Origin of the sequence: Enterobacter sp. MGH 38 (genome assembly GCF_000492855.1) — a bacterium.
GTDB lineage: Bacteria > Pseudomonadota > Gammaproteobacteria > Enterobacterales > Enterobacteriaceae > Enterobacter > Enterobacter hormaechei_C.
In genome coordinates this window covers 1,687,492-1,744,354 of the sequence record NZ_KI535607.1, presented here as the reverse complement: position 1 = coordinate 1,744,354, position 56,863 = coordinate 1,687,492, and the positions used below count along the sequence as shown (strand labels likewise).

The following is a 56,863-nucleotide window of genomic DNA, read 5'->3' as shown; positions in this document are numbered from 1 at the left end:
GTGTGGCTTCAATTTCGCCAAAAAGCTGTATGCGCGGTGAGATATCGTCGTCGCTCACCTGCTGGGCCAGCGTCAGGTAGTCCTGATAGTGGCGCGCTTCCGAGCGCAGCAGCGAGAGATAGAACTTCTGCAGGTCGTCGTCGAGGAACGGGGCCAGCGCGGCGAAGCGTTCGCAGGAGCGGGCTTCGATGTAGGCGCCGCAGATGAGCTTGTCGATCAGCGTCAGCGGTTCGTGGGTGCGCACTTCCTTCAGCATCCCTTTGGCGTAGCGGCTGGCGGTGATTTTGACGTACGGAATGTCGCGAGCCAGCATCGCCTCGCGCACCTGCCAGAAGTGGTGCAGCTCCTCTTTAATCAGCAGCACCATGCTGTCGATAAGCGCCTGGCCCCACGGGTCGTCGGTTTTGGGCATCACGCTTTTGCCAATCTGCCTGTGCAGGGCGATGAAGTCCGGCTCCGGGCCGTCGCGGAAGGTGAACTGTTCGTAGGGCTTGAGCCAGTCGAGCAGCGCGTCGGCACCGCTTTCATCGGCGACGTATTTACGCACCAGCAGCAGCGCGGTCTGGGCGGCCTTGAGCTCGCACACCATGTGGTCGGTGAGCAGCAGCGGCAGGTTCGCCGGGTCGCGGGCTTTATCAATCCATGCTTGCGGGGTCGGGCACTGGAGGAAGTTGAGTACGGGGGCGAGTATCTGCGGGTAATCCATGGTTCTGCCTTGAGAAAGCGGTGGCGCGGGCCACCGCCTGAAACGCTTAGTGACGCACGCCGTCGTCGTCTTCGTCGATATAATCTTCGTCGTCGCCTTCTTCGCCGTCTTCACCGTTCGGATCTTCGAAGTAGGTTCCCCAGCCGTCGTATTCCACATCAAACTTCTCGGCCAGGTTCATCAGCTGTTCGACCTGCGCGTCGATCAGCTCCGCCTTCAGCGCGCCTTCGCTCAGGATGTCGCAGCAGATGACGGTGTCGCCCTCTTCCACTTCCAGCTCTTCCGGCTCGGTCACTTCGTAACCCAGCTTGAAGGCTTCCACGGCCATTTTTTCCAGCGCGTCGAAATCATCCGCAGAGAAATGGTGCTCGATGGTGTACAGCGCGTCCGGATCGCTACCGTCTTCCAGCAGCTCTTCAATAATCAGACGCGTCTCTTCGCGTTGCTCTTCCAGTAATTCCGGGTTTGCCATGGCTCAATCCTCTTTAAAGTGCGGCAGATACTTCTATTTTCACACACGGACGGGTTTGCCTCCACCTTTGTTGGAAAGATTTGTGAAACGGGGTTGCAAATGAATAATTACACATATAAAGTGAATTTTAATTCAATAAGTGGCGTTCGCCATGTGAGGATAAAATGTCTGATCTGTACAAAAAACACTTTCTGAAACTGCTCGACTTTACCCCTGCACAGTTCACTTCTCTGCTGACCCTTGCCGCACAGCTCAAAGCCGATAAAAAAAAGGGCAAGGAAGTACAGAAGCTTACCGGTAAAAACATCGCGCTCATCTTCGAAAAAGACTCGACCCGTACCCGTTGCTCTTTCGAAGTTGCCGCATTTGACCAGGGCGCACGCGTTACCTATTTAGGGCCGAGCGGCAGCCAGATTGGGCATAAAGAATCAATTAAGGACACCGCGCGCGTGCTCGGGCGGATGTACGACGGCATTCAGTATCGCGGCCACGGCCAGGAAGTCGTCGAGACGCTGGCGCAGTATGCGGGCGTGCCGGTGTGGAACGGGCTGACCAACGAGTTCCACCCGACGCAGCTGCTGGCGGACCTGCTGACCATGCAGGAGTACCTGCCGGGCAAGGCGTTTAACGAGATGACGCTGGTTTACGCGGGCGACGCGCGCAACAACATGGGCAACTCGATGCTGGAAGCGGCGGCGCTGACCGGGCTGGATCTGCGCCTGGTGGCCCCGAAAGCCTGCTGGCCGGAAGAGAGCCTGGTGGCAGAGTGCAGCGCGCTGGCGGAAAAGCACGGCGGGAAAATCACGCTGACGGAAGACGTGGCGGCGGGCGTGAAGGGCGCGGACTTTATCTATACCGACGTGTGGGTGTCGATGGGCGAAGCCAAAGAGAAGTGGGCGGAGCGGATTGCGCTGCTGCGCGGGTATCAGGTGAACGCGCAGATGATGGCGCTGACCGGCAACCCGGACGTGAAGTTCCTGCACTGTCTGCCGGCGTTCCATGACGACCAGACCACGCTCGGCAAGCAGATGGCGAAAGAGTTCGACCTGCACGGCGGGATGGAAGTGACGGACGAGGTGTTTGAGTCAGCGGCGAGCATCGTGTTCGACCAGGCGGAAAACCGGATGCATACGATTAAGGCGGTGATGGTGGCGACGCTTGGGGAGTGATTGACTCCTCTGCGGTCTGGTGCCCTCTCCCCGGCCCTCTCCCACGGGGAGAGGGAGAAAACCCTAAAAACGACAACAGCGTTATCGTCAGGCAGAAAAATTCATTTTAGTGATGCTTTCTCAGATACGCATTAACCATAATAGATATTTATATTTTTATTAACCATTATTTACTGAGTAGATAATGGTTAATATCAGGTCATTATCAATTACAAAACACCGTATATTATCGGCGTAATATTTCCTTATTGCTGCATTTCGTTAATAAGGATTATTTATGTCATGGAATAAGCGTGAAGCTGTGTCATATGCCCGTAGCCACGCACTAACCCATACTGGACACTATTGCGCTTGAGCAATCGCCGCCGCCATTCGTGCCGGAGGCCTTGAAATCGAAGGGGCCAACCTATCGCCAACTCCAGCCAGCCGTCACCTTATACAGGCATTATTAATATGAATAAGCTCATCTTGATTGTGTTATTCAGCACAGCCGCATTGGGGGCCGAAGATTTTCAGATACCGATGCAGCGCGCTCTTGAATTCAATCGCTGGTACGTCAAACAGGTTAACAACGAACATTATCCTATCCAGGAGGGAAATGAAATCGATAAGTTCGTTACGGCCAGTACCATGAAAAAATTACGTCATGCAGCCGATCCCCGTTATGCCGACGCTGAATTTTACGAGGCTGATTTTTTTATGAAATCGCAATATATCGGCGAGGACTGGGCTGAGAATGTGGCTATTGATTCGTATGATTCAGACCCGGTCTGTGTAAACGTGAATATCACGTTTGGCAAAAAGACCCAGCACACAGTCATTGATTGCATGGTTAAAGAAGATGGGGTCTGGAAAATCCAGTCTGTCGCCGCTCGGGATAATAATTGATGCCCCCCGCTAACAATAATGTAGCCGCCTTTGTTGCCGGATGGCGCTGCGGCCTGATGCCCTCACCCCGGCCCTCTCCCACGGGGAGAGGGAGAACACCGGCTCCATTTCATTGATTTTTCACCCCGAAAAAGGTACGTTTTCGCCTTAATTCCAGCGTGGACATACCAGCATTATGCCGATTATTCAGTCTGTTGAACGTGCGTTGCAGATCCTCGACCTGTTCAACGAGCAGGCCACCGAGCTTAAGATCACCGACATCAGCAAACTGATGGGGCTGAGCAAGAGTACCCTTCACTCGCTGCTGAAAACTCTGCAGCTTCACGGCTATATCGATCAGAACCCGGAGAACGGCAAATATCGCCTCGGCATGAAGCTGGTCGAGCGCGGCCATTTTGTCGTGGGCTCCATCGATATTCGTCAGAAGGCGAAAGGCTGGCTGACGGAGCTGTCCCAGCGGACCGGGCAGACCACCCATCTGGGGATCCTTGACGGGCGTGAAGGGGTTTATATCGAGAAGATTGAAGGCAAGCTGGCCGCTATCGCCTATTCGCGCATCGGCCGCCGCCTGCCGGTTCACGCCACCGCCATCGGCAAGGTGTTGATTGCCTGGCTGGGCGAGACCGAGCTGAACGCCCTGCTGGAGGGCTATCACTACACCACCTACACCCCTTCCACCCTCACCTCTCGCGAAGCCCTAATAAGCGCCCTGGCGCAGACCCGCGAGCAGGGCTATGCCCTGGATAGCGAAGAGAACGAGCAGGGCGTGCGCTGCGTGGCGGTGCCGGTGTGGAACCATGAATCCCGCGTCATCGCCGCCCTGAGCCTGTCGACCCTGACCTCGCGCGTGGACGACGCAGAGCTGGCTAATTTCCGCGAACAGCTTCAGCAGGCCGGGCTCGCGCTGTCACGCGCGCTGGGCTACCCGGCCTGAGCCGTTAAACCGGCTCGTAGGTGAAGTAGTCGAAGTCCGCGTGACAGCCGTCGCCGCTGATGTCCTCGCAGTGCAGCCCCACAAACGCGCCGGTGAAGAAGCCCCGCCCGCCGATGTAGTCGTCCGATAGCTTCCACGCCTCATACGTTACCGGCACGGTGTGCCACGTCTCGCCGTCGAACGAGTAGCTGTAGCGGTAGACCAGCTTATCCACGTCCACGCGCAGCCAGATGCTCTCCGCACTCTCCGGCACCGGAATCGGCTGCTCGTGCAGCGGCCATGACGGCACGTTGTGGTCAAGCTGGATCACCTTAATCGTTCTGCCCTGCCCCTCCTCGTAATCCACAAAGCAGTAGCTCCAGTTTTTGCTGTTGTAGTAGCAGGTCAGCCCCGCGCTCTGCTGGAAGTGAACCGGCGAGAACTGCATCCGCGTCTCCGCCCGGAAGGTGAAGTGCTGCCAGCGGCGCGCCACGGTCGACTGTGTAAAGGTCGAGTTGAGCGAGTCGTTGCCGTACAACCGTAAATAGCCGGGGCGCGCGGTGAGCGAGCCGAGGGTGTCGTCGAACGGAATGCGCAGAGTCTGCAATTCAGGGTCAAGCGTGCTGCCGTCAAAGTCCTCCCGCCAGTTGCCTTGAATGGATACAGGCTGTTCCGCCACCTGCGGGCCTTTCACGGTCAGCTGCGCGTGCTTGCCGCCTTCCACGTATGGCCAGCCGTCGCGCCATTCAATGCGGGCGATGCCGGTCTCGCGCCCCAGCGGGCAGTAGCCGCGCCCGCCGGAGGCCAGCAGCGGCACGCCGGGCAGGCGCAGCGGGCGGCTGGTGAGGTAGGCCATGTACCATTCCCCGGTGTGGGTCTGCAGCAGCGAGCCGTGGCCGCTCTTCTGCAGCGGGTTCTCCGGCAGGTGCCAGCTGGTCATCATCGTCACGTCCGGGTGCAGCTCGTACGGTCCGTCGATGTTTTTGGAACGCAGTACCACGACCGCGTGCTCGTAGCTGGTGCCGCCCTCGGCAACCATCAGGTAGTACCAGCCCGCGTGGCGATACAGGTGCGCCCCCTCGGTGTAGCAGAGCGGCGTGCCGGTAAACAGGGTTTTGCGCTCGGGCGAGAGGGTGCTGGTCTGCGGGTCAAACGCCTGCAACACGATGGTGTTGTGCGGGTTGCTGTGGTGGCGCGGCCCCCACGGGCGGTAAATATAGTATTTGCGGCCATCGTCGTCGTGGAACAGGGACGGGTCAAACCCGCCGTTGCCCATCGGGATCGGCTCGCTCCACGGTCCCTCGATGGACGGCGCGGTGACGAGGAAGTTGCGGCCGTTTTTCCACGGCGAGTCGACAATCTTCACGTCGGTGTAGAGCAGCCAGAATTTGCCGTCGGCGTAGCTCAGGCACGGCGCCCAGATGCCGCCGGAGTCCGGGTTGCCCTTCATGTCCAGCATCGACACGCGGTCCAGCGGGGTGCTGACCAGCGACCAGTTTTTCAGGTCGCGGGAGTGGTAGATGCGCACGCCGGGGAACCACTCGAAGGTCGAGGTGGCGATGTAGTAGTCCTCGCCCTGACGGCACAGGGACGGGTCCGGGTTGAAGCCGGTCAGAATAGGGTTAGTGATTTCCATAGTGCCTCCGGTTAATGGGATGCGGCTGTCGCAGCGTCGGGAACGGCCTCGCCCTGCGCCGCGCGGTGCTTGATCAGCTGCTGGCTGATGGCCTCCACGCGGGCATCGGTGAGCTTATAGAACGACAGCATGATGAACATGCCCGCGTAGAGCACCACCGGCACCACGCAGAACAGGATTTTGATGGTGGTCAGCACCTCGACCGGCTGCACGCTGCTGCTGGCGGAGTAGTTCACGTACGCCAGGATCCAGCCCACCACCGCCCCGCCAATCGCCAGGCCAATCTTCAGGCTGAACAGGTAGGTGGAGAACACCAGCCCGTCGAGGCGGCGCCCGCTGCGGCTCTCCTCGTAGTCCACCACGTCAGAGGCCATAAGCCACTGCAGCGGCGTGGTGGTGTTAAAGACGAACAGGAACAGGATGTTAAGGGCGAAAATCAGGGCAATATGCTCCGCCGGGGTGACGAAAATCAGCAGGCTGATCAGCGAGTAGGCGACGATGATCCACTTGAAGGCGGTGACGCGATCGAAGCGGCCCAGCAGTCGGGAGGAGCAGAGCGAGCCAAACATGGTGGCGAGGCTGCCGTAGAGTAAGAACTGGGTCGCCATCTCCGGGTGATCCATCACGTATTTCACGAAGTAGAGCGTCGCCCCGCCGCGCACCACGTTGGAGCAGGTCGCCATCATCTTGAACGCGCACATGATCCGCCACTGGCCGTTGCCCAGCAGCAGCTTGAGGTCTTTCGCCACCGACGAGCCCGGCTGCACTTCAAAGGTGTAGCGCTCTTTGGTGGTGAAGAAGCAGACGTAGAGCAGCACCACGCCGGTCAGGCCCAGCACGCACATGGCACCGAAATAGCCCACCTGCTCGTTCCCCTTGCCGATGATGCTCACCAGCGGCAGCGCGATGCCGCTGATGGCGAGCGATCCCGCCGCCGCCAGGAAGAAACGCCACGACTGCAGGGCGTGACGCTCTTTCGGGTCGGCGGTAATGACGCCCGGCATGGCACAGTACGGCACGTTAACGAAGGTGTAGACCAGGGTCAGGAGAATGTAGGTCGCGCAGGCGTAGATGATTTTGCCCTGCGCGGAGAAGTCCGGCGTGTAGAAGGTCAGCACGCAGACGATGCCAAACGGGATGGCGCCCCACAGCAGGAACGGGCGGAACTGGCCGTGCCGCGTGCGGGTGCGGTCGACCAGCAGCCCCATCAGCGGGTCGGTCACGGCGTCGAGCACGCGGGAGACCAAAAACAGCGTACCCATAATGCCCGCCGACAGGCCGAAGACGTCGGTGTAGAAATAGGCCAGCAGGAACATCGTGGCCTGCCAGACGAAGCCGCAGGCGGTGTCACCCAGCCCGTAGCCAATTTTGTCTTTCATGGTTAATTGCGTCATCAGAATTACACCCTTATGTAGTGTGCTGAATTACAACATCGTGTTAATGGAGTGTAATGAGCTGTTCAATTAACCAGCAATGGTCATATCTTATTTCCGAATTACGTTATTTTGCTTTTGTGACGCCAACGATATATCACAACTTATTGTTTAAATTAGCAAATTACAGACATGCGAAAACCGTCCGCGGAATATTTCCCGCAGACGGTTTTATCTTAGAAAATAATTAAATGCCGAGCGCTTTTTTACCGGCGTTAATTACCTCGATAATTTTATCGGTGTCATAAATACAGCCTTTCCAGGTGCCGCCGCTCACCGACTGCAGCGCCGCCCACAGCCGGGTATCGTCCGGCAAAAAGTCGTGGGCGTGCAGGTCCGGGTGCGTCTGCCGCATTGCCAGCTCGCGTGCGCCCTCCTCCGGCGTCAGCGGGTTATCCGCGGTGCCGATAAAGTTCACGCTGCCCGTTAATGTCAGTCGGTCGACGGCTATCTCAATGATGTCGTTATCGCGCAGCTTGCCAATCGGCCCGCCCGCCAGCGCCTCCGGCGATACGTGGCCGAAGCAGGCCCCCGTCGACACGCCCGAGAATCGCGCATCGGTGATGAGCGATACCGTCTTGCCCCACGAGATATGCTTCAGCGCGGAGGTAAGCTGGTAGGTCTCTTCCATGCCGGTGCCGGACGGCCCGCCGCCGATCACCACCATGATATCGCCCTGCTTGATCTCTTCCCGCTTGATGGCCTTGATTGCCTGCGCTTCCGAGACAAACACCCGCGCCCGGCCGGTGTGGCGGTAAACGCCATCTTCACCGACGACCGACGGGTCGATCGCCGTGGCCTTGATCACCGAGCCTTCCGGCGCGATGTTGCCCGTCGGGAAGCAAACCGTTGAGGTCAGCCCTTTCGCTTTTGCCTTCTCCGGCGGCAGGATCACGTCATCCGGATCCACGCCATCCTGCTCGCGCAGGCACTGGCGGAAGCGCTTACGGCGCTCGGATGCCTGCCACCAGTCGAGGTTCTCGCCCACCGTCTGGCCGGTGACGGTCATGGCGTCCAGGTGCAGCAGACCGAGATCGCGCAGGTGGAGCATCACCTCCGGCACGCCGCCCGCGAGGAAGGCGCGCACGGTCGGGTGATAGTCCGGGCCGTTGGGCAGCACGCTGACCAGGCGCGGCACCTTACGGTTGACGCGCGTCCAGTGCTCTACGTCCGGGATCGTGCAGCCCGCCGCGTGGGCGATGGCCGGGATGTGCAGCAGTAAATTCGTCGAGCCGCCGAACGCCGCGTGGATCACCATGGCGTTTTCGATGGCTTTGTCGGTGAGGATATCGCGCGTGGTGATGCCGCGGTTATCCAGCTCGCTCACCGCCCGCGCCGACTGGCGGGCGATCTCCAGCCACACCGCCTGCCCGGACGGCGCGAGCGCGGAGTGCGGCAGCGCCAGACCCAGCGCTTCCGCCACTACCTGCGAGGTGCCCGCCGTGCCGAGGAACTGACACCCGCCGCCCGGCGACGCGCAGGCGCGACAGCCCAGCTCGGCGGCCTCCTGCAAGGAGAGTTCATGGTTGGCGAAGCGCGCGCCGATGGTCTGCACTTTGCCCGCGTCTTCCCCCACGGTCGGCGGCAGCGTCGCCCCGCCCGGCACCAGAATGGTCGGCAGGTCGTGCATGGAGGCCAGCGCGATCATGGTGGCGGGCAGCCCTTTATCGCAGGTTGCCACGCCGATCACCGCCCGGCGTGTCGGCAGGGAGCGGATCAGGCGGCGAAACACGATCGCCGCGTCGTTGCGGTACGGCAGGGAGTCGAACATGCCGTGCGTGCCCTGAGAGCGCCCGTCGCACGGATCGCTGACGAAGGCGGCGAACGGGATCCCGCCGTTGCGGGTGATCTCCTTCGCCGCCGCCTGCATCTGCATGCCGATCTCCCAGTGCCCGGTGTGGTAGCCCAGCGCGACCGGGCGTCCGTCCCCGGCGCGGATCCCGCCCTGGGTGCCGATAATCAGCACCTCTTTGCCGGTCAGCTTGTTGGCATCCCAGCCCATCCCGGCGTTCTGCGTCATGCCGAACAGGTTGCCGCTGGGGGATTCCATCAGCATCTGCGGGGTCAGCGGCAGCGCGCCCTGCGGCCCCGCCGCGTGGGTGATGACGGCATAAAACGCCTCGTCCTGCGGGGTGAAAATCTTCTCGATGGTCATGGTTATCGTCCGGCTCAGCAGAGCTTGAGCTGTTGCAGCAGGGTTTTCAGCTGCGCCTTGCGCGGCTCGTCCAGCGCAGAGGCGGGAGGCAGCACGTGCGTGGAAATCGGGCGGCCGCAGAGCACTATCGCCTCTTTAATCACATTCACAAACGGCGTATCCAGCTGATACATCTGCGGTATTTGCAGTAAGGTCTGATGATACTCAGCCGCTTTCGCCACGTCTTTATCCCGCCAGGCTTTCAGAAGATTCACCGACACCTGCGGGGCAAAGTTACCGCTCGCCGAGATCGCCCCGTCGCCGCCGAGCAGCAGGGTATTAAACAAATGATCGTCGTAGCCGCACAGCACGGTGAAGTGCGGATGGGCGGCTTTGACGGTGTGGATCATGCTGCGCAGGTGGGCGACGGAGTCGATGGTGTCTTTGATGCCGACGATGTTGCTGCGCGAGTCGGCGAGGGTTTTCACCAGCGCCGGGGTCAGATCCTGCCCGGTCAGCGCCGGGAAGTTATAGAGCATCACCGGCAGCGTGACGCTGTCGGCCACCTGCTCGAAATAGCGGATCAGGTTCGCTTCTGACACTTTCCAGTAATAGGGGTTGATCACCACGATGCCGTCCGCGCCCGCCTGCTGCGCGTGCTGGCTGAGCGCAATGGTTTCCCGGGCGTTGGTGCCGCCGGTGCCGATCAGGACCGGCACGCGACGATCGACATGATCCATCGCAAATTGGGCAATGGTTTTACGCTCTTCGGCGCCGAGCTGGGAGAACTCGCCGCCGCTGCCCAGGAAGAACAGGCCGTCAACGCCTGCTTTGATGAGATCGTCGATCAGCGCGGCGGTGCCCTGCTTATCGAGCTGGCCATCGGCAGTAAAAATGGTGGAGACAGGGGGAATGATACCCGTGAACAACGCGGACTGCGGCATGAGATCTCCTTGCTGAATCATTTTGTTCTACATTATAGAACAGCGTTCGTTAAATTAACGATCATACTATGACGCAGGAAAAGCGCAGGTAAATGAGAGATGGAGAGGGAGTGCGGGAAGTTTAAGCTGGATCACATTATGCGTGGGTGCGGTCTGGTGCCCTCACCCCGGCCCTCTCCCACGGGGAGAGGGTTAGGGTGAGGGAAAATTACTCCACCAGCATTTTAACAACCACTTTCCTGACCTTAGCAGGTGCCCCCACCGCGCACAGCGGCTTATGCACCTCACCCGGCCAGAACACCACAAAATCCCCTTCGCTCAGCACCACGGTTTTCTCCTGCTCGCCTTCCGGCAGGAACGCGATGTCTTTGTCCGCCAGCCAGTCGGTGTCCGGCGTACCGTGCGGCAGGGTACTGAAGGTCATCCCTTCCTGCCCCTTCAGCACAATCTGAATATCCAGATAGCGTGCATGGTATTCAGCACGACGCTCGGCGAACGGCTGGGTCATGTCCTCCGAAACCAAATAAAACAGGCTGTTGCCGTTGATGTCGTGCTTGCCGGTCGGCGTCGCGTCGGTGACGTGGGCCTTAACGTGCTCAATGGCCTGACGCAGCTCTTCTGGCAGCCAGGACTGGAGATGATGAATATTGCCAATAATCATGATACAACCCTCAGATTAAAACATTGTTTCATTTTCATGTTTTATACGAGAATTGCTTCTTCCATACCAGCCCTTTTTTGACAAGATTTGCGTCAGCGCATGTTTATCGGGAAATGTGTTAATCCACTGTTAATTGCACACAGGCATTTATGCAGTGGTTATGCATAACCTCATTTCATGCACTTTGCACATAGGGTCTAACTCACTGAATTTAAAACGTAACTCACAAAACCTGTTGGCATATCACACTTTATCACTTTGGTTATTTCCTTTAAAAATCCATAATTATTTATTGATTTATCTTAAGTGAAAAATAGTTAACTGTCATTATTGCATAGCTATTCCCGAATCAACATTTTATCTATTAAAATCAACCATATAACTAAACATTTCAAAACGTGTAATTCTACAAAATAATAACAAACTCAAATATTGCCACCCGTTCCTGCTTAGCTATTCATCCCGTAATAATATGAAATTAATCATTATCTGATACGAATCATGCAATTGAAAACAAACTCATCAATATCGGTTTTCGCGTGAGCAATGTCACAATAACCATTATTTAAGCGCCTACTATAACTCACGAAATCTATTGAGCTTAGCCGCCATGAAATTAAACACCTCACATGGCGCATGCCCTTTTTATTCTGAAAAAAGTTAAAGGAATAATTATGGAAAAGCATTACGTCGGTTCTGAAATTGGTCAATTGCGTAGCGTTATGCTGCACCGTCCTAATTTAAGTCTGAAACGGTTAACCCCCTCAAACTGTCAGGAGCTGTTATTTGATGACGTGCTCTCGGTTGAACGGGCGGGTGAAGAGCATGACATCTTCGCAAACACGCTGCGCGAGCAGGGTGTGGAAGTCCTCCTGTTGACCGACCTTCTTACGCAAACGCTTGATATTGCGGAAGCAAAAGCCTGGCTTCTTGAAACACAAATCTCCGACTATCGCCTGGGGCCAACCTTCGCCGCCGACGTACGCGGCTGGCTGGCGGATATGCCGCACCGCGAACTGGCGCGCAGGTTAAGCGGCGGATTAACCTACGGTGAAATTCCGGCGGCCATTAAAAATATGGTGGTCGATACCCACACGGCAAATGATTTTATTATGAAGCCGCTGCCGAACCACTTATTTACCCGCGATACCTCCTGCTGGATATATAACGGCGTCTCCATTAATCCGATGGCGAAACCCGCCCGCCAGCGTGAAACGAATAACCTGCGGGCAATATATCGCTGGCATCCCGCATTTGCCGACGGCGAGTTTATTAAGTATTTCGGCGACGAGAATATTAATTACGACCACGCCACTTTAGAAGGCGGCGACGTATTAGTCATTGGTCGCGGGGCGGTATTGATCGGCATGTCCGAACGCACCACCCCGCAGGGCGTGGAGTTCCTCGCTAACAGCCTGTTTAAACACCGCCAGGCCGAGCGCGTGATTGCCGTTGAGCTGCCAAAACACCGCTCCTGCATGCACCTCGACACCGTCATGACCCACATCGACGTGGATACCTTCTCCGTCTACCCGGAAGTGGTGCGCAAAGACGCCCAGTGCTGGACGCTCACCCCGGACGGCCGCGGCGGCCTGCTGCGCACCCAGGAAACCGACCTGCTGCACGCCATCGAGAAAGCGCTCGGCATTAACCAGGTACGTCTGATCACCACCGGCGGCGATGCCTTTGAAGCCGAACGCGAGCAGTGGAACGACGCTAACAACGTCCTGACCATCCGCCCGGGCGTGGTGATCGGCTACGAGCGCAACGTCTGGACCAACGAGAAGTACGACAAGGCGGGCATCACCGTGCTGCCGATCCCGGGCGACGAGCTGGGACGCGGTCGCGGCGGCGCACGCTGCATGAGCTGCCCACTGGAACGCGACGGAATTTAAAGGAGCCATCATGGAACGTAAACCCACTCTGGTTGTGGCCCTTGGCGGCAACGCGCTGCTCAAGCGCGGCGAACCGCTTGAAGCGGACATCCAGCGCCAGAACATCGAGCAGGCCGCCCGCACCATCGCCGGCTTAACGGAGCAGTGGCGCGTGGTGCTGGTGCACGGCAACGGCCCGCAGGTCGGACTGCTGGCGCTGCAAAACAGCGCCTACGACAAAGTCACGCCCTACCCGCTGGACGTTCTCGGCGCCGAAAGCCAGGGGATGATCGGCTACATGCTCCAGCAGGCGCTGAAAAACAATCTGCCCCAGCGCGAGGTCAGCGTCCTGCTCACGCAGGTGGAAGTGGACGCCGCCGACCCGGCCTTCAGTAACCCGACCAAGTACATCGGCCCGGTCTACAGCGAAGCCCAGGCAAAAACGCTGGCCGCGGAGAAAGGCTGGGTGTTTAAGGCCGACGGCAGCTACTTCCGCCGCGTGGTGCCCTCTCCGCAGCCGAAGCGCATTGTCGAGAGCGACGCCATCACGGCGCTTATCCAGCGCGACCATCTGGTGATCTGCAACGGCGGCGGCGGCGTGCCGGTGGTGGAAAACGCCAACGGCTATCGCGGCATTGAGGCGGTGATCGACAAAGACCTCTCCGCCGCCCTGCTGGCGCGCCAGATCGAGGCCGACGCCCTGCTGATCCTCACCGATGCCGACGCGGTGTACCTCGACTGGGGCAAGCCAACCCAACGTCCGCTGGCGCAGGTGACGCCGGAGCTGCTCAGAGGCATGCAGTTCGACGCCGGATCGATGGGGCCGAAAGTAGCCGCCTGCCGCGAGTTTGTTGAGGCCTGCGGCGGCATTGCCGGGATCGGCGCGCTGAATGACGGCGCGGAGATCCTGGCGGGCGAGAAAGGCACGTTGATTCGTAACTAAACCCCTCCCCTCACCCTAACCCTCTCCCGGAGGGAGAGGGAATGTAAGCCCCCCTCTCCCCGTGGGAGAGGGCCGGGGTGAGGGCATCAGACAGCTAACAATTTAAAAAGGATTTCCCCATGACCATTAACCTGAAAAACCGCAACTTCCTGAAACTGCTGGACTACACCCCGGCGGAGATCCAGTACCTGATTGACCTCGCCATCGAGCTCAAGGCCGCCAAAAAAGCCGGGCGCGAGAAGCAAACCCTGGTCGGGAAAAACATCGCCCTGATCTTTGAAAAAACCTCCACCCGCACCCGCTGCGCCTTCGAAGTGGGCGCGTTCGACCAGGGCGCGCAGGTCACCTATCTCGGCCCAAGCGGCTCGCAGATTGGCCATAAAGAGTCGATGAAAGACACCGCCCGCGTGCTGGGCCGCATGTATGACGGCATCGAATATCGCGGCTACGGCCAGGCCATCGTTGAAGAGCTGGGCGAGTACGCGGGGGTGCCGGTGTGGAACGGCCTGACCGACGAGTTCCACCCGACCCAAATTCTCGCCGATCTGATGACCATGCTGGAGCACTCCCCGGGCAAAACCCTGCCGGAGCTGAGCTTTGCCTATCTCGGCGACGCGCGCAACAACATGGGCAACTCGCTGATGGTCGGTGCGGCCAAGATGGGGATGGATATCCGCCTCGTGGCGCCGAAATCCTTCTGGCCGGAGGCAGGCCTGGTTGAGCAGTGCCGCGCCATTGCGAAAGAGACGGGCGCGCGCATCACCCTCACCGACGACGTGGAAGAAGGCGTGCAGGGGACCGATTTTCTCTACACCGACGTGTGGGTCTCCATGGGCGAGCCGAAGGAAGCCTGGGCCGAGCGCGTCAGCCTGATGAAGCCATATCAGATTAACGCGGACGTGATGAAGGCCACCGGTAACCCGAACGTCAAGTTCATGCACTGCCTGCCGGCATTCCACAACGAGCACACTAAGGTGGGCCGCGAAATCGAGATGGCGTACGGGCTGAAGGGGCTGGAGGTGACGGAAGAGGTCTTCGAATCACCGAACTCCATCGTCTTCGACGAAGCAGAGAACCGCATGCACACCATTAAGGCGGTCATGGTGGCGACACTCGGCGACTAATCACCGCCCGGCGCGCCGCGGGGTGCGCCGGGTTCAGGAGAACATCATGGGCAAGTTCAAGTTTCCCTCCGCTTACACCATTCTCTTTTTTCTGATTGCCGTGGTTGCCGTGCTGACGTGGATTGTTCCGGCCGGGCAGTACCATATGGCAATGAACGAGGCGCTCGGTAAAGAAGTGCCGGTTGCTGGCACCTACGCGCACGTGGCAGCGCACCCGCAAGGTCTGGTCTCCGTGCTGATGGCGCCGATTGCCGGGCTGTACGATCCGGAATCCGGCCAGGCCGGAGCCATCGACGTGGCGCTGTTTATTCTGATCATCGGCGGATTCCTCGGGATCGTTACCAAAACCGGGGCGATAGACGCCGGGATCGAGCGCGTCACCACCCGGCTGCGCGGCCGCGAAGAGTGGATGATCCCGATCCTGATGGCGCTGTTTGCCGCGGGCGGCACGATTTACGGCATGGCAGAAGAGTCGCTGCCCTTCTATACCTTACTGGTGCCGGTGATGCTGGCGGCGCGGTTCGATCCGGTGGTTGCGGCCTCTACCGTGCTGCTCGGCGCGGGGATCGGCACCCTCGGCTCCACCATCAACCCGTTCGCCACGGTGATCGCCGCCAACGCCGCCGGGATTCCCTTCACCAACGGCATCATGTTGCGCATCGCGCTGCTGGTGATCGGCTGGATCATCTGCGTGGCGTGGGTAATGCGTTACGCCCGTAAGGTGCGCAAGGATCCGTCGCTGTCGATCGTGGCGGATAAGCAGGAAGAGAACCGCGCCCACTTCCTCGGCAACAAGGGCGAGCAGTCGCTGGAGTTTACCCCGGTGCGCAAACTCATCCTGGTGATCTTCGCCCTCGCCTTCGCGGTGATGATCTACGGCGTGGCGGTGCTGGGCTGGTGGATGGCGGAGATCTCGGCGGTGTTCCTCGCCAGCGCCATTATCGTCGGGCTGATCGCCCGCATGAGCGAAGAGGAGCTGACCTCAACCTTTATCAACGGCGCGCGAGATTTGCTGGGCGTCGCGCTGATTATCGGCATCGCGCGCGGTATCGTAGTGATCATGGATAAGGGCATGATTACCCACACCATTTTGCACAGCGCCGAGGGAATGGTCACCGGCTTGTCGACGGTGGCGTTCATCAACGTGATGTACTGGCTGGAAGTGGTGCTGTCGTTTCTTGTGCCTTCTTCGTCCGGCCTGGCCGTTCTGACGATGCCGATCATGGCGCCCCTTGCCGATTTCGCTAACGTCAACCGCGACCTGGTGGTTACGGCTTACCAGTCGGCGTCCGGCATCGTTAACCTGATCACTCCCACCTCTGCCGTCGTGATGGGCGGGCTGGCTATCGCCCGCGTGCCCTACGTGCGTTATCTGAAATGGGTCGCGCCGCTGCTGGGGATTTTAACGGTGGTGATTATGGTGGCGTTAAGCCTGGGCGCTTTGTTGTGATTTGCCGGATGGCGCTGCGCTTATCCGGCCTACGGATCGGTGCGGTGCCACCGGTTATTTCGGGAACTGATATGGGAACTATGATGGATTACGAAGAGTACTCTCCCAAAGAGCAACTACAGCTAACGGTCTGCCAGCGTCTGATCGCGGAAAAGAGCTATCTCTCCCAGGAAGAGATCCGCCGCGACTTACAGGAGCGGGGTTTTGAGACCATCAGCCAGTCCACCGTTTCACGTCTGCTCAAGTTGCTTGGTGTCATAAAAATTCGCAATGCCAAAGGACTAAAGATTTATTCGCTGAATCCCCAGCTGCGCCCGGCCCCCGATGCGGCGCGTACCGTCTCTGAAATGGTGGTGAGCGTGGAGCACAACAGCGAATTTATCCTTATCCATACCGTCGCCGGATATGGCCGCGCGGTGGCGCGTATTCTGGATTATCACCAGTTACCGGAAATTTTAGGCGTGGTGGCCGGAAGCAGTATTGTCTGGGTCGCGCCCCGCATAGTGAAGCGCACCGCGCTGGTGCATAAGCAAATTAATTATTTACTCAGAACGCATTAATATTCATAAAGAACCGTTTGCATTGAGTAAAGCGTGCATTAAATCGCTTGATCCCAAAAGCGAGCTGCGTATAATGCCCGACAATTTGCCGGGAGGAAGCATGGTCAAGCGTGTACGACACAACGTCTTACCGCGTCTGAAATCAGACGCTGGCCTGCCGTTTTTCTTCCCGTTGCTAAACCTATTCCCAGAGCCCCTCATTTGAGGGGCTTTTTTTTGCCCGGCGTCAGGAGATAAACATGAATCCGCTTTATCAAAAACACATCATTTCCATAAACGACCTCAGCCGCGAAGAGCTGGAACTGGTTCTGGAAACCGCGGCAAAACTGAAGGCCAATCCGCAACCGGAGCTGTTGAAGCACAAGGTGATTGCGAGCTGCTTCTTCGAAGCCTCGACCCGCACGCGCCTCTCCTTTGAAACCTCCATGCACCGCCTGGGCGCGAGCGTGGTGGGCTTCTCGGACAGCAGCAACACGTCGCTGGGTAAAAAAGGCGAGACCCTGGCGGATACCATTTCGGTTATCAGTACCTACGTCGACGCGATTGTGATGCGCCACCCGCAGGAGGGCGCGGCGCGCCTGGCGACCGAGTTCTCCGGCGGCATTCCGGTGCTGAACGCCGGTGACGGTGCCAACCAGCACCCAACGCAGACCCTGCTGGATCTGTTCACCATTCAGGAGACGCAGGGCACGCTTGAGAACCTGAACATCGCCATGGTCGGGGACCTGAAATATGGCCGAACCGTCCATTCCCTGACCCAGGCGCTGGCGAAATTTAACGGCAACCGCTTCTTCTTCATCGCGCCGGACGCGCTGGCGATGCCGCAGTACATTCTCGATATGCTGGACGAAAAAGGCATCGCGTGGAGCCTGCACGCCAGCATCGAAGAGGTGATGGGCAACGTGGATATTCTCTACATGACCCGCGTGCAGAAAGAGCGTCTTGACCCATCCGAGTACGCCAACGTGAAGGCGCAGTTCGTGCTGCGCGCCGGCGACCTCGAAGGCGCGCGCGACAACATGAAGGTGCTGCACCCGCTGCCGCGCATCGATGAGATCACCACAGACGTGGATAAAACGCCGCACGCCTGGTACTTCCAGCAGGCCGGGAACGGCATCTTCGCTCGCCAGGCGTTACTGGCACTGGTTCTGAATCGCGAATTAGCTCTGTAAGGGGAGACGACCATGACACACGATAACAAACTCCAGGTTGAAGCCATCAAGCGTGGCACCGTGATTGACCACATCCCTGCGCAGGTGGGCTTTAAGCTGCTGACGCTGTTCAAACTGACCGAAACCGACCAGCGCATCACCATCGGCCTGAACCTGCCGTCGGGCGAGATGGGCCGCAAAGACCTGATCAAAATCGAGAACACCTTCCTGACCGACGAGCAGGTTAACCAGCTGTCGCTGTACGCGCCGGACGCCACCGTCAACCGCATCGACGAGTACGAAGTGGTCGGCAAATCACGCCCGAGCCTGCCAGAACGTATCGAAAGCGTGCTGGTCTGCCCGAACAGCAACTGCATCAGTCATGCTGAGCCGGTTTCCTCCAGCTTTGCAGTGAAAAAGCGCGCCAATGACATCGCACTCAAATGCAAATACTGCGAAAAAGAGTTTTCTCATTATGTGGTGCTGGCCAACTAATTGAGGTTGGTAATGAAATCCCGGCTGTTATAATGGCCGGGAACATTCTTAACGCTGTAATTCTGGAGAAAAAATGAGCAAAGTACTCGCGACGGAAAATGCACCAGCGGCTATCGGCCCATACGTTCAGGGCGTTGATCTGGGCAGCATGATCATCACTTCTGGCCAGATCCCGGTGAACCCAAAAACCGGTGAAGTACCTGCCGACGTAGCGGCGCAGGCGCGTCAGTCGCTGGAAAACGTGCAGGCGATCGTCGAATCTGCCGGTCTGAAAGTGGGCGATATCGTCAAAACCACCGTGTTCGTGAAAGATCTGAATGATTTTGCGACCGTTAACGCCACTTACGAAGCGTTCTTCACCGAGCACAACGCCACCTTCCCGGCGCGCTCCTGCGTGGAAGTAGCGCGTCTGCCAAAAGACGTGAAAATTGAAATTGAAGCGATTGCCGTACGTCGCTAATTTATTTCAAGAAAGAGAAGGCAGCTCTGGCTGCCTTTTTTTATTTCGACCATTTTTACTCTCTCCGGAAAATGACGCATCCGCCACTCCATTAATAGACTGACGCTGCCTTGCTCTATTCTAATTAATGGATGATGAATGAAACTCTCTAAAATTGCGCTGGCGGTAACCACATTAACGGTTGCGTCTTCCGCACTTGCACACGGATATATAGAATCCCCTGCCAGCCGCGCTTATATGTGTAAGCTCGGCCAGAATATTGACTGTGGCTCTGTACAATATGAACCGCAGAGCGTAGAAAAGACCTCCGGCTTCCCGACGGGTGCGATGCCGCCTGACGGCCAGCTTGCCAGCGCCGGTATTGCCAGCTACTCCCAGCTTGATAAGCAGAGCCTGAACGCCTGGACCAAAAATCCCATGACGGCAGGCCCGCATGAATTTGTCTGGCACCATACCGCGCCGCATAAAACCACCAACTGGCGTTATTACATTACCAAACAAAACTGGGACCCCAATAAACCGCTGACCCGTGACCAGTTCGAATTAACGCCGTTCTGTACTATTAACGGAAATGGTCAGGCACCGGCGATGACAAAATCCATGACCTGTAATGTCCCGGAACGTACGGGCTACCAGGTTATTTATGGCGTGTGGGAAATTGCGGATACCGCAAACAGTTTCTATCAGGCCATTGACGTTGATTTCGGTAACGGCGGCAACGTCACGCCGGACGACACCCCAGCGGTGATATCCCAGTGGAGTAAAACCCTGAGCGGACAGATTGCCGGGAATAACCTGAACACGGGCGATAAAGTGATTGCACGCTTCTTCGACGCCAACGGGGAAGTTGCCGCCCTGCGTACCGAGCTGACCATCGGCTCCGTTGCCCAGGGGGATGCGAACCAGTGGTCCTACGATCTGGCGCAGAAGATCAACGCCGCGTACAGCGATGTGCGTGTCGGGGTAAAGGATGAAGCGGGCGAAATTAGCCCGGTTCACGGCGCGAACAGCGTCTTCGTCAAAGACGGCAGCGCCCTCCAGTCCGTTGCGATTTCGTACGAAGAGCAGAAGGCGGAAGTGAATGAAACCATCGCGGTATCTAACCTGCACTACAGCAAAATCGAGAATGGCAAGGCGTCCGTCACCTTCCACGTGAACACCAAAGGCGACGTGAACGTTGAAGCGCACGTGATGAACCACAGCGGTGCGGAAAAGGGGTATCTGAAGCAGGAGATGAATAACGCCAGCCAGGACGTGACCATGACCCTGACTGACGTCACGGCGGGTCACCATATGCTGAAATACTACGCCACCAACAAAGACGGCACCCTGTTCGCGCAGGACGTGCTGGATCTGATGCTGGAAAGCGACGCGGCGGACAGCAACGGCCCGCATGACTTTATCTTCCCGGATAACGTCGCGTCCTACAAAGCGGGCACCGTAGTGCTACAGCCGAAAGACGGTAAGACCTACGAATGCAGGCCTGTCCCGTTCAGCGGCTACTGCGTGCAGTACAGCCCAACCGCAAACCAGTTTGAACCAGGCGTGGGCGCGCACTGGAGAGAGGCATGGGTGTTGAAGGACTGAGTGATCTGATTCCCTCACCCTAACCCTCTCCCAAAGGGAGAGGGAATTTATACACCCTCTCCCTTTGGGAAAGGGCTGGGGTGAGGGTTCTTTACTACTGATTCCGCGTCGCGCGCAGCAGCGTTTCCAGCGGGTACACCGCCGCAATCACCACCTCGTCCTGAACCTTCGCCGCGTTATCCAGTTCGCTCTGGATCGACGCAATCTCTTTATCATCCAGCGTGCCCTGGCGCGCCACCAGATCCGTCAGCCTCAGGCCAATCGCGGCCAGCTTATCCACCTCCTGGATCACCGGCTTAATGGCCTTCAACTGATAGCTGTTTTCGCTTAGCGCCAGCGCGTCGCTGGTGTTGTTCTGCCAGCGGTTAAAGACGTGGCGCAGCGCGTCGGCGCTTTCCGTGTCTTCCGCGTCGCTCACCAGACGGTCCGCCCATTTATTCATCTGACGCCCGGTCGCACTTTCCGGGTTTAGCGCATCAGCGAGCCGGTTGAGCGGCTCAAACTGATGATAGTTTCCAGCCTGGAACTTAAGATGCTGGCGGGTGTAATACTGCGCCGGTTCAAGCGCCTGGGCGAGAATTTGCAGCGGCAGGGTATCCGCATTGTTGGCGAGGCGCGTGAACTGCACCTGCTGCTGGGTATGCTGCTGTAGTCCAGCCGACACCGTCGACCAGCTGTCCATCGCCTGGAGCCGGGTATACATGTTGTCGATGTCGTTGACGTCCTTCGCCGACCATAGCCGCTCCGCCACCGCAAAGGCGCGCGGCCACAGACGGATATCCAGCACCGGCGCGACCACGTTTTCCGCCCACAGCGCGGCTTCACCGCCGAGCAGATTGGCCTCGTTCGCCGGGTCCGGCACCACCGGCGGTATGCCTTTTGGCACAGCGTCCAGACGCGTGCCGCTAATCGGGTAGCGGGCGTTACCCACCAGGAAATAGCCGCTGAGCTTATCGTTCTCAACAGAAACGACCGGACGCGTTTCACCCATCCAGGTATCAACGGTAAACGTTACCTGATTGTCGTCCCGCCATTGAATGTTATCCACCGCCCGACGCGATTTCCCGGCAAAATCAATAAACCCGCGCCAGCCGGCATCCCCTTTCACTAGGGTGAAGCTCCCCTCCACCGGCTTGCCCTTCAGGCGCGGCATGGAGAAAGCCCAGCTCTGGACGCTGTCGGTGTCCGCTATCACATCCACGCCGTTCAGCCCCTGCGGCACAATTTCATTGCGGTAGTGGTAGGCGGTTGATTGCGGCTGATCGAGGTAGAAACCGGTTGAGAGAATGCCCTTATAACCGTTCTGCGCCACCTGCCCCAGCGCGTCCTGTCCCTGCCAGGACTGGATCAGAATGCTTTTCGGCAGATCGGGATGGTAGATCTCATCCCAGCCAACCATCTGCCGGTGGTGCTTCTCAAGGATCGTCTCCAGCTTGCGGTTGAAATACGCCTGCAACGCGTGGCTGTCCGCCAGTTTATTGTCGCGCATGAATCTCTGGATCGCAGCGTTCGCTTTCCACTGGCTGTCGTCAACCTCATCGCCGCCAATATGCAGATATGGATCCGGGAAGATCGCCGCCAGTTCGCTGACCATCGCGTCGGCAAAGGTATAAGTTGCCTCTTTGGTGGGATCCAGCACTGGCTTCAGCACGCCCCAGTGGCGCTCCATGGCGTATGGCCCCGGCGCGCTCATCAGCTCCGGGTAGGCGACGGCAATCGCCGAGGCGTGGCCCGGCATATCAATTTCCGGCACCACGCGTATGCCGCGTTCGGCAGCGTAACGCACAATCTCGCGCATCTGCTCAGGGGTGTAGAACAGCCCGTCGCTGGCAAGCTGGGTCAGCTTAGGGTAGCGCTTTGAGCTGAAGCGCCAGCCCTGATCGTCGGTCAAATGCCAGTGCAGCACGTTGAGCTTCGCCGCGGCCATGCCGTCGATCTGGCGTTTAATATCCGGAATCGGGAGGAAGTGGCGCGCCGAATCGAGCAGCAGCCCGCGCCACGGGAAGCGCGGCGAATCTTCAATGGTCACCCACGGGATCGAGGTGTTTTCGGCGCCGTTCTGCATCAGCTGAAGCAAGGTTTCCATGGCGCGCAGCGCGCCGAAGCGGGTATTGGCGGAGATATTTACGCCGTTGGCGTCCACCGTGAGTTTATAGCTCTCATCGCTGTCCGGCAGCGGCTGCGGCTTCACCTTTTTGGCGATGGCGATGCGGATGGTCGGCTTGTCAGGTTTTTCGGCCTGCGGCTGTAGCGTCCAGCCGGTTTGAAGGGCGATGCGCTGGCGCAGGCGGTTGACCGCATCCCCCAGATCGTCGCCACTTACGCTCACGGTGAGTTGATTGTTAAGCTCCAGCGCGCCCTGAGTGGTCGGGCGTTCAACCTTCGCAGGCCAGGGCATTAAGGGAAGGTCGCCTGCCGGTGCGGCAAAGGCGGAGGCGCCGAGCATAAGCCCGGCGGTTAAGAGACTGTACCGTAACATGAATGTTCCTTATCTGACGGGCCAAATACAGGCAAAACATTCTGTTAACATGCGCTCAAATTGTCGTCAAGCGAATGCGCCGACGGAGATCACAGGTTGTTGAATTTGGGAGGAAAGCCAGCTGCCGGGTGGCGGCTTCGCCTTACCCGGCCTACGTTCGGATCGTAGGCCCGGTAAGCGCAGCGCCACCGGGCTTGCCGTTACTGCCACCCATACCGACGGCTATAGAACCCCTTCACCATCTGCGTCAGCACCATGTAACCCGCGAGGATCGCCACCAGCCATGGGAAGTAGCTCAGCGGTAGCGCCTGAAGTTGCAGGTAGCTTGCCAGCGGCGAGAACGGCAGCGCGATCCCGAGCGCCATCACAATGCCCGTCATCACAATCAGCGGCCACGCGGCACGGCTCTGAATGAACGGAATGCGGCGGGTGCGGATCATGTGCACAATCAGCGTCTGGGACAGCAGCCCCACCACGAACCAGCCGGACTGGAACAGCGTCTGGTGTTCCGGGGTGTTGGCGTGGAACACAAACCACATCAGGCAGAAAGTCAGAATGTCGAAGATAGAGCTGATCGGCCCAAAGAACAGCATAAAGCGCCCCAGATCGGCGGGGTTCCAGCGCTGCGGCTTCTGGATCTGCTCGTCGTCCACGTTATCAAACGGGATGGCGACCTGAGAGACATCGTACATCAGGTTCTGGATCAGCAGATGCAGCGGCAGCATCGGCAGAAACGGCAGAAACGCGCTCGCCACCAGCACGCTGAAGACGTTGCCGAAGTTCGAGCTGGCGGTCATTTTGATGTATTTGAGCATATTGGCGAAGGTGCGACGCCCTTCGATGACGCCCTCCTCCAGCACCATCAGGCTCTTTTCCAGCAGAATGATATCCGCTGCTTCGCGGGCAATATCCACCGCGCCGTCTACGGAGATACCGATATCCGCCGCACGCAGGGCCGGCGCATCGTTGATGCCGTCGCCCATAAAGCCCACCACGTGCCCTTCACGACGCAGCAGCGTTACGATGCGTTCTTTGTGCATCGGCGTCAGGCGGGCAAACAGCGTGGTGCGCTGGGCAAGCTGCGCCAGTTCGTCGTCAGAAAGCGTTTCGATGTCGCTCCCCACCACCACGTCGCCTGCGTCCAGCCCCACTTCGGCGCACACTTTTGCCGCCACCAGCTCGCTGTCGCCGGTGAGAATTTTGACGGTGATACCGCTCGCTTTCAGCGCTTTCAGCGCAGGTGCGGTGGTCTCTTTCGGCGGATCGAGGAATGCGATGTAACCCTCGAGGATCAAATCAGATTCATCGATACGCTGGTAGTCCCCTTCCCGCGCGGGCAGGAACTTGCTGGCTACCGCCACCACGCGCAGCCCCTGGCGGTTCAGGTTATCGGTGACGCGTTTGATGCGGCGCAGCATGGTCTCATCCAGCGGCACGATCTCGCCGTTATGGCGCACCTGCGTGGAAACATTCAGGATCTCCTGCAATGCCCCTTTGCAGATCAGCTGATGCACGTCCGGCTGCTCGCTGACCACCACCGACATGCGGCGTCGTTCAAAGTCGAACGGAATTTCGTCCACCTTCTGCCAGCGCCCGGAGAGCATGCGGGCAGACTCTTCATCCACACCTTCCAGCACCGCCACGTCGAGCAGGTTTTTCAGCCCGGTCTGGTAGTGGCTGTTCAGCCACGCGCTGTACAGCACCCGTTCGCTGGTCTTTCCGGCGATATCGGTGTGGTTCTCCAGCACGATTTTGTCCTGGGTCAGGGTGCCGGTTTTATCGGTGCAAAGAATGTCCATCGCGCCAAAGTTCTGGATGGCGTCGAGGTGTTTAACGATCACCTTTTGTTTAGAGAGTTTGACCGCCCCGCGCGCCAGCGTGGAGGTGACAATCATCGGCAGCATTTCCGGCGTTAAGCCAACGGCCACGGAGAGCGCGAACAGCGCCGCTTCCCACCAGTCGCCTTTGGTGTAGCCGTTGATCAGCAGGACAATTGGCGTCATGACCATCATAAAGCGGATCAGCAGCATGCTGACGCGGCCAATGCCTTTCTGGAACGCATTCGGCTCGCTCTCCTGCTCGCTGACGCGTCCGGCAAGCTGTCCAAACCATGTATTGCCGCCGGTGGCGGTGACAATCGCCTGCGCGGTGCCACTAACCACCGTGGTGCCCATAAAGCACAGGGTGTCGCACTCCAGCGGGTTCATCTGCTGCGGATCGCGGGTCCGCGCCACCTTCTCTACGGGCAGGGATTCACCGGTGAGTGACGCCTGCGCGACGAACAGATCCCGCGCCTGGATGATACGTAAATCCGCCGGGATCATGTCCCCCGCCGCCAGCTTCACCAGATCGCCCGGCACCAGCTGGTCAATGGGAAGCTCAATCCAGGCGTTTTCGCCGAGGTCGTTAATCACGCGCGACACGGTGGCGGTGTTGCTGACCATCGCTTTCAGCGCATCCGCCGCTTTGGTGGAGCGCGCTTCCTGAATAAAGTTCAGCAGCGTGGAGATCCCTACCATCAGGGCAATCACGCCTGCGGCAAACAGATCTTCAGTGGCGTAAGAGATAATCCCGAGCACCGTCAGCAGCAGGTTGAACGGATTGCGGTAGCAGAGCCACAGGTGGACCCACCAGGGAGAGGGTTTCTGCGCCGGGATCTGGTTATCGCCATGTTCCGCGCGGATTTTTGACACTTCTTGCGCGTTCAGCCCTTCCGGGTGGCCGCCAAAGGCGCGCCAGACTTCGTTTTCATCCATCGCCGCCACGTTCAGGCAGCGCTCGGTCAGGGAAGCGGGGATTGCCGCTCCCGCCATGGTGTTGGCATTTGGCAGCGGATCGCGCGCAATCAGGCGATGTGGCAGGTGACGGCTCAGCAGCGCTTGCAGCTGCCGGGTGATATTTTTCAGCATAGTCATTCCCCCGCATCCGCAAAGGCGGACGCAGTCTTTCCCGCAGGCGTGGCAAAGCCGTACCTGTCAGGCACTTAATTTATCAAGCAGGAACGTATGAACGTTGCTGCCTCACGCCGGTGAGACAGCAAAAAGCTGGCTTACCGGTAAGAAGGTTTTCTCCGGGTCAGGAGAGGTGTGGGATCGGGATCCATGTGGCCTCCGGTAAGTAAAAAGTTGGGTATCGGCGCGCAGTATAGAGATTTATCCATACCGTTTGTGACTAATCGGGCGGTATTATAACGCCCTGCAAATAAACCGAACGTAAACCAGACTTTGCCCATAGCGAATTCGCAGGATAGCATTAGGCTCAATTGATTATTTTATCGTTGTTACAGGGAATACAGCATGCAGAACCGCCTTACGATTAAAGACATCGCGCGTTTAAGCGGCGTGGGGAAATCGACTGTCTCACGCGTGCTGAACAACGAAAGCGGTGTCAGCGAGCGCACACGCGAGCGCGTCGAGGCGGTGATGAATCAGCACGGTTTTTCCCCTTCCCGCTCCGCGCGCGCCATGCGCGGGCAGAGCGATAAAGTGGTCGCCATTATCGTCTCGCGCCTGGATTCCCTCTCCGAAAACCTCGCCGTACAGACGATGCTGCCCGCGTTCTACGAGCAGGGCTACGATCCGATCATGATGGAGAGCAAGTTCTCCGCGCAAATGGTGGAGGAGCATCTCGGTATGCTTCAGCGCCGTAATATTGATGGGGTGGTGCTGTTCGGATTTACCGGCCTAAAAGAGGACGTGCTTAAACCCTGGCAGCCGTCACTGGTGCTGCTGGCGCGCGACGCAAGCGGGTTTGCCTCTGTCTGTTACGATGACGAAGGGGCGATCGTGATCCTGATGCAGCGCCTGTATGAACAGGGCCATCGGCATATTAGCTATCTCGGCGTGCCGCATGCCGACATCACCACCGGCAAGCGTCGCCATGAAGCGTACCTGGCGTTTTGTAAAAAACACAATCTCCCCGCCGTGGCCGCGCTGCCTGGTCTGGGTATGAAACAGGGATATGAACAGGTCTCCAGCGTGCTGACGCCACAAACCACCGCCCTGGTATGCGCCACGGATACCCTTGCATTGGGTGCGAGCAAATATTTGCAGGAGCAGCGCATCGGGGAGCTGCAATTAGCGAGCGTGGGAAGCACGCCGCTGATGAAGTTCTTACACCCGGAGATTATCAGCGTTGATCCGGGTTACGCCGAGTCTGGCCAGCAGGCTGCCGCGCAGCTGATAGAGCAGATCAACGGGCGCGCTGAGCCGCGTCAGATCGTTATTCCTGCCCGTCTCTCATAGTCCTTTCGCTTTCATGCGCAACAGCGATCGTTCCATGAATCACGGTACAGGATATTGCCTTCGGTATACTTCCAGGTAATTGCCTCATAGCGCAGCTCCAGCGTTTCCAGGTGGGTACTGGTCATACTGCCGGGGGAGAGATACGGCGCTACCGTTGTGAACTTGACGTTTTCCAGAATAATATTGAAATACTCAGCCTCAATCCCAGACTCAAGAATACGGTACATTTTAATTGTCGCCTTCTTCATGGTTCGCCCTTCGCAAACTGCCCGGTAAAGAAGCGGCGTTGTCTGATCAAATTCTTTGACTATTGTTATAGGCCGATGTACGCGTGTACCAGTGAGTTTTCCCCAGCTTGGGTCAACCGGAATAGTTACGCCATGGGAAAAGGATTTTAATTCAATAGATCCAAGACGCAGTGGCATTGCACAACAACCGACAATCGGCGAGCCATTCTCATCTTCAAGCCATAAATGTGCGGGAGCAGACATAGAAATACCTTATTAGTGGTTATCTGTATTGAAATGTTTGGCCTTTTACCATTTCACATAGCAGCCAAAAACAATCATGACCACAATGAAGAAAAGCCCAATTGGCCAGACAGGACTGCCGGGGAAGAAATGGGCCTGTATCAGGGCAAACAGGATTGTTAACGCGGCCGGGCCGTAGACCGAAAATATAATTCGCCCCTGCCAACGTAAAAAACGTTTGATGTAATTCATCATTGTTATCTGATCAACCTGGTGATGATATCCGCAATGTCGTCATCAGATGCCCATTGCGCACGTGTCGCGTCCGTCCTGCGAAACACAGGCTCAATGAGAAAATAAAGCATTTCAAGCCCTTGAGCATAAAGTGCCGAGTACCAGGCGGGAAATTCAACGTACAGACGATGCGCGCTATCGGCGGCTTGCTGTACTACCCCATACAGCCCAATAAAAGCAATACCTCGGGAAGCCCATCTTCCGGTAATGGCGCTTAATTCGAGGCTGATATTTAATCCAAGGCGAACGCAGGCGGCAACGGCTAATGTAAACCCGGCACCGGTAAGGCTAACCGCAGCGATGTGGACATTTACAGCCATTAGCCGCTGTTTAATATACTCTAACTGTTTAGGATTTTTGTATTTGAAAACTTCCTCAAAATACAGTCTAAGCATTTCATAGACTACATCCACACCGCTTACTAATTTATAAACGGCATCTCTGAAGCGTAGGTCTTCGCTCTTCTGTCTCAGGCAAACATCATTGTATTCATCAGTGAAACATGAGGCGTAATACAACAGCCGAGTGGCGCCTTTCCCTATCATATTCACCTGTGTTTTGACGTTCTGGCCGACCGCAGTAACAGCATGGTCGAGTTTAAGCGCAAGTATTTTATTGGCCTGTAAATAACTGACGATCTCGTTGTTCCCGTACATTATTGCTCTACGTTTATTTCAGTATATGAAGACAAGCTTATGCCTGAAACCGACTGTAAAGTTCCGGCCAGATCATGTTTAAGATCTTCCCTGTATTTTTAAGATATTGACCTGATATTTTTTAAACACTCTTGAGAAGAAATTCATAAAAACTGCGAGTGAAATGCAATCCAGTGTGCCCTCACACAGCGGATTATTGTGATCTTCGCCCGATTTCGGGAACGTTCCCATTTTCGCCGTCACGTTGAAGGAGTAGGCTTGCGCACAGGTCATAACCCCTATCACCATCTGTCATGAGGTTTCATGATGAGTAAAGTCAAACAAACAGATATCGATCAGCTGATCGTCCTGGTCGGCGGACGCGACAACATCGCCACCGTCAGCCATTGCATTACCCGCCTGCGCTTCGTGCTGAACGATCCGGCCAAAGCCAACCCGAAGGCCATTGAAGAGCTTTCCATGGTTAAAGGCTGCTTCACCAATGCCGGGCAGTTCCAGGTGGTGATTGGTACCGAAGTGGGCGATTACTATCAGGCTCTGCTGGCGACTACCGGGCACTCTTCCGCAGATAAAGAGCAGGCGAAGAAGGCCGCGCGTCAGAATATGAAATGGCATGAGCAGCTGATTTCCCATTTTGCGGAGATCTTCTTCCCGCTGCTGCCAGCGCTGATCAGCGGGGGCTTAATTCTGGGCTTCCGTAACGTCATCGGCGATGTGCCAATGAGCGACGGCAAAACCCTGGCGCAGATGTACCCGGCGCTGCAAAGTATCTATGACTTCCTGTGGCTGATTGGCGAAGCGATCTTCTTCTATCTGCCGGTCGGGATCTGCTGGTCCGCGGTGCGCAAGATGGGCGGAACGCCAATTCTCGGTATCGTGCTCGGCGTGACGCTGGTCTCTCCGCAGTTAATGAACGCTTACTTACTTGGTCAGCAAACGCCAGAGGTGTGGAACTTCGGCCTGTTTACCATCGCCAAAGTGGGCTATCAGGCGCAGGTAATCCCGGCATTGCTGGCGGGTCTGGCGCTGGGCTTTATTGAGACGCGCCTGAAGCGCATCGTGCCGGATTACCTGTATCTGGTGGTGGTCCCGGTCTGCTCGCTGATCCTGGCGGTGTTCCTGGCGCACGCCTTTATCGGTCCGTTTGGCCGCATGATTGGCGACGGCGTGGCCTTCGCGGTCCGTCACCTGATGACCGGCAGCTTCGCGCCAATCGGTGCCGCGCTGTTTGGCTTCCTCTACGCTCCGCTGGTGATCACCGGCGTGCACCAGACCACGCTGGCGATCGATATGCAAATGATCCAGAGCCTCGGCGGTACGCCTGTCTGGCCGATCATCGCCCTGTCTAACATTGCGCAGGCCTCAGCGGTAACCGGCATCATCATCGTCAGCCGTAAGCACAACGAGCGTGAGATCTCCGTTCCGGCTGCTATCTCCGCTTACCTCGGCGTCACTGAACCGGCGATGTACGGTATCAACCTGAAATACCGCTTCCCGATGCTCTGCGCGATGATCGGCTCCGGTCTGGCGGGCTTGCTGTGCGGCCTGAACGGCGTGATGGCAAACGGGATTGGCGTCGGCGGCCTGCCGGGGATCCTCTCCATTCAGCCCGCTTTCTGGCAGGTATTTGCGCTGGCGATGGCGGTGGCGATTATCATCCCAATGGCGCTGACTACCGTGGTTTATCAGCGTAAGTTCCGTCAGGGCACGTTGCAGATTGTTTAATTCTCTCTTTCGGGGCGCAGTTGCGCCCCTTCGCATTTGCAGGAACGCACTATGAATACCCTTCCTCACTGGTGGCAGAACGGCGTCATCTATCAGATTTACCCAAAGAGTTTCCAGGATACCACCGGCAGCGGCACGGGCGATCTACGCGGCGTAACGCAGCGCCTGGACTACCTGAAAACCCTCGGCATTGACGCTATCTGGCTGACGCCGTTTTATATCTCGCCGCAGGTGGATAACGGTTACGACGTGGCGAACTACACTGCCATTGACCCGACCTACGGCACGCTGGACGACTTTGACGAACTGGTTGCCCGGGCGCATGAACACGGTATCCGCATCGTGCTGGATATGGTCTTTAACCACACGTCCACGCAGCACGCCTGGTTCCGCGAGTCGCTGGATAAAGCGAGTCCGTACCGCCAGTTCTATATCTGGCGGGACGGTACGCCGGATACGCTTCCCAACAACTGGCGCTCCAAATTTGGCGGCAACGCCTGGCGCTGGCACGCCGAAAGCGAACAGTATTATCTGCACCTGTTCGCACCGGAGCAGGCGGATCTCAACTGGGAAAACCCGGCGGTGCGCGCCGAGCTGAAAAAAGTGTGCGAGTTCTGGGCCGATCGCGGCGTGGACGGCTTACGTCTGGACGTCATCAACCTGGTTTCAAAAGATCAGGATTTCCCGGACGATACCCTCGGCGACGGTCGCCGCTTCTACACTGACGGGCCGCGCATCCACGAATATCTTCAGGAGATGAGCCGGGACGTCTTTACCCCGCGTAACCTGATGACGGTGGGCGAGATGTCCTCCACCTCGCTGGAGAACTGCCAGCAGTATGCGTCTCTTGATGGCCGCGAGCTGTCGATGACCTTTAACTTCCACCACCTCAAGGTGGACTACCCCGGCGGCGAAAAATGGACGAAGGCAAAGCCGGACTTCGTGGCGCTGAAAACCCTTTTCCGCCACTGGCAGCAGGGGATGCACAACAAAGCCTGGAACGCGCTGTTCTGGTGTAACCATGACCAGCCGCGCATCGTGTCGCGCTTTGGTGACGAAGGGGAACACCGCGTGGCGGCGGCGAAAATGCTCGGCATGGTGCTGCACGGGATGCAGGGCACGCCGTATATCTACCAGGGTGAAGAGCTGGGTATGACCAACCCGCATTTCAGCCGTATCACCGACTACCGCGACGTGGAAAGTCTGAACATGTTCGCCGAACAGCGGGCTAACGGACGCGATACCGATGAACTACTGGCGATTCTGGCGAGTAAGTCACGCGATAATGGCCGCACGCCGATGCAGTGGGACGCCTCGCACAATGCGGGCTTTACCGAGGCCGAGCCGTGGATTGGCGTTTGCGACAACTACGAAACCGTGAATGTCCGCGCGGCGCTGGACGACCCCGATTCGGTGTTCTACACCTATCAGTCGCTGATTCGCCTGCGCAAAACCCTGCCGGTACTGACGTGGGGGGATTATGAGGATCTCCTGCCTGACCACCCTTCCCTGTGGTGCTATCGCCGCCAGTGGCAGGGGCAAACGCTGATGGTGGTGGCGAACCTGAGCCATTTGCCTCAGGAATGGCAAGCGGACGCTCTCAGCGGCGTGTCACAGATGGTGATAAGCAACTACCCCGCCCCTCAAACCTCAATGCTTCGTCCGTTTGAAGCCGTGTGGTGGCTAAAGCAGTAATTCCTCCGCCGGGCACGATGCCGTGTCCGGCTTACTTTGCTGTTTTTGTTGAATAATTAATCAGATTTTTCCTTCGCGTCTTTACAATTGCCCCAGCGCCCGCCGTTTGTACTCTCGTCTTTTTACTTTGTCCTGCATCAAAAAAATCGCAAACATGTTTGATGCAAATCACTATATGTAGCACTTAAAATGCACGCCGACCCAACATCTTGTATTTATCGTCTACTATTCCAACAACAAGACGGCGCTTACGCTGGCCGGAATTGTGGATAACACGGGCTGGGCACGCGGGAAGTCTTTGCCGCGGCGAGGAATACGCCCGGTGAATACTTCTCCACCTCTGTGGATAACCTGTTTTTAAAATGGAGTGATCATGACACCGCATGTGATGAAACGTGATGGCTGTAAAGTGCCGTTTAAATCAGAGCGCATCAAAGAAGCCATTCTGCGTGCAGCTAAAGCAGCGGGAGTCGATGACGCAGATTACTGCGCCACCGTCGCAGAAGTCGTTAGCAGCCAGATGCATGAACGCAGCCAGGTGGATATCAACGAGATCCAGACCGCGGTTGAAAACCAGCTGATGTCTGGTCCGTACAAGCAGCTGGCGCGCGCCTACATTGAGTATCGTCACGACCGTGACGTCCAGCGTGAGAAACGGGGTCGCCTTAACCAGGAGATCCGCGGCCTGGTAGAGCAAACCAACTCGTCGCTGCTCAATGAAAATGCCAATAAAGACAGCAAAGTGATCCCGACCCAGCGCGACCTGCTGGCCGGTATCGTCGCCAAGCACTATGCCCGTCAGCATCTGCTGCCGCGCGATGTAGTCTCGGCGCACGAGCGCGGTGAGATCCACTATCACGATCTCGACTACTCGCCGTTCTTCCCGATGTTTAACTGCATGCTGATCGACCTGAAAGGCATGCTGACCCACGGTTTTAAAATGGGTAACGCCGAGATTGAGCCGCCGAAATCCATCTCCACCGCGACGGCGGTCACGGCGCAGATCATCGCCCAGGTGGCGAGCCACATCTATGGCGGCACCACCATTAACCGCATTGATGAAGTGCTGGCCCCGTTCGTGACCGAGAGCTTCAACAAACACCGTAAAACGGCGGAAGAGTGGCAGATCCCGAATGCTGACGGTTACGCCCGTTCCCGCACCGAGAAAGAGTGCTACGACGCCTTCCAGTCGCTGGAATATGAGGTAAACACGCTGCACACCGCCAACGGCCAGACGCCGTTTGTGACCTTCGGGTTTGGCCTCGGCACCAGCTGGGAATCACGCCTGATCCAGCAGTCTATTCTGCGCAACCGTATCTCCGGCCTCGGTAAAAACCGTAAAACGGCGGTGTTCCCGAAACTGGTGTTCGCCATTCGCGACGGCCTGAACCACAAGTTTGGCGATCCGAACTACGACATCAAACAGCTGGCGCTGGAGTGCGCGAGCAAGCGTATGTACCCGGATATCCTCAACTACGACCAGGTGGTAAAAGTCACGGGTTCGTTTAAAACGCCAATGGGCTGCCGCAGCTTCCTCGGCGTGTACGAAGATGAGAACGGCGAGCAGATCCACGACGGGCGCAACAACCTGGGCGTCATCAGCCTGAACCTGCCGCGCATCGCGCTGGAAGCCAAAGGGAATGAAGCGGCCTTCTGGACGCTGCTGGATGAACGTTTACAGCTGGCACGTAAGGCGCTGATGACCCGCATCGCCCGTCTTGAAGGGGTGAAAGCCCGCGTCGCGCCAATTCTCTATATGGAAGGAGCCTGCGGCGTGCGCCTGAAAGCGGACGATGATGTGTCGGAGATCTTCAAAAACGGTCGCGCGTCGATCTCTCTTGGCTATATCGGCATTCACGAAACGATTAACGCGCTGTTTGGCGACAAGCATATCTATGACAACGACGCCCTGCGTGAGAAGGGTATCGCGATTGTGCAGCGCCTGCGCGATGCGGTAGACCAGTGGAAAGAGGAAACTGGTTACGGTTTCAGCCTGTACAGCACGCCGAGTGAAAACCTCTGCGATCGCTTCTGCCGTCTGGACACCGCCGAATTCGGCATCGTGGAAGGCGTGACCGACAAAGGTTACTACACCAACAGCTTCCACCTCGATGTGGAGAAGAAGGTGAACCCGTACGACAAGATCGACTTCGAAGCGGCTTATCCGCCCATCGCGAACGGCGGTTTTATCTGCTATGGCGAGTACCCGAACATTCAGCACAACCTGAAGGCGCTGGAAGACGTGTGGGATTACAGCTATCAGCACGTGCCGTACTACGGAACCAACACGCCAATTGACGAGTGCTACGAGTGCGGCTTTACCGGTGAGTTCGAGTGCACCAGCAAAGGCTTCACCTGTCCGAAATGCGGTAACCATGATGCAGCCCGCGTCTCCGTGACCCGCCGCGTGTGCGGCTACCTCGGCAGCCCGGATGCCCGTCCGTTTAACGCCGGTAAGCAGGAAGAGGTGAAGCGCAGGGTGAAACATCTCGGGAATGGGCAGATCGGGTAAGTTCTGCGCAGGGTGTCCCCCTCACCCTACCCCTCTCCCTCAAGGGAGAGGGAACCGATCGAGCACATTGTTATTCCGGCCACCGGTTTTCTCCCTCTCCCTGTGGGAGAGGGCCGGGGTGAGGGCATCAGGTTAACGCTATGAATTATCACCAGTACTACCCCGTCGACATCGTCAACGGCCCCGGCACCCGCTGTACCCTGTTTGTATCAGGCTGCGTTCACGAGTGCCCCGGCTGCTACAACAAAAGCACCTGGCGCCTGAACTCGGGTATGCCGTTTACCGCTGAGATGGAAGACCGCATCATCAACGACCTGAACGACACGCGCATCAAACGCCAGGGGATCTCGCTCTCCGGCGGCGACCCGCTCCATCCGCAAAACGTGCCGGAGATCCTGAAGCTGGTAAAACGCATCCACCACGAGTGCGCGGGAAAAGACATCTGGGTCTGGACGGGCTATAAGCTGGATGAACTGAATGCGCAGCAGATGGAAGTGGTGGATCTAATTAACGTCCTGGTCGACGGCAAGTTCATGCAGGATCTAAAAGATCCTATGCTTATCTGGCGCGGCAGCAGCAACCAGGTTGTGCATCATCTGCGTTGAATGAAGGCGGATATCCTCTGTCCGCCTGAACGTCAAAACCGACTCAAACTCTCCATCGCCACAGCCTTAAACGCCGCAAAATTCTCGCACTGGCACAGGCGCGCCATCGCGCGTTCACGCAGGAAAGTGACAAAGATGTCGTAAATCGCCATTGCCTCTTCGTACTCGCTTTTGCTGATGGCGAGCAGGAAGATGACATGGGCGGTTTCATCTCCCCACTGAATGCCCTGCGGCGCCAGCACGGTGTAGACCACCGTTTTTTGCGCCAGCAGGCCGAGGGAGTGCGGCAGCGCAATGCCGTCGCCGAGCATGGTGCTGACGATGGCTTCACGCTCGATAACCGAATCCAGAAACTCCGCACCGACAAAGCCCTCTGCTTCAAGCTGTTCACACAGCTCGCGGAACAGCGTTTGCTGGTCGACAGGCTTGTCGATAATGCGGAAATGGGCCGCGTCGAAGTATTTTTCCAGCATCCACGGCCGGGTGCGGTCCACCAGCACCAGCTTGCCGATCTGCTCTAACTGATAATCGGTCGGGAACGGGGCGATCATCACCACCGGTTTGGATTTTTCGCTCACACGGGCGGTGGAGATCACAAAGTCTTCGCTAATGGCATCGGCAAGCTCGTACTCGCGAAGGGTGAGCGTGCGCGTCACCTCAATCTGCGGGTATTTACGCTGAAGTACCGCCTCGATCATGCGCACCATCGCGTTACCTGCGTCGCATACCAGCAGCACCCGCGGCTGGCGCTGGTAGCCGATGTTGTAGTGGCGCTCCAGCCCGACGCCGATATGCAGCACCAGAAAACCAATTTCGTTTTCGCTGATCACATACGGGGTGTATTTGCCCCAGCTCGACACCGCCGCGAGGGTCATATCCCACGCCATCGGGTAGTGCTGCTTGATGTTATCCAGCAACGGATTGGGGATCATGATTTGATACCGCACGCGGGTAATCATGGTTTTGATGTGCGTGAGCAGATCTGCATGCAGTTGCTCGTCGCTCAACAGGTTGTAGTTATAGTGGGTGTTGATGTAGCGCAGAATGTAGTTGACCAGGGCTTCGTCGTCGTCAGCATTAATGGCGCTCGGGGCGATCTCCTGGATCTGCCGCGCCGCAATGTGCACGCACAGCCAGCTCTCTTCTGACGGCGACAGCGCTTTGCCCGCCAGTTCCTGGATAGCTACCGCGATATCTTTCGCCGCCTCATGCACGTTCTCTTCCACGTCTTCCGCGTGGAATTCCGGCAGCGGATACCCTTCGCTGATGCGCCGCACCGACACCGCGCAGTACAGGCGCAGGAACAGCTCGCCTTCGTCGGTCAGGCGAATGTGATGGCGCGTCAGCGCATCGTGCAGCACCGGCACCATCTTTTCCGCCACGCCCGCGTTCAGCGCCACGTCGGTCACCAGCGGGTTCAGGCTGTCCTGCTGCGCCAGCTCCCACAGGAGGTCGGTCAGGCAGGCGCGGATCGCCATCTCGCTGCCAAACAGCTTCATGCCGTGGCGAGGGCGGGTTTCCAGCGTCAGGTTGTAACGGTGAAACCACTCGCGCACTTCCACCATGTCGCTCTGCAACGTGGCCCGGCTGACGAACCACTCATCGGCCAGATCCTCCAGCTTGATGGAAAAGGCTGACGTCAGAAAACGCACCACCAGATAGTGCACGCGCTCAGGTCCGGTTCGCGGAATACGCAGCGCGCGCGGGTGGGACGCCTGCAATTGCTGATAGCGCGCCACATCATTAATTTTGAGCTGATAGCCGTTGCCCCGGCTCAAAATGAACTGCGCGCCGTGGCTAGCCAGCAGCGCGTTCAGGGCGGTGATATCCGCCCGGACGGTTCGCGTGGAAACCGACAGCCGCTGCGCCAGCTCGTCCTGCGGCAGCGTCTCGTTTTGCAACAGATCGAAAAGTTGCGCTAAACGTTGGTTCGGAAATCGCACGTCGTTGTCCTCTTACGGCTTAAGGTGAAATGACCATCTGGGATGGGCTGCCGACCGGGGTATAGTCTGGCTCGGCGCTCAGCTTGCCGTCCGGTGCCACGCGGAAACGGGTAATGTTGTCGCTGCGCTGGTTCATGACGTACAGCCAGCGACCCTGCTTATCGAGCGTCAGGGTGCGCGGATAGTCGCCGCGCGTCCAGACATCATCCTGATGCGTCAGCGTACCCTCTGCCGTTACGGTAAAGTGCCCGATGCTGTTATGCAAACGGTTAGCGACATACAGCTGTTTCCCGTCGGCACTTAGCGCCAGCCCGGCAGCAAAACTGGTGCCTTTATAACCGTCCGGCAGGGCTGAAACCGTTTTACCCTCTTTCAGCCTGCCATTACTGTCCAGCGCATAATGGGTGAGCGTAGACGCCTCTTCGTTAATCAGCCACAGGGCATCACCTTTCGGCGTAAAGACGAAGTGGCGCGGCCCGGCCCCTTTTGAGGAGGCGCTGATAAACGGCGGATCGTTCGGAGTCAGCTTCCCGGTTTGATCGTCAAAACGGTACTGATAGATGCGATCCAGCCCCAGATCGGTGGAAAAAACGTATTTCCCGCTCGGATCGGCGGCGATCATGTGCGCATGCGGGCCGTTATGATCGCTGATGGCGAAACTGCCCTCGACGGCAGCTTCCGGCTTCGCCGCGCCCGGTTCGCCTTTGTCCTGATGGGTGTCCGTAGCATCGCTCAGGCTGCCGTCTGCGTTAACGGGCAGCACCGCGACAGTTCCGCTGATGTAGTTTGCCACCAGCAGATGTTTACCGTTCGGCGTCAGGGAAAGATATACCGGCCCCGCGCCGCCGGAGGCCACCTGATTCAGCTCGCTCAGCGTGCCGTTATCGCCGATGCGCAGCGCCTGCACCACGCCCTGCTCCACTTCGCTTGCCAGATAGAGCGTTTTGCCGTCGTGTGAGACGGTTAACTGCGCGGCGTTCGGCAGCTTGCTCACCAGCGTTTTATCGTTCAGCGCACCGGTTTGCGGGTCGACGGTAAAGCGGTACAGCCCTTCGCCGTTGGGGTTGTAGGTGCCCACCCAGGCGTACTGGTTTTGAGCAATAGCAGAGGTAGCAAGTAAAGAGAGTGAAGCAACAAGCAGGGTACGGGTGTGCATGGTGGCTCCTTCGGGTGTGTGCGGTTTGTTTCCCCTCACCCTAACCCTCTCCCCAAAGGGGAGAGGGGACGATTACACCCTCTCCCCTTTGGGGAGAGGGCTGGGGTGAGGGGCAGGTTTTACTTCACCAGCTTCTTCGTCATCGCCAGCAGCGTGCGCACATCTTCTGGGCGCGTATCACCGCTGGCTTTATCGATAATCGAGCTGTAGATATGCGGGATGATTTTGCTCACGCCCGCGTCGAGGGCGATCTGCAAGATCGCCTCGAAGTTCTCCAGATCGATTCCCCCGGTCGGCTCCAGCCAGAAGTCGTGACGGGCGCAGGCTTCCGCCACCGCCTGGTATTCGTCACGGCATTTCAGGCCGCCCATCGGAAAGTACTTGATGGAGCTCCCGCCGAAATCTTTCAGCAGGGCGATGGCGGTTTCAACCGGGACAATGCCGTCCGGCGCGTTGCTGCTCAGCGGGCCGGTGGAGATTTTCACCATCCCGACGGTACCGGTCGGAGAGACCAGACCGTTGACCACGGAGTCATTTTGCCCCAGCAGCGCGCGGCTGGTGGCCACGCCGGTAAAGACCTGGTTAACGTGCTGCGGCTGCACCTGGCGGGAGATTTCACTCACCATCGCCGACTGGTTCGGATCGCCCGCGCCCAGGCCAACGGAGAGCGCGTTATCAATCAGCTTCGCGTATTCACGCATATCCGCGACCGCGCTCGCCACGTCCGGGTAATTTTTGGAGAGCACGCCCACCAGCACGTGGCCTTCCGCCGCCTCATAGATGGCGCTGGCGTTGGCCTTTGAGCCTGCCAGCACGTTCAGGCAGACGCGGTCACGGTAAAAGTTGGGGGTCAGTTTCATGCGTTTTTCTCCTGTCCTAATACTTCACTAATGCGGCGGTACACAATGTTCAGCTGGTCAGCGTTTACGCTGCGCACGTCCGCCTCAATAATCCCTTCGTTGGCCTTGTAGCCACGGAAATAGATGGCGTATTCGCCCTGCTTGAGCGCATTCACCAGGTCACCCGTGCCGACGCCGGTGGTGGCTTCGTCGAACTTAATTTCGGTGCGGGCGATGTCGCGTCCGGCGCTGTCCCAGACCACGCGCGCGGTCACACCGTTAAGGGTGTTGAGCGCCTCGATAAACGGCGTCATTTTCGCCACCATCTCGGCGCCGCTCTCCTTGGTGGCCGTCAGGTAGTGTTCGATGGCGCAGGTCAGGCCAAGAATGCCCTCTTTGCCCACCTTCATCGCGCGGCCAATGCCCGCCGTCTGGCGCTTCACCCACTCAACGTACTGGGTTTTGCCAATCACCAGGCCGCTGGTTGGGCCTTCGATCGCCTTCGCGCCGCTGTAGATCACCAGATCGGCGCCGGATCGGTAATAGGTATGCAGATCTTCTTCCGCCGCGGCATCAACGATCAGCGGCAAGTCGTGTTTACGCGCGACAACCGCCGCCTGCTCGACGCTGAGCATGCTTTTCTGCACGCAGTGGTGCGATTTAATGTAGAGGATAGCCGCCGTGCGCGGGGTGATCGCCGCCGCCAGCTGATCGGCGGAACATTCGTTGGCGTAGCCCGCTTCCACCAGCTTGCCGCCGCCAAGCGCCACCATGGTGCCCACCGGCGCGCCAAAATTCACGTTGTGGCCTTTCGGCAGGACGATCTCGTTGTTCTCAATCGGGGTGACGTGCAGGTTTTCCAGCAGCCAGTCGCTGTCTTTCACCAGCACCGCGGCCACGGACTGGGCAATGCCCGCCGACGCGCAGGAGACCACCGTCGCCCCTTCCACGTCCAGCAGCTTCGCGATGTATTCCCCGGTTTTATTGACAAGATCCTTCATCTCGAAATAGTGATTCATGCCGTCCATCGCCGCCTGCACCACTTCCGGGCGCGGCGTGGAGACGCCCAGCGCCGTCATGCGGCCAGAGGTGTTGATAACCTGCTTTAAGTTGTACTTCTCATAAATCGAAGGCATGTTCCGTGCTCCCTTGTTCGGTCATGTAGCCCTTGCCCGCGCGGATCGCGGCAAGCGGCACCAGAATGTGTTCAGCCTGTAGGCTGTCGTTTTCGGCATCCGTCAGCACCGTCGGCTGGCGCTTGAGGGTAAACAGCGTCAGATCGGCGTCGAGGCCAGGCTGAATGCGGCCTTTGCGCGTCAGGCGCAGGCCGTCGGCGGCGTTGGCGGTGACGCAGTCAATCACCTGCGGCAATGACATGCCGATGGCGAGGAATTTCGACATCACGCTTGCCAGCGAGCCGACCGGACCGTTGATGCGGTTGCGGCAGTAAATATCCGAGCTGATGGTGTGCGGCAGAATGCCCATCGCAATAGCGCGCTTCGCCACTTCAAAGCTGAAGCTCGCCGTACCGTGGCCAACGTCCAGACGCACGCCGCGCTTCAGGGCGGAGGTAATGGAGGCACGCAGCTCGCCGGAGGGCGTCAGGATGCGGTTTGGCTTGCCGTTGTAGCAGTGGGTAATGATGTCGCCGGAGCTCAGCAGCTCGGCGATTTCGTCGAGGTTCGGCGGGTTGTTGCCAATGTGCACCATCAGCGGCAGGTCGCCGTTCTCTTTCTGGATCGCTTTCGCGCGCGCCAGCGGGGTGATGCCGTTTTCACCGACCACGCTGCTGCTCATGCGCGCCTTCAGGCCGACGATAAAATCAGGATAGCGTTTCACCGCCTCTTTCACCGCGTCGGCGTCAATATTGGCCATTTTGGCCAGCTCGTTCTGGGCGATCAGCCCCACGCGGGAGATGTTCAGCAGGGCAAACACCTCGGTGGAGGCTTTGCGGGTGATGGCGTAGAAATCGTCCACGTCGTCGGCCCCGGTGCTGCCCGCGTCCACCACGGTGGTGACGCCGGTGGCAATGCCCACGCTGTCCGGCTCGTCGTGGTAAATCGGGGAGTTCGGGTAGCAGTGGACGTGGGAGTCAATCCAGCCCGCGCTGACGAACACATCACCGTTAAGCTCAACCGTTTTGCGGGCGGGAGCGTTAATGTCGCCTGTCGCGGCGATCTTCCCGTCCTGAATGGCGATATCGGTCAGGGTATCGTCGGCGAGGCGCGCACGGCGCAGGAGTAGATCAAACATGGGGTTCTCCTGATAAGGCGGGCACCGAAGCGCCCGCGGGTATTAAAGGGCGACCGGGAACAGCCAGCCCAAAATCATTGCGCCGAGGATGGCGCCACCGGTTATCGGCTTCTGCCAGATGTAGAACAGCAACGCGCCTACCAGGGAACCGACGCCGATTGGAATGGAAGCGGTCATGGCGCTGAGGATAATCAACGGCCCGAGGAAGCGGCCGGAGGCGTTACCCGCGCCCATCATCACGTCTGCGCCGTAGGTGGAGTTGCTCTGGTTGATGGTGAACTTACGCGCCAGGATGATGACGTAGCCAATCGCCAGACCAATCACCAGGCCGGTAATCAGCGAGGCAATGAAGTTGGTCACCGGGAACATGATCCCCGCGCCCAGCAGCAGCGCCGGTACGCCGAGGCCCACGCCGGTCTGGATCGCCCCGCCGATATCAAGAATACCTACCAGCGACCCTTCGATAATTCGGGCGAACAGGAAGCTCGCGCCAAATGCCGCCACCGCGCCGTAAACGCCGGTATCAATGCCCGCTTTCAGCATCGCCACGAAGGCCACTTCGTTAAACGCGCCGATGCCGTAGAGGTAGTACATGTGCGTCCCGGCAAACACGCCGGAGGAGAGCAGGCCAACGAAGATCGGGAACGACCAGTCGGCATACCAAAAACCTTTATTCTGTTCCATTTAGAGGCTCCTGTTATTTACCGCTGAGCGAGTTGTGGATCATGTCGAGCCAGTTCGGCACGGTCAGATGGAAGGATTCGATCATCTTCATGTCGAAGCCGCGGAAGAAGCCGCTCAGCACGAAGAGCAGAACGATCGCCGCCATCATCACTTTGGTGACGTGGTTCCAGCCGCTCTCCTCCACGCCTTTACCGATCAGAATACCCAGTACCAGACCCGGTACGGCGTTGCCCATAATCAGCTGCGCCGCGCCGCCAAAGATGGTGGCCCAGAAGCCCGATTTTTTACCCGCGTCGATGGCCGCCAGCCAGAAGATTACCGGCATCACGGTGTTGACCAGCAGGTTCGCGGCAGGCACCAGCACCTTCACGGCGGTGACCTGAAGCGCTGCGGGCACGGAGGAGGCGGTCAGGTTAAGGAAGGTCACGACAATCATGCCGATGATGCCGCAGGCAATCGCCATTTTGCGCGGGTCATGCAGCGTTTCACCGACGTTACGGTTTTTGATCATCAGCGCGGCAGCACCCCAGTTTGGGATGATGCGGTGGTCAACGTCCTGTGTGAAGGCACCTGCGGCCACGGAAGAGGCCCAGGCGTTAAAGAAGAAACCTAACCCAAAGGAGAAGTGGGACGCCGGATCCCCTTCGCAGGAGTTCAGTTCCCCCAACGTACGAAACGCGCCCATACCCTGAGTGGTAGGCGCATGAAACATGCGTGCAGCCCCGGCCCCGACACCGACGCCTACCAGGCCGCCGATGATGAGCGATTTTATTAATATAATTAAGAACATCAGTCTGCCCTTTTATGAATAATCAGCGTTGCGTGACGAAATCCACCTGGTCGAGATTGATGGCTGTCACGTTGACGGTCACATCCAGCTCCACGCTGTAGGTGCGTCTTTCCCGGCGCAGAAAGAAGAACAGAAACGCTTCTTTTCGCACCGCTTCTTGCGCCTGAACGACCTGCACATCCTGTGGCTCAATACGCAGTAAGATATGCGGTGAGGTTTTCATCACCGCGGCCTGAACGTGGTTGAGCGCGTCGGCAAAGGCGCGCGCTTTGGCGTCGCCCTTCCCCTTCACTCTCACCGTGGTTGTGAACTGTTCTTTCATGCTTACGCGCCGTATTTCTTCTGCCACGCCTGTACCAGACGCTCGCCCAGCTCTTCTTTATCCATAAAGCCAAAGCCCAGCACGTTGCAGCCTTCGTTGATGGCGGTCACACCCTCATCCACGGAGCGCATTCCGTATTTGGCCTTGTAGCCATATTTGGTCTGAGCGGTGATGGCGCCCGCGCCGCCGCTGCCGCAGAAGGAGATGCCGAAGGTGGCGTTTTCCGCTTTCATCACGTCACCGAGCTTCATATCCGCTGCCATGCCCGGTACGACAACCGCGCGTCCGCCGGCTTTTTCCACACCCGCAGCCACTTTCTGACCTTTACCCAGGCGATCGCCAATCACGACTGTAATCTGTTCCATGTGTTGCTCCTTAAAGGTTGTCTTTCGCGACTTCGAAGTGAACGGAGAGCAGCCAGGCCTCTTCATCAGGAAGGTTGCCGAACTGCGCTACCACTTCACGGGCAAGTTGCATTGAATCTGGTGAAATTTCGTCGAACAGCTCTGCTTCAACCTCCGGCAGCGGCTCGCCGGTCACGGACCGGTGCGCCATTGCGCGAACGTGGGAGGTCAGCATCTGCTCCTGTACCGCGTTGGGGATGATGTTGTGCCGGGCCAGCAGGGCGTAGACCTGCTGAAGCATGGTGTTCGCGAGCTGTTCTGTTTGCACCGCCTGTTCCCCAACGTCGTTCATTACCGCTCCGTTAATCACTCGTCTTACCCCGTTAATGGCTCTGGAATAAAACTAACGTTGGGGGGGAATTGTTTGTAGCGAGTTGTTTTCCACTTCGAAGTGGAAAGGCGAGCAGCGGCAGTGATCTGTGCCACATAAATGCGGTGAATCTGTATAAATCGCTGGATTTACGTGATGAATATCACGCTATTACGCGGTATTAGACTGAAAAGCGGAGTGGAAAAGATTACGAGCAGGCTCGTAGAAATGTGACGTGGATAAGGTTTTCTTATGGAGATTCGCTAGAGTGGCGGCGGGTGCTTGAGACTGACCGTCTCAGGCATGGGACGGAAAGTGGAAAGCCCCGCCTGATAAAAAATCAGGGCGGGGGCTCGAAACGACACGTCACACCGTGGAGTTCGCTACCTCGCCCGCTTTAAAGCAAGGAGGCATCCATGAAACGCAGAAACCCAAGTATCGGGGTTTTGATGATTATTTCTTTGACAATAATCATCTTAACGCTGGTGACGAGGAAAACACTGTGCGAGATCCGTTTTCGTAATGGCTCGCTTGAAGTGACAGCGCGGATGGATTGTCGCTCCGGCAAGTAGGGAGCAACGATGCGGGGGCGCATCATGCGCCTCCGCATACGGAGAGAGGACGTACAGCTCAGGCACCCAATTAACGATACTTTTTGTGATACGCGTTGCGGGTCGCCGCAAACTGATCGGCTGCCGCCTGGGCTTCCTTCACTTTGCCTTCGTTCGCCAGCTTCAGCGCGCCGTCGATCTGGCCGACCAGCACGTCAAAGCCGTGGCGGTAGTCTTTCATCTCGGCGCTGTCTGCCGCTTTGCTTTCCAGCTTCGGCGGCGTCGCTTTTTGCGCATCCAGCGCAGCTTCACGCATCTTCGTCAGTGCGTCTTTCATTTCCGCCGCATTGTCGGTTTTCTGCACCACCTTCAGATTTTGACTGAGGATGTCCATGTTGTCTTCGAGATCGGCAGCAAACGCAGATGAGCCAAGAACCAGCGTTGAAGCCGCGACGATCGCTAACAGGTGTTTACGCATTGCTCACTTCCTTTTTTATTATTAATCACGCTTTTACGGGGATTATTGCCCGGCGATTTTCATCTCAGGCAGTAATACAGAACCACACTGAATATTGCTGCGTGTTTCAATATCGTTACCGACCGTAACAATATTGCGCCACATGTCCTTGAGGTTGCCGGCGATGGTGATTTCGCTCACCGGATACTGAATTTCACCGTTTTCGACCCAGAAGCCCGCTGCACCGCGAGAGTAATCGCCGGTGATACCGCTCACGCCCTGCCCCATCAACTCGGTGACCACCAGGCCGGTGCCCATCTCTTTCAGCATCTGTTCAAAATTCAGGCCCTGTCCGGCAATGCGCCAGTTGTGGATGCCACCCGCGTGCCCGGTGCTTTTCAGCCCCAGCTTACGCGCAGAGTAGTTGGTCAGCAGCCACTGGGTCAGAATGCCGTCTTTCACGATATCCCGGCGTTCCGTGCGTACGCCTTCGCTGTCGAACGGCGTGGAGGCCAGCCCTTTCAGCAGGTGTGGGTGCTCTTCGATGGTCAGCCATTCCGGCAGGATCTGCTTGCCCAGCGAGTCGAGCAGGAAGGTCGATTTACGGTAAACGGAGCCGCCCGCGATAGCGCCCACCAGATGGCCAAACAGGCCGGTCGCCACTTCGTTGGCAAAAATCACCGGGGCTTTCATGGTGGAGAGTTTACGCGGCGACAGGCGAGACAGCGTGCGTTCGGCGCACGCTTTACCCACCCACTCCGGAGACTGCAAATCCCCCAGCGCGCGGCCAATGGTATAGGCGTAATCGCGCTCCATGTCGCCGTTTTCTTCGGCGATGACGCAACTGGAAAGCGAGTGGCGGGTTGAGCAGTACCCCTGCAACATTCCATGGGAGTTACCAAACACTTTAATGCCGTAGTGGCTGTTAAAGCTGCCGCCTTCGGTATTGGTGATGCGTTTGTCAGCCTGCAAAGAGGCCTGCTCGGCACGCGCGGCCAGCTCAATGGCTTCATCCGGCGTCACTTCCGCGGGATGGAACAGATCGAGATCCGGCGCGTCAAACGCCAGCAGCTCTTTATCGGCCACGCCAGCGTAAGGATCCGGGGAGGTGTAACGCGCGATATCCAGCGCCGCCTGCACCGTACGGGCGATGGCATCCGGGCTGAGATCGGTAGACGACGCGCTGCCTTTGCGATTCTGGTGATACACGGTGATCCCCAGTGCGCCATCGCTATTAAATTCTACATTCTCCACTTCGCCATAGCGGGTGCTCACGCTAATGCCGGTGGTTTTGCTGACCGCCACTTCGGCGCCATCTGATTTACCTGAAGCAAGCGTCAGCGCGGTGGAGACGGCTTCTTCCAGAATCTTACGCTGCGCTTCAACTTGTGAGGTTACTTTCATCGCAAATGCCATACTGTAAGAGAGAGTTAAGTGAAGTCTAACAGAGAACCGTTTTTCAGTGCGCGTCTTAACTGGTAACATTAGCCTCTTTTTTTAAGGAGCCTGACATGACTAAGCAGCCCGAAGACTGGCTCGACGACGTTCCCGGTGATGACATCGAAGACGAAGATGATGAGATCATCTGGGTCAGTAAAAGTGAAATTAAACGTGACGCCGAAGAGTTAAAACAGCTTGGCGCAGAAATGGTAGAACTGGGTAAAAACGCGCTGGATAAGATCCCGCTCGACCAGGATCTGCGTGATGCCATTGAACTGGCACAGAAAATCAAGAAAGAAGGGCGTCGCCGCCAGCTTCAGCTTATCGGGAAACTGCTGCGTCAGCGCGATGTTGAGCCGATCCGTCAGGCGCTGGATAAACTGAAGAACCGCCACAACCAGCAGGTTGCGCTGTTCCATAAGCTGGAGCAGATCCGCGACCGTCTTATCGAGCAAGGTGATGACGCGGTACCTGAAGTGCTGAACCTGTGGCCGAATGCCGACCGCCAGCAGCTGCGTTCTTTGATCCGTAACGCGAAGAAAGAGAAAGAAGGGAATAAGCCGCCGAAGTCAGCGCGTCTGATTTTCCAGTATCTGCGCGAGCTGTCTGAGAACGAAGAGTAAACCCCTCACCCCAGCCCTCTCCCTAGCCCTCTCCCCAAAGGGGAGAGGGAGAAGAGATAATGTAGGCCCGGTAAGCGCTAGCGCCACCGGGCTTTTTTTTACTCTGCGGCCGCGGCTTTCTTCGCCAGACCGTCCAGCAGCTTCTGATGGATCCCACCAAACCCGCCGTTGCTCATCACCAGAATGTGATCGCCAGGCTGTGCGGCTTTCACCACCATATCCGCTAAGACATCCACGTCCGCACTCCAGTGCGCCGGCTGAATGCAGGCGTCGGCCACTTCGGCCACCTGCCACGGAATATGCTGCGGTTGCAGCAGGAAGACTTCGTCGGCACGCCCTAAGGACGGCGCGAGATCGTCTTTGCAGATGCCCATTTTCATGGTGTTCGAACGCGGTTCCAGTACGGCCAGAATGCGCGCGGTGCCGCCAACTTTGCCACGCAATGCGGCAAGCGTCGCCAGAATGGCCGTTGGGTGGTGCGCGAAATCGTCATACACCGTCACACCGTGGGCTTCGCCACGCAGCTCCAGACGGCGACGAGCGTTGATAAACGTGCCCAGCGCATTGGCGGCATCCGCAGGCAGTACGCCAACGTGACGCGCCGCGGCGATCGCCATCAGGCCGTTGTGCATGTTGTGCTCGCCCACCAGGCCCCACTTCACCTCGCCCACTTTCTCACCGTCGAGCAGCACTTCCCATTCGGAGGCATCCGCGTTGAGCTTTTTCGCCTGCCAGTGCCCCTGCTCGCCCACCAGCTCCTGCTCGCCCACCAGCTCCTGCTCGCTCCAGCACCCCATCGCCATAGTCTGCTTCAGGTTGATGTCGTTCTCCGGCAGGATAATGCGGCCCTGGCCCGGAACAATGCGCACCAGATGGTGGAACTGTTTCTGAATCGCTTTCAGGTCGTCAAAGATATCCGCGTGATCGAACTCAAGGTTGTTGAGGATCAGCGTGCGTGGGCAGTAATGCACGAATTTAGATCGCTTGTCGAAGAACGCGCAGTCGTATTCATCCGCTTCAATCACAAAGAACGGGCTGTCGCCCAGACGCGCGGAGACGTCGAAATTGCCCGGCACGCCGCCGATCACAAAGCCCGGCTTGTAGCCGCAGGCTTCGAGGATCCAGGTCGCCATACCGGCGGTGGTGGTTTTGCCATGCGTCCCGGCAACGGCGACAACCCAGCGGTCGCGCAGGACAAAATCATGCAGCCACTGCGGGCCAGACATGTACGGGATATTGCGTTCCAGCACCGCTTCAACGCATGGATTCCCACGGGTCATGGCGTTACCCACGATCACCAGATCCGGCTGCGGCTCCAGCTGGCTGGCGTCGTATCCCTGAATCAGAGAAATTCCCTGCTTCTCGAGCAGCGTGCTCATCGGCGGATACACATTGGCGTCCGAACCTGTCACTTCATGGCCCAGCGAGCGCGCCAGCATTGCCAGTCCGCCCATGAAAGTGCCACAAATCCCCAATATATGAATGCGCATACGTCACTATCCTTCTTCAATGTGGCGCACATTTTACTCACATGTCAGCGGCTGTGAAACGCATTTCAGGTAAATCCGTATTTTGCTGGCGCGATTCACCTCTGCGCTAATATTTGAATGTTTGTTAAGATTGTTGGACATCAACCGCTTTACTCAACATAAGATGCAGGGAAAGTGTTATGAAAACGTTAGGTGAATTTATTGTCGAAAAGCAGCACGAGTTCTCTCATGCTACGGGTGAGCTCACTGCTTTGCTGTCGGCAATAAAGCTGGGCGCTAAGATCATCCACCGCGATATCAACAAGGCCGGTCTGGTCGATATCCTGGGTGCCAGCGGTGCCGAGAACGTTCAGGGTGAGGTTCAGCAGAAACTCGACCTGTTCGCCAATGAAAAACTGAAAGCTGCACTGCGCGCGCGCGACATCGTTGCGGGTATCGCCTCTGAAGAAGAAGATGAGATCGTCGTATTCGAAGGGTGTGAACACGCGAAATACGTTGTTCTGATGGATCCGCTGGACGGCTCCTCCAACATCGACGTTAACGTTTCTGTCGGTACCATTTTCTCCATCTACCGTCGCGTCACGCCGGTTGGTACGCCGGTGACGGAAGAAGACTTCCTGCAACCGGGCAGTAAACAGGTTGCTGCCGGTTATGTGGTGTATGGCTCGTCCACCATGCTGGTGTACACCACCGGCTGCGGCGTACACGCCTTTACCTACGATCCGTCCCTGGGCGTATTCTGCCTGTGCCAGGAGCGTATGCGCTTCCCGGAGAAGGGCAACACCTACTCCATCAACGAAGGCAACTACATCAAATTCCCGAACGGCGTGAAGAAGTACATCAAATTCTGCCAGGAAGAGGATAAAGCCACCCAGCGCCCGTACACCTCACGCTATATCGGCTCGCTGGTGGCGGATTTCCACCGTAACCTGCTGAAGGGCGGTATTTACCTCTACCCAAGCACCGCCAGCCACCCGGACGGAAAACTGCGTCTGCTGTACGAGTGCAACCCAATGGCATTCCTGGCCGAACAGGCAGGCGGCAAGGCGAGCGACGGTAAAGAGCGTATTCTGGATATCGTGCCAGAAAGCCTGCACCAGCGCCGTTCCTTCTTCGTCGGCAACCGCCATATGGTGGATGACGTTGAACGCATGATCCGCGAATTCCCGGACGCGTAACGCACGAAAAGGGGAGCCCGTCAGGCTCCCCTTTTTTTCGTCATGCCGTTTGCGTCGTCAATTTGAAGGAGGCCATCGCTTCCATCAGCTCGCGAGACTGCTCCTCCAGGGAACGTGTTGCCGCAGATGATTGCTGGACCAGCGCCGCATTTTGCTGCGCCGTTTCATCCATCTGATTGACAGCGATATTCACCTGCTCAATACCGCGGCTTTGCTCCTGAGAGGCCGTCGCAATTTCACGCATCAGTTTGGTCATACGCAGTACTTCGGTGGCGATCTCGTCCATCGTCTCACCGGCCTGCTGCGCCAGCTCGCTGCCCTCGTTCACGTGGGTTTGCGAATCGCTGATAAGCGAGCGGATCTCTTTCGCCGCATCAGCACTGCGGCTGGCGAGATTACGCACCTCACCCGCCACGACCGCAAAACCTCGCCCCTGCTCACCCGCACGCGCCGCTTCAACGGAGGCGTTCAGCGCCAGAATATTGGTCTGGAAGGCAATGCCGTCGATGACGCTCAGGATATCGGCGATGCGTGCCGAGCTGCCGGAGATGTCGCGCATCTTCTCAATGACATAGCAGACCATTTCGCTGCCGTGATCGGCGGTATCGGAGACCGACTTCGCCAGTTGGTGCGCCTGCTCGGCGTTATCGGCGTTAAGTTTCACCGTGGCGGTGATCTCTTCCATGCTGGCGGCCGTCTGCTCCAGCGAGGTGGCGGTGGATTCCGTGCGCTGAGCCAGGTTCATATTCCCGGCCGTCAGCTCGCGGCTGCCGGTATCAATCTGCGAGCTGGCGTCACGCACCCGCAGAACGGAGTCCATCAGCGACTGGCGCATCCCTTCGATCGCCGCGTTAAGGCGATTAAATTCCTGGCTCGCCGGCGCGTTCAGGGTATGGGTTAAATCCCCGGCCGCCACATGTTCCAGCTGGGCAATCGAGGCTGAAAGCGGCTCGAGCAGCATATGGCGCAGAACCAGCCAGGCCAGCACGATAATGCCAGCCGTCAGCAGCGCCGCGACGATAATCAGGATCAGCACGCGGGTTTTACTCGCCTGCACGGCGCTCACCTCCGCTTTGCCGCGCGCCTCGCTCCATGCCTGGAACGCCTGCATATCGTTATCAAACTGCTTCGCCACCGGGACCAGCTTGTTTTCCAGCAGATCGTAATAGCTGTCCGCGCTTTGCTCGTTCAGGGCTTTCAGCATCGGGCTGATACCCTGCTGGTTGTACACCGCCAGGCTCGCGGCGACGTTATCCAGCAGCTTTTGCCCCTGCTCATCCGCCACGCCGCTGCCGATCACGTCCTTCAGCGTTTTCTGTGCCAGCGCCACTTCCTGGTTAATGGTTTTGACCGCCCTGGCCGCATCGTCCAGCAGGCCGACCTCCATCATGCGGACGGCCTGCCCCGCTTCGTTACGCGCGCGCAGGATCAGCGTATAGCCGGCATTCAGCTGCACCATCTGTTCACCCTGAAGATGATTGATGCGCTGGAGAGAAGCGGAACTTTGTGTAAGGGCATAAATGCCGATGCCGCTGACAATCAGCAGCAGAAGGGTCATAACGGCCAGTAAAGAGAGCAAGCCGGTACGAATCGATAGCGTTTTAAGCATGATGTTATTTCCGGTAGCGAGATATTTCTGGGCATAAAAAAAGAGTATCGGCCGCTACCGGAAAATGTTTAGAGTTTAAGCAATTTCAGCATGTTATCGCCCTGTTACAGAGGTATTCACCCGGGTAACAGGCGAGCTCTGGCGGTTCTCCCACAGCACCGTCAGGCCGCGCTGGAGCGCGATAAAAATAAACAGCAGAATGCCGATGGCGATTTTGGTCCACCAGGAGCTGAGCGTGCCGTCGAAGTTGATATAGGTCTGAATCAGCCCCTGGATCGCCACGCCAAACAGCGTGCCGAGCACCGTCCCCACCCCGCCGCTGAGCAGCGTACCGCCAATCACCACCGAGGCAATGGCGTCCAGCTCAACGCCCACCCCCGCCAGCGCATAGCCTGCCTGGGTATAAACCGAGAATACAATCCCCGCGAGCGTGGCCAGCCCGGTCGAAAGCATGTAGATGCGGATAGTGGTGCTGCGCGTGGAAATTCCCATCAGGTTCGCGGACGTGGCGCTGCCGCCAATGGCATAAACCTGGTTACCAAACCGGGTACGGTGGGCGAGGAAGATCCCGATCACCACCACGCCCAGCATCAGCAGCCCCATTGCGCTCAGGCGCCCCCCGCCGGGGATTTTCCACGCCAGGCTGGAGAGCGTGTCGTAGATCGGGTGGTTAATGGGAATTGACTCCTCCGACACCAGATAGCTCACGCCGCGCAGGAAGAACATCCCGGCGAGGGTGATAATAAAGGCCGGGATTTTCAGCGCATCGATCAAAAGCCCCATAAAGGCGCCGAACGCGCAGCCCATGACCAGCACCAGCGGAAAAGCCAGCAGCGGCGAAATCCCCCAAAAGCCAATCGCCTTGGCAAGGAACACGCCAGTAAAGGCGATCACCGACCCAACGGAGAGATCGATCCCGCCGGAGAGGATCACAAACGTCATGCCGACGGCGATAATGCCTAAAAAGGCATTGTCGGTCAGGATGTTGCAAATCACCCGCGTGGAGGCGAAGCCCGGGAACTGGGTCAGGCAGTAAAGGTATCCCAGCACGAACACGCCCAGCGTGATCATTAACGGCAAATTACGTTTTATCATGACCGCGGAACCTCTTAATGAGAGTGATAAAGCGCGGCGACTGCACGATAAGCACGATAAGCACCACGACCGCTTTGACGACCTGATTCAGCTCCGGCTGGAACCCGGAGAGCAAAATACCGGTATTCATACCCTGAATAATCAACGCCCCCACCACCGAGAGCAGCAGATTAAAACGTCCGCCCATCAGCGATCCACCGCCGATAACCACCGCAAGGATTGCATCCAGCTCGAGCCAGAGTCCGGCGTTATTGGCATCCGCTCCGCGAATATCGGCGGCCACGATCACCCCGGCAATCGCAGCACAGACGCCACTCAGCACGTAAGTCAGCATCACCATCAGCCGCGTATTTACCCCGGCGTTTTTCGCGGCCCGAATGTTAATCCCCACCGCTTCGATGAACATCCCGAGCGCCGTTTTGCGGGTGAAAAGCCAGAACACCACCAGCGTCACCAGCGCGACGATCACCGGCGTCGGGAAGAACAGAAAATTACCGCTGCCGATCCACGCCAGGCTTGGGGAGTTAAAGGTGACGATTTGACCGGAGGTGATAAGCTGCGCCACACCGCGCCCGGCCACCATCAAAATCAACGTCGCGACAAACGGCTGGATCTTGAGCACCGCGACCAGAATGCCGTTCCACAGCCCGGCTAGCACGCCGGAGCCCAGCGCGGCCAGCAGAACCACCGGCAGGCTGTGCCCGGCGACGGTCATCGAGGCGGCGGTGGCGCCCGCAATCGCCATTACCGCACCGACGGAGAGGTCGATCCCGCCGGTGGCAATGACCAGCGTCATACCAATCGCCAGCAGCGCCACGGGCGCGGCACGGTTTAAGATGTCGATCGGGCTACCAAACAGGCGGCCATCCTGCACGACGATCTGGAAAAAATGCGGAGCCACCAGGCTATCCACCAGCAGCACCAGCAGCAGCGCCACGATTTGCGGCGTGCCGGTCGGCCAGCTGAAGCGGCGCTTCGCTTCGCCAGTTTGCGAAAGAGAACGGGACATCACATTTGACTCCTTACGCCGCGATGGCATTCATGATCGCCGGAACCGACAGTTTATCCAGCGGGATCTCTGCCACCTGCCTGCGATCGCGCATGATGATGACGCGATCGGCATAGCCGACCAGCTCCTCCAGCTCAGACGAGATCACCAGCAGCGCCAGACCGTCGGCGCAGAGCGTTTCGATAAGCCGGATGATTTCGGCGTGCGCGCCCACGTCGATACCGCGCGTGGGCTCGTCGAGGATCAGGAATTGCGGCTTGGTGAGCAGCCAGCGCGAGAGCAACACCTTCTGCTGATTACCGCCCGAGAGGAACTCGATGGGCTGTTCCGCGCTCGGGGTACGTATACCGAGCTGGCGGATGAAGCGCTCGGCAATCGCGTTCTGCTCGCGCTTAGGGATCGGACGCAGCCAGCCGCGCTGGGCCTGTAGCGCCAGAATGATGTTTTCCCGCACCGAGGCGGCGGCAATAATACCGTCCGTTTTCCTGTCCTCCGGGCAGAAGCCCACGCCGAGGCACGACGCCTGATGCGGTGAACGTAGCGTTTGTGGTTTGCCTTTGATCAGCGCCGTTCCGCTGTCGGCAGGTTTGATCCCGAAGATGACTTCGGCGGTTTCGGTGCGCCCGGAGCCTAACAGACCCGCCAGTCCCACAATTTCACCGGGGCGTACCTCGAGGTTAAACGGCGCGATGGTCCCTTTTCTGCCGTAATCGTGAAACGCGGCGATCGGTTTTTCGCTCAGCAGCGTACGGCCCGCGCGCTGAAGCGCGTTGGTCTCCAGCTCGCGGCCCAGCATCATTTTGACCAGCTCTATCTGCGGCAGCTCGCGGGTTTCCCGGCAGCCGACAAAGCTGCCGTTGCGCAGCACCGTAATACGGTCGCTCACCTCGTAAACCTGATCGAGGAAATGCGTCACGAAAATCAGGCTAACGCCCTGATTACGCAGCTGGCGCATCAGGGTAAAAAGCATCTCCACTTCCTGGGTATCGAGGCTGGCGGTGGGTTCATCGAGGATCAGCACTTTCGCCGAGAGATCGATAGCGCGACAGATCGCCACGATCTGCTGCATCGCCACGGAGAAACGGTTCAGCGGTTCGCGCACGTCGAGAGAGAAGCCATACGATTCCATCAGCTTCGCGGCGCGCGCTTCCATCTCTTTGCGGCGCAGCAGGCCAAAACGTCTGGGCTCGCGGCCAATAAACAGGTTATCCGCTACCGACATGTTTGGCAGCAGGTTTACTTCCTGGTAGACCGTGCCGATCCCCAGTTGCTGGGCATGTGCGGTGTTTTTGGGCGAAATGGCGTTACCTTCCAGCCAGATAGCGCCGCGATCGGCGTGATAGACCCCGGTCAGGGTTTTAATCAGCGTCGACTTCCCCGCCCCGTTTTCGCCGAGCAACGCCATGATCTCCCCCCGCCGCAGGCTGAAATCAACGTTATCCAGCGCCTTAACGCCAGGGAAAAATTTACTCAGGCCCTCTGTGCGAAGGATTTCCTGGTGTTGTTCGGTGGTCATGGTTTCCCCCTCACCCTGACCCTCTCCCCGGAGGGGAGAGGGGACTATGTCGTGCCCATCTTTAATTTTCTGCCCAACCCGCCCTTTTCCCTCTCCCCTCCGGGGAGAGGGCTAGGGTGAGGGGGCGAGGGCTTAGTAGCCCATATTTTTCTTCTTCTCTAACTCTTCTTTCGCCGTGTCCGGCAGGTAGAGCGTGGATTTGGTGATGGTCAACTTCTCAGGCTGGGTGCCGTCTTTCTTGAATTTCTCCAGCGCATCGAATGCCGGGCCCGCCATATTTGGCGTCAGCTCCACGCTGGCGTTCGCTTCGCCGTCAATCATTGCTTTGTAGATGTCCGGTACGCCGTCGATCGAGCCGGTGAGGATATCTTTGCCCGGCTTCAGGCCCGCTTCTTTGATGGCCTGAATGGCGCCGATCACCATGTCGTCGTTGTGGGCGTAAACCATGCAAATATTTTTGCCGTTATTTTCTGCCTTGATGAAGCTTTCCATGACCTCTTTACCCTTGCTGCGGGTGAAGTCGCCGGACTGAGAACGGATGATTTTGATGTTTGGTGCTTTGGCGATGGCCTCCGCGAAACCTTTCTTACGGTCGATAGCCACGCTCGCTCCGACGGTGCCCTGCAACTCAACCACGTTACACGGCTTGCCATCCACCTGCTTCACCAGCCAGTCACCAATCAGTTTGCCTTCCAGCACGTTATCGGCGGTGACGGTGGTCATATAGAGAGATTTGTCTTTTACGTCGATGGAACGGTCGAGCAGGAAGACCGGAATTTCAGCATCTTTGGCTTCCTTCAGCACCGGCTCCCAGCCCGTAGCGACAACCGGGGCAATAAAGATGGCATCCACGCCCTGAGCGATAAACGAGCGCACCGCTTTAATCTGGTTCTCTTGCTTTTGCTGACCATCGGCGATTTTCAGCGTAATACCGCGCTTTTCGGCCTCACTTTTCGCCACATTCGTTTCAGCGGCGCGCCAGCCGGATTCAGATCCGACTTGCGAAAATCCCACGGTTAAAGGTGCGGCCATCGCCATAGACGACATGGCTGCCGAAACTGCTGTAACAAGAAGTAAGCGCTTCCACATATGAACGTCCTCGTAGGGTAGGTTATTGTTGGTTAAAAGATGTTCCGCGGATGAACTATAGCCAATGGAATATGTTACGGATTGCGTTACATCACACTTCAGAAAAGTGAATAAAACGTTAATCACAAGTTTGTAATCGCTTTCATTTCAACATTTAAAATGCGGCTGAGTTTATGGATTATCCTGTCATGGAAACGGTCTGAAAAGTGAAGGCGCGAGGGAGAGAAGTCGAAAACAGGCGGAGACTTTCAGCGCCAGTTGGCTATAATACCTGCCACTTGTTTACCATCCATTTTAAAGGACACCGACATGAGCTTACTCAACGTCCCTGCGGGTAAAGAACTGCCAGAAGACATCTACGTTGTGATCGAAATCCCGGCCAACGCAGATCCAATCAAATACGAAATCGACAAAGACACCGGTGCGCTGTTCGTTGACCGTTTCATGTCTACCGCCATGTTCTATCCGTGCAACTACGGCTACATCAACCACACTCTGTCTCTGGACGGTGACCCGGTTGACGTACTGGTCCCGACGCCATACCCATTGCAGCCAGGCTCCGTCATTCGCTGCCGTCCTGTTGGCGTGCTGAAAATGACTGACGAAGCGGGTGAAGATGCGAAACTGGTTGCTGTACCGCACACCAAGCTGAGCAAAGAGTACGATCACATTAAAGATGTGAACGACCTGCCAGAGCTGCTGAAAGCGCAGATCGCCCACTTCTTCGAGCACTACAAAGATCTCGAAAAAGGCAAATGGGTTAAAGTTGAAGGCTGGGATAACGCAGAAGCGGCGAAAGCAGAAATCATCGCCTCTTTCGAGCGT

General features: G+C 57.8%; 52 protein-coding genes and 1 pseudogene (2 of these 53 running past the window's edge). 23 read left to right on the top strand and 30 right to left on the bottom strand.

The window, feature by feature from the left end:
• Positions 1-706, bottom strand: partial view of a tRNA isopentenyl-2-thiomethyl-A-37 hydroxylase MiaE gene (gene miaE / locus L384_RS12685; protein ID WP_023324078.1) — the 5' portion only. 53 nt of this gene lie to the left of the window's left edge; only the first 706 of its 759 coding nucleotides appear in the window; it begins with the start codon at positions 704-706; its stop codon lies off the left edge, out of view.
• A gap of 46 nt (positions 707-752) precedes the next feature.
• Positions 753-1,178 carry a ribonuclease E inhibitor RraB gene (rraB, locus tag L384_RS12690; protein WP_023324077.1) on the bottom strand — a complete coding sequence of 142 codons (426 nt, stop codon included), beginning with the start codon at positions 1,176-1,178 and terminating at the stop codon, positions 753-755.
• A gap of 99 nt (positions 1,179-1,277) precedes the next feature.
• On the opposite strand from rraB, the gene L384_RS22705 reads away from it, so the two are divergent.
• From L384_RS22705 to xynR, 4 genes are all read left to right on the top strand, one after another.
• On the top strand, positions 1,278-1,373 hold the full coding sequence (locus L384_RS22705) for a putative translational regulatory protein ArgL (RefSeq protein WP_213381064.1): 96 nt from the start codon (positions 1,278-1,280) through the stop codon (positions 1,371-1,373).
• The gene (gene argF / locus L384_RS12695) at positions 1,343-2,347 is read left to right on the top strand and encodes an ornithine carbamoyltransferase (RefSeq protein ID WP_023324076.1); all 1,005 of its coding nucleotides are present in this window, start codon (positions 1,343-1,345) and stop codon (positions 2,345-2,347) included. The genes L384_RS22705 and argF (L384_RS12695) overlap by 31 nt, the downstream gene beginning before the upstream one ends.
• A 453-nt stretch (positions 2,348-2,800) precedes the next feature.
• Positions 2,801-3,235, top strand: coding sequence for a DUF3828 domain-containing protein (locus L384_RS12700; protein ID WP_023324075.1), 435 nt, complete (start codon positions 2,801-2,803; stop codon positions 3,233-3,235).
• A 175-nt stretch (positions 3,236-3,410) separates the two neighbouring features.
• On the top strand, positions 3,411-4,169 hold the full coding sequence (xynR, locus tag L384_RS12705) for a DNA-binding transcriptional repressor XynR (protein ID WP_023324074.1): 759 nt from the start codon (positions 3,411-3,413) through the stop codon (positions 4,167-4,169).
• 4 nt (positions 4,170-4,173) lie between these two features.
• Here the strand turns inward: xynR and L384_RS12710 are convergent, their stop codons facing one another.
• The 5 genes from L384_RS12710 to L384_RS12730 form a co-directional block, all read right to left on the bottom strand.
• Complete coding sequence (locus tag L384_RS12710) at positions 4,174-5,784, bottom strand: glycoside hydrolase family 43 protein (protein WP_023324073.1); 1,611 nt, start codon at positions 5,782-5,784, stop codon at positions 4,174-4,176.
• 11 nt (positions 5,785-5,795) lie between these two features.
• Entirely contained in the window at positions 5,796-7,178 is a 1,383-nt protein-coding gene (locus tag L384_RS12715; protein WP_023324072.1) for an MFS transporter, read from the bottom strand.
• A 226-nt stretch (positions 7,179-7,404) separates the two neighbouring features.
• Positions 7,405-9,372, bottom strand: coding sequence for a xylonate dehydratase YagF (yagF, locus tag L384_RS12720; protein ID WP_023324071.1), 1,968 nt, complete (start codon positions 9,370-9,372; stop codon positions 7,405-7,407).
• 14 nt (positions 9,373-9,386) lie between these two features.
• Positions 9,387-10,295, bottom strand: coding sequence for a 2-keto-3-deoxygluconate aldolase (gene yagE / locus L384_RS12725; RefSeq protein ID WP_023324070.1), 909 nt, complete (start codon positions 10,293-10,295; stop codon positions 9,387-9,389).
• A 208-nt stretch (positions 10,296-10,503) separates the two neighbouring features.
• Complete coding sequence (locus L384_RS12730) at positions 10,504-10,956, bottom strand: YhcH/YjgK/YiaL family protein (RefSeq protein WP_023315297.1); 453 nt, start codon at positions 10,954-10,956, stop codon at positions 10,504-10,506.
• Positions 10,957-11,630: 674 nt separating this feature from the next.
• Between L384_RS12730 and arcA the strand changes: the two genes are divergently transcribed.
• The 5 genes from arcA (at position 11,631) to L384_RS12755 (ending at position 16,907) form a co-directional block, all read left to right on the top strand.
• Positions 11,631-12,851 (top strand): arginine deiminase, encoded by a 1,221-nt coding sequence (arcA, locus tag L384_RS12735; RefSeq protein ID WP_023305333.1) that lies wholly within the window; start codon positions 11,631-11,633, stop codon positions 12,849-12,851.
• 10 nt (positions 12,852-12,861) lie between these two features.
• Positions 12,862-13,773, top strand: a complete 912-nt coding sequence (locus L384_RS12740; protein WP_003862918.1) for a carbamate kinase — start codon at positions 12,862-12,864, stop codon at positions 13,771-13,773.
• Positions 13,774-13,892: 119 nt separating this feature from the next.
• Complete coding sequence (gene argF / locus L384_RS12745) at positions 13,893-14,897, top strand: ornithine carbamoyltransferase (protein WP_003863360.1); 1,005 nt, start codon at positions 13,893-13,895, stop codon at positions 14,895-14,897.
• A gap of 46 nt (positions 14,898-14,943) precedes the next feature.
• Positions 14,944-16,347, top strand: a complete 1,404-nt coding sequence (locus L384_RS12750) for a YfcC family protein (RefSeq protein ID WP_003863365.1) — start codon at positions 14,944-14,946, stop codon at positions 16,345-16,347.
• A gap of 80 nt (positions 16,348-16,427) precedes the next feature.
• Positions 16,428-16,907: an arginine repressor gene (locus L384_RS12755; protein WP_032608385.1), complete on the top strand. Its 480-nt coding sequence runs from the start codon at positions 16,428-16,430 to the stop codon at positions 16,905-16,907.
• Between the two features lie 3 nt (positions 16,908-16,910).
• Here the strand turns inward: L384_RS12755 and L384_RS22420 are convergent.
• A pseudogene (locus L384_RS22420) lies at positions 16,911-17,028 on the bottom strand (hypothetical protein).
• On the opposite strand from L384_RS22420, the gene L384_RS21860 reads away from it, so the two are divergent.
• The 5 genes from L384_RS21860 (at position 17,008) to gbpA (ending at position 20,600) form a co-directional block, all read left to right on the top strand.
• Positions 17,008-17,112, top strand: a complete 105-nt coding sequence (locus tag L384_RS21860; protein WP_022646880.1) for a pyrBI operon leader peptide — start codon at positions 17,008-17,010, stop codon at positions 17,110-17,112. The pseudogene L384_RS22420 and the gene L384_RS21860 sit on opposite strands and share 21 nt — an antisense overlap.
• Positions 17,113-17,146: 34 nt before the next feature.
• Positions 17,147-18,079 (top strand): aspartate carbamoyltransferase, encoded by a 933-nt coding sequence (gene pyrB, locus L384_RS12760; protein ID WP_022650292.1) that lies wholly within the window; start codon positions 17,147-17,149, stop codon positions 18,077-18,079.
• A gap of 12 nt (positions 18,080-18,091) precedes the next feature.
• Positions 18,092-18,553: an aspartate carbamoyltransferase regulatory subunit gene (gene pyrI, locus L384_RS12765; protein WP_008501390.1), complete on the top strand. Its 462-nt coding sequence runs from the start codon at positions 18,092-18,094 to the stop codon at positions 18,551-18,553.
• 73 nt (positions 18,554-18,626) lie between these two features.
• Entirely contained in the window at positions 18,627-19,013 is a 387-nt protein-coding gene (ridA, locus tag L384_RS12770) for a 2-iminobutanoate/2-iminopropanoate deaminase (RefSeq protein ID WP_003863373.1), read from the top strand.
• Positions 19,014-19,151: 138 nt separating this feature from the next.
• Complete coding sequence (gene gbpA / locus L384_RS12775; RefSeq protein WP_023315294.1) at positions 19,152-20,600, top strand: N-acetylglucosamine-binding protein GbpA; 1,449 nt, start codon at positions 19,152-19,154, stop codon at positions 20,598-20,600.
• Positions 20,601-20,694: 94 nt separating this feature from the next.
• Here the strand turns inward: gbpA and L384_RS12780 are convergent, their stop codons facing one another.
• Positions 20,695-23,079, bottom strand: a complete 2,385-nt coding sequence (locus L384_RS12780) for a beta-N-acetylhexosaminidase (RefSeq protein ID WP_023324068.1) — start codon at positions 23,077-23,079, stop codon at positions 20,695-20,697.
• A 200-nt stretch (positions 23,080-23,279) separates the two neighbouring features.
• Positions 23,280-25,988: a magnesium-translocating P-type ATPase gene (mgtA, locus tag L384_RS12785; RefSeq protein WP_023324067.1), complete on the bottom strand. Its 2,709-nt coding sequence runs from the start codon at positions 25,986-25,988 to the stop codon at positions 23,280-23,282.
• Between the two features lie 387 nt (positions 25,989-26,375).
• Here mgtA and treR point away from each other — a divergent pair, with 387 nt between their 5' ends.
• Positions 26,376-27,323 carry a trehalose operon repressor TreR gene (treR, locus tag L384_RS12790; RefSeq protein ID WP_023324066.1) on the top strand — a complete coding sequence of 316 codons (948 nt, stop codon included), beginning with the start codon at positions 26,376-26,378 and terminating at the stop codon, positions 27,321-27,323.
• Between the two features lie 11 nt (positions 27,324-27,334).
• Here the strand turns inward: treR and L384_RS0121035 are convergent, their stop codons facing one another.
• Together L384_RS0121035 and L384_RS12800 are read right to left on the bottom strand one after the other, a co-directional pair.
• Complete coding sequence (locus L384_RS0121035) at positions 27,335-27,814, bottom strand: Hcp family type VI secretion system effector (protein ID WP_003863398.1); 480 nt, start codon at positions 27,812-27,814, stop codon at positions 27,335-27,337.
• Between the two features lie 236 nt (positions 27,815-28,050).
• Positions 28,051-28,743 carry a hypothetical protein gene (locus tag L384_RS12800; protein ID WP_003863400.1) on the bottom strand — a complete coding sequence of 231 codons (693 nt, stop codon included), beginning with the start codon at positions 28,741-28,743 and terminating at the stop codon, positions 28,051-28,053.
• Positions 28,744-29,049: 306 nt separating this feature from the next.
• Here L384_RS12800 and treB point away from each other — a divergent pair, with 306 nt between their 5' ends.
• From treB to nrdG, 4 genes are all read left to right on the top strand, one after another.
• Positions 29,050-30,468: a PTS trehalose transporter subunit IIBC gene (treB, locus tag L384_RS12810; protein ID WP_003863402.1), complete on the top strand. Its 1,419-nt coding sequence runs from the start codon at positions 29,050-29,052 to the stop codon at positions 30,466-30,468.
• 51 nt (positions 30,469-30,519) lie between these two features.
• Positions 30,520-32,163, top strand: a complete 1,644-nt coding sequence (gene treC / locus L384_RS12815; RefSeq protein WP_023324065.1) for an alpha,alpha-phosphotrehalase — start codon at positions 30,520-30,522, stop codon at positions 32,161-32,163.
• Between the two features lie 373 nt (positions 32,164-32,536).
• The gene (gene nrdD / locus L384_RS12820; protein WP_003863406.1) at positions 32,537-34,675 is read left to right on the top strand and encodes an anaerobic ribonucleoside-triphosphate reductase; all 2,139 of its coding nucleotides are present in this window, start codon (positions 32,537-32,539) and stop codon (positions 34,673-34,675) included.
• Positions 34,676-34,815: 140 nt separating this feature from the next.
• Positions 34,816-35,280 carry an anaerobic ribonucleoside-triphosphate reductase-activating protein gene (nrdG, locus tag L384_RS12825; RefSeq protein WP_003856093.1) on the top strand — a complete coding sequence of 155 codons (465 nt, stop codon included), beginning with the start codon at positions 34,816-34,818 and terminating at the stop codon, positions 35,278-35,280.
• A gap of 32 nt (positions 35,281-35,312) precedes the next feature.
• On the opposite strand, the gene L384_RS12830 is transcribed toward nrdG, so the two are convergent.
• The 10 genes from L384_RS12830 to L384_RS12875 all read right to left on the bottom strand — a co-directional run bounded on the left by L384_RS12830 (position 35,313) and on the right by L384_RS12875 (position 43,981).
• Entirely contained in the window at positions 35,313-37,223 is a 1,911-nt protein-coding gene (locus tag L384_RS12830; RefSeq protein WP_023324064.1) for a BglG family transcription antiterminator, read from the bottom strand.
• Positions 37,224-37,242: 19 nt separating this feature from the next.
• Positions 37,243-38,379, bottom strand: coding sequence for a lactonase family protein (locus L384_RS12835; protein WP_023324063.1), 1,137 nt, complete (start codon positions 38,377-38,379; stop codon positions 37,243-37,245).
• Between the two features lie 119 nt (positions 38,380-38,498).
• A complete protein-coding gene (locus L384_RS12840) occupies positions 38,499-39,239 on the bottom strand; it encodes a 2-dehydro-3-deoxy-phosphogluconate aldolase (protein ID WP_023315284.1) in 741 nt (246 codons plus the stop codon).
• The gene (locus L384_RS12845; protein WP_023324062.1) at positions 39,236-40,354 is read right to left on the bottom strand and encodes a DgaE family pyridoxal phosphate-dependent ammonia lyase; all 1,119 of its coding nucleotides are present in this window, start codon (positions 40,352-40,354) and stop codon (positions 39,236-39,238) included. The genes L384_RS12840 and L384_RS12845 overlap by 4 nt, the downstream gene beginning before the upstream one ends.
• Entirely contained in the window at positions 40,338-41,471 is a 1,134-nt protein-coding gene (locus L384_RS12850) for an amidohydrolase/deacetylase family metallohydrolase (RefSeq protein ID WP_023324061.1), read from the bottom strand. Before L384_RS12850 ends, L384_RS12845 begins: the two co-directional genes overlap by 17 nt.
• Before the next feature lie 42 nt (positions 41,472-41,513).
• Positions 41,514-42,155, bottom strand: coding sequence for a DUF4310 family protein (locus L384_RS12855; RefSeq protein WP_003856081.1), 642 nt, complete (start codon positions 42,153-42,155; stop codon positions 41,514-41,516).
• A 13-nt stretch (positions 42,156-42,168) separates the two neighbouring features.
• On the bottom strand, positions 42,169-42,945 hold the full coding sequence (locus L384_RS12860; protein ID WP_006810337.1) for a DUF4311 domain-containing protein: 777 nt from the start codon (positions 42,943-42,945) through the stop codon (positions 42,169-42,171).
• A 22-nt stretch (positions 42,946-42,967) separates the two neighbouring features.
• Complete coding sequence (locus tag L384_RS12865; RefSeq protein ID WP_023324060.1) at positions 42,968-43,267, bottom strand: DUF4312 family protein; 300 nt, start codon at positions 43,265-43,267, stop codon at positions 42,968-42,970.
• 2 nt (positions 43,268-43,269) lie between these two features.
• Complete coding sequence (locus tag L384_RS12870; RefSeq protein WP_006810339.1) at positions 43,270-43,632, bottom strand: SFCGS family glycine-rich protein; 363 nt, start codon at positions 43,630-43,632, stop codon at positions 43,270-43,272.
• Between the two features lie 10 nt (positions 43,633-43,642).
• On the bottom strand, positions 43,643-43,981 hold the full coding sequence (locus tag L384_RS12875) for a PRD domain-containing protein (RefSeq protein ID WP_026080657.1): 339 nt from the start codon (positions 43,979-43,981) through the stop codon (positions 43,643-43,645).
• Positions 43,982-44,397: 416 nt separating this feature from the next.
• On the opposite strand from L384_RS12875, the gene L384_RS21850 reads away from it, so the two are divergent.
• Positions 44,398-44,553, top strand: a complete 156-nt coding sequence (locus L384_RS21850; RefSeq protein ID WP_017383916.1) for a Hok/Gef family protein — start codon at positions 44,398-44,400, stop codon at positions 44,551-44,553.
• 70 nt (positions 44,554-44,623) lie between these two features.
• Here L384_RS21850 and cybC read toward each other — a convergent pair whose 3' ends face one another.
• A complete protein-coding gene (gene cybC / locus L384_RS12885; protein ID WP_022650280.1) occupies positions 44,624-45,010 on the bottom strand; it encodes a cytochrome b562 in 387 nt (128 codons plus the stop codon).
• A 42-nt stretch (positions 45,011-45,052) separates the two neighbouring features.
• Positions 45,053-46,405 (bottom strand): metalloprotease PmbA, encoded by a 1,353-nt coding sequence (pmbA, locus tag L384_RS12890; RefSeq protein WP_015572506.1) that lies wholly within the window; start codon positions 46,403-46,405, stop codon positions 45,053-45,055.
• 95 nt (positions 46,406-46,500) lie between these two features.
• Between pmbA and yjgA the strand changes: the two genes are divergently transcribed.
• Entirely contained in the window at positions 46,501-47,052 is a 552-nt protein-coding gene (yjgA, locus tag L384_RS12895) for a ribosome biogenesis factor YjgA (protein WP_003856072.1), read from the top strand.
• Positions 47,053-47,150: 98 nt separating this feature from the next.
• Here the strand turns inward: yjgA and mpl are convergent, their stop codons facing one another.
• The gene (mpl, locus tag L384_RS12900; RefSeq protein ID WP_023324059.1) at positions 47,151-48,542 is read right to left on the bottom strand and encodes a UDP-N-acetylmuramate:L-alanyl-gamma-D-glutamyl-meso-diaminopimelate ligase; all 1,392 of its coding nucleotides are present in this window, start codon (positions 48,540-48,542) and stop codon (positions 47,151-47,153) included.
• A 179-nt stretch (positions 48,543-48,721) separates the two neighbouring features.
• On the opposite strand from mpl, the gene fbp reads away from it, so the two are divergent.
• Entirely contained in the window at positions 48,722-49,720 is a 999-nt protein-coding gene (gene fbp / locus L384_RS12905; RefSeq protein WP_003856070.1) for a class 1 fructose-bisphosphatase, read from the top strand.
• 40 nt (positions 49,721-49,760) lie between these two features.
• Here fbp and L384_RS12910 read toward each other — a convergent pair whose 3' ends face one another.
• The 5 genes from L384_RS12910 to ytfQ form a co-directional block, all read right to left on the bottom strand.
• On the bottom strand, positions 49,761-51,329 hold the full coding sequence (locus L384_RS12910; protein ID WP_023315279.1) for a methyl-accepting chemotaxis protein: 1,569 nt from the start codon (positions 51,327-51,329) through the stop codon (positions 49,761-49,763).
• A gap of 93 nt (positions 51,330-51,422) precedes the next feature.
• Positions 51,423-52,424, bottom strand: a complete 1,002-nt coding sequence (yjfF, locus tag L384_RS12915) for a galactofuranose ABC transporter, permease protein YjfF (protein WP_023302976.1) — start codon at positions 52,422-52,424, stop codon at positions 51,423-51,425.
• Positions 52,411-53,436: a galactofuranose ABC transporter, ATP-binding protein YtfT gene (ytfT, locus tag L384_RS12920; protein ID WP_161353898.1), complete on the bottom strand. Its 1,026-nt coding sequence runs from the start codon at positions 53,434-53,436 to the stop codon at positions 52,411-52,413. Before ytfT ends, yjfF begins: the two co-directional genes overlap by 14 nt.
• A 10-nt stretch (positions 53,437-53,446) precedes the next feature.
• Complete coding sequence (gene ytfR / locus L384_RS12925) at positions 53,447-54,949, bottom strand: galactofuranose ABC transporter, ATP-binding protein YtfR (protein WP_017383923.1); 1,503 nt, start codon at positions 54,947-54,949, stop codon at positions 53,447-53,449.
• A 132-nt stretch (positions 54,950-55,081) separates the two neighbouring features.
• Positions 55,082-56,038, bottom strand: coding sequence for a galactofuranose ABC transporter substrate-binding protein YtfQ (gene ytfQ, locus L384_RS12930; RefSeq protein ID WP_017383924.1), 957 nt, complete (start codon positions 56,036-56,038; stop codon positions 55,082-55,084).
• A 309-nt stretch (positions 56,039-56,347) separates the two neighbouring features.
• On the opposite strand from ytfQ, the gene ppa reads away from it, so the two are divergent.
• Positions 56,348-56,863 carry the 5' portion of an inorganic diphosphatase gene (gene ppa, locus L384_RS12935; protein WP_006810347.1) on the top strand. Its footprint extends 15 nt past the window's final position, so 516 of the gene's 531 nt are visible here — the first part of the coding sequence; it begins with the start codon at positions 56,348-56,350; the stop codon falls past the right edge of the window.

Bases quoted from the DNA above. Each gene is read 5' to 3' on its own strand.
- arcA (WP_023305333.1), top strand. From the start codon at position 11,631: ATGGAAAAGCATTACGTCGGTTCTGAAATTGGTCAATTGCGTAGCGTT.
- mgtA (WP_023324067.1), bottom strand. From the start codon at position 25,988: ATGCTGAAAAATATCACCCGGCAGCTGCAAGCGCTGCTGAGCCGTCAC.
- cybC (WP_022650280.1), bottom strand. From the start codon at position 45,010: ATGCGTAAACACCTGTTAGCGATCGTCGCGGCTTCAACGCTGGTTCTT.
- L384_RS12750 (WP_003863365.1), top strand. From the start codon at position 14,944: ATGGGCAAGTTCAAGTTTCCCTCCGCTTACACCATTCTCTTTTTTCTG.
- nrdG (WP_003856093.1), top strand. From the start codon at position 34,816: ATGAATTATCACCAGTACTACCCCGTCGACATCGTCAACGGCCCCGGC.
- L384_RS12730 (WP_023315297.1), bottom strand. From the start codon at position 10,956: ATGATTATTGGCAATATTCATCATCTCCAGTCCTGGCTGCCAGAAGAG.
- L384_RS12865 (WP_023324060.1), bottom strand. From the start codon at position 43,267: ATGAAAGAACAGTTCACAACCACGGTGAGAGTGAAGGGGAAGGGCGAC.
- L384_RS12835 (WP_023324063.1), bottom strand. From the start codon at position 38,379: ATGCACACCCGTACCCTGCTTGTTGCTTCACTCTCTTTACTTGCTACC.
- L384_RS12845 (WP_023324062.1), bottom strand. From the start codon at position 40,354: ATGCCTTCGATTTATGAGAAGTACAACTTAAAGCAGGTTATCAACACC.
- ytfQ (WP_017383924.1), bottom strand. From the start codon at position 56,038: ATGTGGAAGCGCTTACTTCTTGTTACAGCAGTTTCGGCAGCCATGTCG.
- yjfF (WP_023302976.1), bottom strand. From the start codon at position 52,424: ATGATAAAACGTAATTTGCCGTTAATGATCACGCTGGGCGTGTTCGTG.
- L384_RS12840 (WP_023315284.1), bottom strand. From the start codon at position 39,239: ATGAAACTGACCCCCAACTTTTACCGTGACCGCGTCTGCCTGAACGTG.
- treB (WP_003863402.1), top strand. From the start codon at position 29,050: ATGAGTAAAGTCAAACAAACAGATATCGATCAGCTGATCGTCCTGGTC.
- xynR (WP_023324074.1), top strand. From the start codon at position 3,411: ATGCCGATTATTCAGTCTGTTGAACGTGCGTTGCAGATCCTCGACCTG.
- L384_RS12855 (WP_003856081.1), bottom strand. From the start codon at position 42,155: ATGGAACAGAATAAAGGTTTTTGGTATGCCGACTGGTCGTTCCCGATC.
- pyrB (WP_022650292.1), top strand. From the start codon at position 17,147: ATGAATCCGCTTTATCAAAAACACATCATTTCCATAAACGACCTCAGC.
- L384_RS12870 (WP_006810339.1), bottom strand. From the start codon at position 43,632: ATGGAACAGATTACAGTCGTGATTGGCGATCGCCTGGGTAAAGGTCAG.
- L384_RS21850 (WP_017383916.1), top strand. From the start codon at position 44,398: ATGAAACGCAGAAACCCAAGTATCGGGGTTTTGATGATTATTTCTTTG.
- yagF (WP_023324071.1), bottom strand. From the start codon at position 9,372: ATGACCATCGAGAAGATTTTCACCCCGCAGGACGAGGCGTTTTATGCC.
- treR (WP_023324066.1), top strand. From the start codon at position 26,376: ATGCAGAACCGCCTTACGATTAAAGACATCGCGCGTTTAAGCGGCGTG.
- mpl (WP_023324059.1), bottom strand. From the start codon at position 48,542: ATGCGCATTCATATATTGGGGATTTGTGGCACTTTCATGGGCGGACTG.
- rraB (WP_023324077.1), bottom strand. From the start codon at position 1,178: ATGGCAAACCCGGAATTACTGGAAGAGCAACGCGAAGAGACGCGTCTG.
- L384_RS12850 (WP_023324061.1), bottom strand. From the start codon at position 41,471: ATGTTTGATCTACTCCTGCGCCGTGCGCGCCTCGCCGACGATACCCTG.
- L384_RS12755 (WP_032608385.1), top strand. From the start codon at position 16,428: ATGATGGATTACGAAGAGTACTCTCCCAAAGAGCAACTACAGCTAACG.
- L384_RS12740 (WP_003862918.1), top strand. From the start codon at position 12,862: ATGGAACGTAAACCCACTCTGGTTGTGGCCCTTGGCGGCAACGCGCTG.
- pyrI (WP_008501390.1), top strand. From the start codon at position 18,092: ATGACACACGATAACAAACTCCAGGTTGAAGCCATCAAGCGTGGCACC.
- treC (WP_023324065.1), top strand. From the start codon at position 30,520: ATGAATACCCTTCCTCACTGGTGGCAGAACGGCGTCATCTATCAGATT.
- yjgA (WP_003856072.1), top strand. From the start codon at position 46,501: ATGACTAAGCAGCCCGAAGACTGGCTCGACGACGTTCCCGGTGATGAC.
- L384_RS12860 (WP_006810337.1), bottom strand. From the start codon at position 42,945: ATGTTCTTAATTATATTAATAAAATCGCTCATCATCGGCGGCCTGGTA.
- L384_RS12715 (WP_023324072.1), bottom strand. From the start codon at position 7,178: ATGACGCAATTAACCATGAAAGACAAAATTGGCTACGGGCTGGGTGAC.
- L384_RS12800 (WP_003863400.1), bottom strand. From the start codon at position 28,743: ATGTACGGGAACAACGAGATCGTCAGTTATTTACAGGCCAATAAAATA.
- gbpA (WP_023315294.1), top strand. From the start codon at position 19,152: ATGAAACTCTCTAAAATTGCGCTGGCGGTAACCACATTAACGGTTGCG.
- L384_RS12910 (WP_023315279.1), bottom strand. From the start codon at position 51,329: ATGCTTAAAACGCTATCGATTCGTACCGGCTTGCTCTCTTTACTGGCC.
- argF (WP_023324076.1), top strand. From the start codon at position 1,343: ATGTCTGATCTGTACAAAAAACACTTTCTGAAACTGCTCGACTTTACC.
- L384_RS12780 (WP_023324068.1), bottom strand. From the start codon at position 23,079: ATGTTACGGTACAGTCTCTTAACCGCCGGGCTTATGCTCGGCGCCTCC.
- pmbA (WP_015572506.1), bottom strand. From the start codon at position 46,405: ATGGCATTTGCGATGAAAGTAACCTCACAAGTTGAAGCGCAGCGTAAG.
- ridA (WP_003863373.1), top strand. From the start codon at position 18,627: ATGAGCAAAGTACTCGCGACGGAAAATGCACCAGCGGCTATCGGCCCA.
- L384_RS0121035 (WP_003863398.1), bottom strand. From the start codon at position 27,814: ATGTCTGCTCCCGCACATTTATGGCTTGAAGATGAGAATGGCTCGCCG.
- ytfR (WP_017383923.1), bottom strand. From the start codon at position 54,949: ATGACCACCGAACAACACCAGGAAATCCTTCGCACAGAGGGCCTGAGT.
- yagE (WP_023324070.1), bottom strand. From the start codon at position 10,295: ATGCCGCAGTCCGCGTTGTTCACGGGTATCATTCCCCCTGTCTCCACC.
- nrdD (WP_003863406.1), top strand. From the start codon at position 32,537: ATGACACCGCATGTGATGAAACGTGATGGCTGTAAAGTGCCGTTTAAA.
- fbp (WP_003856070.1), top strand. From the start codon at position 48,722: ATGAAAACGTTAGGTGAATTTATTGTCGAAAAGCAGCACGAGTTCTCT.
- L384_RS22705 (WP_213381064.1), top strand. From the start codon at position 1,278: ATGAATAATTACACATATAAAGTGAATTTTAATTCAATAAGTGGCGTT.
- L384_RS12700 (WP_023324075.1), top strand. From the start codon at position 2,801: ATGAATAAGCTCATCTTGATTGTGTTATTCAGCACAGCCGCATTGGGG.
- L384_RS12710 (WP_023324073.1), bottom strand. From the start codon at position 5,784: ATGGAAATCACTAACCCTATTCTGACCGGCTTCAACCCGGACCCGTCC.
- argF (WP_003863360.1), top strand. From the start codon at position 13,893: ATGACCATTAACCTGAAAAACCGCAACTTCCTGAAACTGCTGGACTAC.
- L384_RS21860 (WP_022646880.1), top strand. From the start codon at position 17,008: ATGGTCAAGCGTGTACGACACAACGTCTTACCGCGTCTGAAATCAGAC.